A 42,019-nucleotide genomic window follows, 5' to 3' on the forward strand; every position below is an offset into this window, starting at 1 on the left:
CGGGGAAACCTTTTGAAAAAGGTCTCCCCGCACCCCTTCCCAAACCCTTTCATCAGCCGCCACACTGCGGGAGGCGGCCCTTCAATGAGGAATGTCCTGGTACCGGTGGAATCCCTTTATACCTCATATTAAGGCTGATCTCATCTTCTTGAAGATCCGGGGTGTCTGTCAGGCTGTTTCCGGGGGAAACCCACTGAAATGATTCGTGGGGCGGGGCGAATAATTATTCGCCCCTACGGCATCGCGTGGAGGGAAGTCGGGAAATCCGCGCCGGCGCATAGGTTGCGTTAGCGAGTAACACGAGCGTAACCCAGCGTGTGCGTGTTGACAAAGCCAAGGTAATCTCATTCACCTCCACCCCCGCTTAAACCCATTCTCCCTATGGGAGAGGTGGGACGAGGGCGTTCTCCTTTACGACGATGTAATGCGCATCACGCCGCACACCCCATGCCCCAACCTTTTCACCAGTCCACCCCCATTTTCATGTTGCAGAGCACTCAAACGTGTGATATTAAATTTCTTTACCATAAAGATCCAAGGCGGCATAGCCAAGTGGCTAAGGCAGCGGTCTGCAAAACCGTTATTCACCGGTTCGAGTCCGGTTGCCGCCTCCATGCATATCCAGGGGTTACGTCCAACGGCGTGACCCCTTTGTGATTTTCGGGGTCACTACACATCCACCTTGAACCCCAGCTCAACTTCCGAAGCCGGAACGCCCCCACGAATGCCCCAATCGTCCCTCGGGACCTCGTGAAGTACGACGCGGATGTTGTTGGCGGGAACGCCCATTTGGGAGAGCTTGGCCACCACGGTCTGGTACAGGGCCCGTTTGGCGTCGAGGGATCTTCCGGAGAACAGGGAGATTTCGATGAGAACGTAGTTCCCGGTGCAGGCGGGCGGCGTCACGAAATCCTCGCGATCGTATTCCACCAGGCGGATGAGCTTGTCGTATTCCGGAATCTGGAGGCACGCTACCATGGATTCGTGCAGGGCCTGGATCAATCGGTCCTTTTCCTGCCGGGTCCAGCCTTTTCGTGTTTCGATTCGGACAATGGGCATGTGGCAGTCCTTTCCTTAATGAGGTCGATCGACACCTGCTGAGGGCGGGTTTGAAACCCGCCCCTCCGGCCGGAGAACCGTTAATCACAATTCACGCCTCTTTCTCGCTGCGAAAGCTGCGAAAGCTGCGACAGCGTGGAGCAAACGCCCTCATCCCGACATTCTTCCCCCTTCGACCGGTTCGACAGGCTCACGGCCTACGGCAAACTCGGGGTCTGCGACAGAGGGAGAAGAGTGGATACCCTCATCCCGACATTCCCTCAAAGGGAGAAGGAGTTTTTTGTTGGACAACCAAGCGGGCGGGCACTTGGTCCCTCTCCAATTTCCGCTCTTTGACGGCGCAGTACAGCACGGGCACCACCAGCATGGTGATGACTTCGAGCAGCATTCCGCCGAAGGACGGAATGGCCATGGGCACCATGATATCCGCCCCCTTGCCCGTGGAGGACAGCACGGGGAGCAACGCCATAACGGTGGTCGCCGTGGTGATGAGGCAGGGCCGAATACGTCTCAGGCTGGCGGTCACGGTGGCCCGACGGATTTCCTCGCGAGATCCGGTCGACCGTTCCGAGAAGGTCGTATTGAGGTACGTGGCCATGACCACGCCGTCGTCGGAGGCGATGCCGAAAAGCGCCAGGAAGCCCACCCACACGGCCACGCTCAAATTCATGGGATGCACCTGGAACAGGTCGCCCATGTGCGTTCCGAAGACGTGAAAATTCAGAAACCACGGCTGGCCGTACAGCCAGATCATGATGAAACCGCCGGCCCAGGCTACAACGATGCCGGAGAACACGAGCAGGCTCGTGACCGCGGAATTGAAGTGCAGATACAGAATCAGGAAAACGATGAACAGGGCGAGGGGCAGAATCAGTCGAAGTTTCTTTTCGGAGCGCACCTGGTTCTGATAATTGCCCGTAAAACTGAAACTGATCCCTTCGGGAAGTTCCAGTTCCCCGTCCTCGATGGCTTGACGGAGGTATCGGCTTGCCTGTTCGACGGCTTCCACTTCCGCGTACTCGGGCACTTTGTCGAAGAGCACATACCCGGTCAGAAACGTATCCTCGCTTTTGATGACCTGGGGGCCCTGGACGTAATTGATCCGGGCCAGTTGTCTCAAGGGGATCTGGACGCCGTCGGGAGCGGGAACGAGGATGTCTCCCAGGGTCTCGATGCTGTCCCGAAGCTCCCGCAGGTACCGCACCCGGATGTCGTAACGTTCCCGACCTTCCACTGTGGTACTGATAGGCTTGCCGCCAATGGCCGCCTCGATGGTGTCCTGAACCCGTTTGATATCGATGGAATACTGGGCAATGATCTCCCGTTGGATGTCGATCTCGACATAGGGCTTGCCGATGATCCGGTCCGCGATAACGGTATCCGGCTTGATGGAAGACACTTTTCTGAGATTTCTCTCGATGGCGAGCGCGGCTTGCTGAATGCTTTCCAGATCGGACCCGCTGACCCTGATTCCCATGGAAGCGCGAATTCCGCTCTGCAGCATGACGATTCTCGCTGAAATCGGCTGCAGGATGGGAGCCGAGGTCGCACCGGGAATGTACGCCGCCTCGACGATGCGGTCCCAGATGTCCTCGGGCTTTCGAATGCCGGACCAGGCCTCTCGCTCGGGGTTGACGGCCGGGTCGAGGGGAAGTCTCCAGAGCCGGAACGGACGCCCTCCGGAATCCGGGATCAGTCGGTTGGATTCGTCGCGGACATAGCGACCCCGCACCCGGTAGCGCTTTCCGTCCGGGGCGAGCAACGGCGTTCCTTTTTCATCTCGAAACCAGTCCGTGCCTTCCGAATCGTATTTATAAAGGATCGGTTTATCTTTTTGGTCCAACAAATATTCGGACTTATAGTTTATCACGGTTTCGATCATGGAAAGCGGGGCCGGGTCCAGAGCCGAGTCGACGCGGCCCAGCTTGCCCACCACTTCTTCCACTTCCGGGATGGCCTGAATGGCTCGATCCTGTTTCTGTATGATATCCAATGCCTCCTCTATGGATGCGTGGGGCATGGTGGTCGGCATGAACAGGTAGGACCCTTCGTCCAGGAAGGGCATGAACTCTTTGCCCAGGCCCGGGAACTTGCGAGCCACGTACGACACGGGAGCGGACGAAATCCACGAGTTCGGCAACCACCCCAGCATGGGATCAAAGCCTAGCCACACCAAAGCGCCGAGGAAAGTCGCCATCAAAGGGATGGACAGGAAGGCCCGTTTATGATCCAGACACCAGGTCAATATCCGTTCGTAGCGCCGTTGAAACAACAGGAACAGGACCAGAATGCCCCCCATGAGCACGCCTACAAAAACGATATTTCGAATCAAACCCTCGGCCGGACCGAGGGGAAGCCAGTGTTTGGCAAGCAGAAACAGCACGAACCCGGCCGCCGCAAAGGTCGCCCAGGAACGCAAACGCCTTTCCCACCGTTCGGAAACCCTTCTCAGGATCAGGCGATACACGCCGACCAGCGCGATGATCACGCCCGCCTGCCAATTCAGGAGAAAGGCCACCACTGCTCCTACATAAATGAGGGACTCGTACCAGATCCAACCGTAATTCCGAGGCTTGTGCTCTCGCGCGAAAAAAACGCGGGCCAGGGGCGGAATGAGGGTGAGGGCCACGATGACGGAGGCGAACAGGGCAAAGGTTTTGGTGAACGCGAGGGGTTGGAAGAGCTTTCCTTCCGGCCCCTCCATGGCGAACACGGGAAGGAAACCGACGATGGTGGTGGAAACGGCTGTGACCACCGCGCCGCCCACTTCCCTGCAGGCTTGAAACAGCACTTTCACCCGGTCTTCGTCCCGAGTCGCCTGCTGCAGGTGTCGAACGATGTTCTCGCAGACAATCACCCCCATGTCCACGATGGTGCCTATGGCAATGGCGATCCCGGACAAGGCCACGATATTGGCGTCCACCCGAAAGATCTTCATAGCGATGAAACACATGAGAACCGCCAGAGGAAGGACGCTCGAAATGAGGACCGAACTCCAGAGATGAGCCAGAAGAACGAGTACGACCACAATCACCATCAGCACTTCGCCGTTCAGCGCGGTTCGGAGGGTCTCCAGTGTCTCGTTGATCAGCTTTGTCCGGTCGTAGAACGGAACGATCCGAACCTGGCTCACAGTACCGTCGGGCAAGGTCTTTTTCGGCAATCCGATGGATACCTCTTGTATTTTCCTTTTAACCGCCTGGATGACGGCGAGCGGGTTTTCGCCGAAACGGGCCACCACCACGCCACCCACGGCCTCCCTTCCCCCCTTGTCCAGCACGCCCCTTCGGGACGCGGGGCCATAGGTCACGTTGGCAATGCTGTCCAGAAAAACGGGAATGCCTTGATTCGTCTTGACTAAAACGCGCTTGAGATCCTCGAGGCTCTTGATAAAACCCAGCCCTCGAATCACGTATTCCACCCGATTGACTTCGATGGTCCTGGCTCCGACGTCCACGTTCGAGCGTTGCACCGCGGACACGACCTCTTCCAGCTTCACGTTGAAGGCCCGCATCAGGTCCGGATTCACGTCCACCTGGTATTCCCTGACAAACCCGCCTATGGAGGCCACCTCGCTGACACCGTCGACACCGAGCAAGGCATACCGCACATACCAGTCCTGAATGGTTCTCAGCTCGTGCAGGTCCCACCCTCCCGTCGGGTTTCCCTCGGAGTCCTGAGTCTCGAGAGTGTACCAAAATACCTGCCCCAGGGTCGTGGCGTCCGGACCCAGCGAAGGCCGAACCCCTGCCGGCAGGCTGGAAGGGGGCAGACTGCTGAGGTTCTCGAGGACGCGGGTGCGCGCCCAGTAGAAATCCACGCCGTCTTCAAAAATGAGGTAGATGGTGGAAAAACCGAACATGGAATAGCTTCGAATGCTCTTAACGCCGGAGATTCCAAGGAGGGTTACGGAGAGAGGATAGGTGATCTGCTCGTTCACGTCCCTGGGAGAGCGACCTTCCCAGTTGGTGAACACGATCTGCTGATTTTCGCCGATATCCGGGATGGCGTCCACGGGAACGGGATCACGAACCAGGCCTTTGATGTTCCAATCAAAAGGCGCCACTATGACGCCCCATACGACAACGAAGGCCGCCAGCATGAAAACCACGGTTTTTCGCTCAATGCAGAACCGGGTAATGTGGTCTATCCAGGACAAACGACAGCGCGCCTCGAAATTTGGTGATCGATCCCTCAAACTTACGGGTGGATACGCCCCCTGGGGCCCTTTTCAAAGCTTTTCGCGCAGGTCTCACCCACAGTCACCCGTGCCGGAAAGATCCTGGACGAAAGCACATGTTCCGGACGCCGGCTCGGAAAGCACTCACACAGGGCTATTGCCCGGTGTGCGCGCCTCCCGAAGGGTGGCGCCCACCTAAAGGGTTTTGAAAGAGGGCCAACGGGGGGAAACTTTTTTCAAAAGTTTCCCCCCGTGACCGATCTTCGCCGTACGAGGGGTGGTCATGGACGAGGGTCGGATTCCGCGTCGGCTCGATGGGAATTCATCATGCTCGGCTTGGCCAGGATCTGCATGGCGCTGTCGAGTTTGAAGTTGCCGTTGACCACCACGAGTTCTCCCTCTTCGAGCCCCTCGCGGACCAGATAATAGTCCTTCGCCTTGCAGCCCAGAACCACTTCGCGTCCCTCGAAGGTGATGTTTTCTCCGGGCACGGCCACGTACACAATGGCTCTTTCCCCGGTGATCAACGGCGCCGAAGCAGGAATCACCAAGGGAGCCTCATCGTCTCCCGTGAAATCGGTTCTGACCTTGCCGTCCGCCGTCAACTCCGCGTATGCTTTGGCCCGCACGAGCATATTCGGCCTCAATTTTCGTTCCTCGTCCGGATACAGGGCGCCGATTTTGAACGTCCGTTTATTCGGATCGAAGGTCGGATCGATGAATACGATCTTGCCTGTAAACGTGACACCGGGATACGCGTCCGTCTCGAATTCCACCTTTTGCTCCCTGTGCAGCCACGGAAAATCCGATTCGTAAGCGTCCAGTCTCGCCCACACATATCGGGGGTCTCCGATGGTAAAAATGGGAGTCCCCGTGTTCACAAAGGCGCCTTCATATGCGTTCTGCTCGATGACCACCCCGGCTTTTGTCGCGTATACGCCGGCGATCCCCGTAGGCTCTCCCAGTTTCATCAGCTCGTCGATATCCGCTTTAGGCAATCCGAGTATATGTAGCTTGTGCCGGATAGCGGCCAGTTTATCCATGGCTTCCTTGTATTCGGGGGAATCGGCCTTCGCGCCTTCTCCCGTGCTTCTGGATTGAGTCAGGGCTTTCCTGGCGGTGTACGGCGTCTTGGCCTGAAACGCAAGAAAACTGGGAATCGTCTTCATGACGCTCACCAGTTCCTGCTGGGTAAAATACAGATCCGACGAGTAGAGATCGAAAAGGCGGTCGTGCCAGCGCACCGTCTGCCCGGCCCGTTTCACGTAAACGCGATCTATGACGCCGGGCATGAAAGCCGATACGTAGCTCATGTGCGCGGGATCATATTCGATCTGTCCGAACATCCGGACCTCCGCCGAAACAAACTTCCGTTCGACAGGCTGAATACGCACTTCAGCCCGTCTAATAGCCTCCTCTCCCAACACCAGCTTCGCCTTATCCTGCTCCTCCTTGTCCCCCAGCAGCATAGGGATCAACTTCATACCGCACACCGGGCAATTCCCGGGCTCATTCGCGGGTGGCAAACAGCTCATCGAGCATACGTACACCGTCCTCACTCCTGGTGTTTCTTCGGCTGTGGTCTCCGAAAGCGGCCGGTTATCCTGTTTCGCCTGAACCCCGGAAGTCACATTCCTGAACGCGTAACCCAATACGAACGCCAGTATCACGACCCCAACCATCACCAGACCTCGGTTTTTGAGGCTGATGTTCCGGATGGGATATTTCATGTTTGTCTGCCTCCATTGTTCGGGACATGGTCCCAATCTAATGATTCCTTAGGCGGAAGCGCCTTTTGTTTCGTCCCAGTTACCCGCGGGCGGATATTTCAAAAGGCCGCATATATGAAAAAATTCAAGCAGATCGGCGAACGCACGTCAAGGCGTTCTGAATCACCCTCCGTCGAACGAGGGTTCGAATGCTACATGCGTGAAGGCCCTGATCCTGGTCACATCCATTCAATTCCAACATCCCAGAGATCGCAAAAAAGCATCCCCGACCTTCGATTATGACAGGAGTATGAAGTCCGACATAATCATTGGGTAAACGGAGATACCGGTAAATAGAACGAAACCCGCCATGGCGATAATACACAACCGCCTCTGAAGCGCGGGAATACTATCCTGGAGGGAAGGCGTTTGCCGATGCCGGCCAATTACCCGAACGGCCGTACCCGTTATCCCGGATCCCAAGAGGAAAAGATAAAGCGGGTAGCCGATATATCCATACTCTTTCTGAAGAACACAAAACGGGCAGTGATGAGTCGGAAGCTCGTAGTAATAAACAGAAATGAAAGAAATCAGTGAAACGATGCCCACCACGAACAGGAGAGAGCTGAGATAGGAGAAAAGCTTCCAACCGTTCCCGGTAATGAGGAAATGGAGCCCGGTCCTCGTGGTCACAACCACCGTGAGAAAGAAAAAAGCCATGGCCGCCGGCGGATACATACTCGTCAAAGTACCGGTAATTGTGGGTGCGTCTTCGCTGAATAACGACCCGCAGCACGAGGTGATGACATCCGGCTCCAAGTCCAGGAAATAGGAAACCTCGAGAGCGCTGTCGGCCAGCAGAGCGGCAGTCACAAAGAACAGGAATTTATACTTCAATCGGATGAGGGGATAGTCGTAGCCCCGATGGTCCGTGTAGTTCAGTATTAACCAGATGCCGCTCAGAAATACGCTCAGAATTTTGACCACGAGCGCGAGATATCCGAAGCTGTTGGCGTTCAGAGAACCCGCCGCGCACATGGCGCCTATGAACAGAGGATGAATACGATCCGCGGTATAGACAAACAGAAACAACAAAACCACCTGAAATCCCATCACGTAGGCCAGCACGGTCGAGACCAGATAGGTTTTGTGCTCGAGGGCCAGTTGGAGTTCGCTTCCGCTTTTCAGATTCCAGTGCTTCAGGATGCGAGCTCCGATCATGGACGAATACAGCGAAATGAAGGAAGTGAGCAGGGAGCCTACAATCAGCGCAATAATGGCGGGGTTCAGGATCAATGGGTCAACGCTCCCGGCTTATCATTCCATCCCTGATATCGATCACGCGGTGAACGATACTCGAACCAAACACCAGAGGATCGTGACTGGCCATGAGCACGGTTCTTCCCTTACTGCAAAGTCCTGAAATGATGGACATAAACTCTTCTCCAAGAGCGGTATCCAGATGAGCCGTCGGTTCGTCGGCAATGATGACCTCGGGATCGTTGATCAGCGCTCTGGCGATGGCCACTCGCTGCTTTTCCCCCCCCGAAAGATGCTCCGTCGGCTCATTCGCCTTTGAGGCTATTTTCAACTGTTCCAGGAGCCCTTCGGCCTTCTTCTTAATCAACCCGTGTCTTGCGCCGATGGGATAGGCGGGGATCATTACGTTTTCAACGACGGATATGCCTCGGATCAGGTTGAACATCTGGAATATGAAGCCGAATGTCTTTCTCCGGATCTCGGACAGGAATCGCTCCGGCAGACTGGTCACTTCCGTTCCCGATACATGGACCCTGCCCGATGTAGGCCGGGTCATGCAGCCGATGATGCTCAGAAGCGTGGTCTTCCCCGAGCCGCTGGGACCTCGAATGACGGTGATCTCATTCGTGTTCAGGGCCAGCGTGACTCCCCGAAGCGCTCTGAATTCGTTCCGCCGCCCGGCGCTGTATGTCTTGCTGACTTCCTGCAGTTCGATCATATTTATATCTGTTTCATCACACTATCGGGTTCGGTCACCGACACCCGCCACGTGGGAATGACGGTAATCACCGTGTACGGGAGCACCGTCAGGCAGAACAATATGGCAAGCTGATACGCATCGATGGAAGGCGCGAGCGTGAATTCGGGATAGAGAACGGACCAGCCCTTGAATGCATGAGAGAAAAGCGGAGCCGATAGAAGGAACACATGCATATAGGCCACAATGACGCCGATGAAAAAGGCGGTGAGCGAAATGACCACGCCTTCCCAGAACTTCACGGCCAACACATCTCCCGTATCCCAGCCCAGGGCCTTCAGGATGCCGATTTCCTTCTTCTCTTCGTCGCTGAGCCCGGTGGCCTTATCCCATGCAAAAATAAAGAAGGCCATGCCCGCGCCTATGAGGAGAATGACGGCGTACCCGCTTCGCCAGTCAAACAAGGAGGCGTAGGTACGTTCGATCTCATCCCTGAGAATGGGGCGGGTATCGGGAAAAAGAGTGACGATTTTCTCTGCGATTACTTCATACTCGGCCGGATTTCGAATGATTACCGCCAGGTCGGTGAACAAGCCTTCACCCATCCCGAACAGGCGCCGAAACGCGTTTTCCGACATGAGGACCAGATCGCTCGTGACCAACTCGCTGGATGCGTCAAACGATTCCTTTACGTTCATGACCATCGTTTCCCCGTTGAAGGTCCTGAAGTAGAGCCCCGGATCTCGGCGAGTTTCCCAACTCCGGAGCACCCCGTTTCCCACAACGATATCCTGGTCTCCATAGCTGAATTCTTCGGGAACCATGATGGTGTAGTTCGCCCGATTCGCGGGATGATAGTAGTATCCCCACAACCTGCCGTGCACGGAACGGACCCCTCGAATCTCACCTATACCGTCCGCGTAGCCCAGAGGGATCAGATCGTGCCTGCCGGCCACCATCCGCTGAACAATCATCTCCGGAGCGTCTTTCAACAGTGACAACGCTTCCTTTCGGAGTGCGTTGGCCAGGAACACGACCGAGGACAGGAGAAACACGATCAGCGCGTACACCAGCGCCAGGGAGGCGTTCTTCCACTTCCTCCTCAAGAGTGAGGACAGCGTGAATTCCAAAAAGTTTCTCTGCCTCTCAAGCCATCGCATTGCATTGTTCTTTCATAGTTCGGTGGACTTGACCGTCACCGGGGAAGCCGCTCTCCAAGTCCCGCTGCACAGGATGCGATTGAAAATCGCTTCCGATCATCCGTTCACTTCGGTGGGGGTCCTGCAACCGTGCCCAACGATGGGCCTGGGAGGGCTTCCGGTTCCGTACCGCTTCCCGTGTAGGCCCGGATCAAGCGAAACGGCGGTTGTACGATGGAGCCCGAGGGGAAATGCTCGAGCGACATGGGGTGGTCCTGAAACGGGGCATGCGTGTCCGCCTGGGACAGGTGCCGCGTATACCTGGCTTCGGTAAACAGGCACAGATCCGTGATCTGAAGTTCTCCCACCAATCGTCGTTCTCTTGCAATCCTCTCTTGATGGGCGTCCCCGACGATCCTTGGGTAAACCAAGGCGAGAAACGCGAGCACCAGCCCGCACCCAAGAATGAAGATTACATACAGGTCCGACTTCTTCATTGGACTCGACTGAGTTCATTCATCTAATTTTCGGACCATTTCCGGCGTCACTTTGTCGAACGTCAGAACGCGGTTGCCCCCATGGTCTTTCATGAATTCGTCCGCCTCTTCCTTGCTTTTCTGAGGAATCAATTCCCGCCCCATGGGTCCGTACACCGTGCTCCCCATCACATAGTAGGCCTTGAAACCATCGATAAGCCGAAGATCGTAGTATTCGGTTACCCAGATCGAAGCGACGTCGCTCCGGCTCTTTTTGGAATCGTATTTATTGATATTGAAATAATATTTGAACAGGTCCTTGGCTCCGTCAAAGTACACCCGCGTACCGTCTTTGTGGACGATCTGAGCCGTCCAGTCCGGATACTTGGCCACAAACATACCGCAGACGGGACATTTGTCTTTAGCGGACGGCTTGGACGGCGCGAGGTCGGTCGGACTTTGACCTGAAGCTGCCGCTGAAAGACACAGGCACACAAGGAACAGCATGCAACGAACACTGAGTGCTTTCATGGGGTACGCCTCCCTTCCTTGTTGAGCTTCTGGAGGACGGTATCTTTCATATCTTCAAAAGCCGCTTTGATCGCTTCGTCAAACGCGACCACTCGTCCTCCGGTCTGTTCCGCGTACAAACGAGCTTCGATTTCTCTGCCGAATGCGCTCTTGTCTCGTCCGGTTGTGGGATTTTTCTTGTCTTCTGAAATCACCCAATAGGCGGTTTCCGCATCGATGATTTCTTTGGTGTAGTAATCGCCCACGGCAATTCCTTTGATCTGCCGATCAAATCGCATGGACAGATAGATGGCCAGACAATGGAGAGAGCGAGCGCCCATGGACTTGCCGTCCGTGAACTCAATGTAAATCGGGGTCTGAAAGAGGTCCTGGAACGGACACTTCGGGAACTTGAATTTGAAATCCTGCGACCGTACCGGGTCCGGAACGGCGACGGGCCACATTCCGAGCATAAGAAATACGATCACAATCCGTTTAACGGTCGGGGGCACTATTGTCACCTGGCCATCGATGGGGACGGAATTTTGAAATTCGCCTCCGGCGGATCCCCCGTGCTTCCCTTTCGAAAGGTTTCAAGCCGACGCCGGTACGAAGCAGTGTTGTCGGGCCGGATAGACCGGCCGCGCGTAACTCACCACGTGTGGGTTTGACGGGGAACCCGCCGGTGGCGGGTCCCCAACAACCCGTTGAGCGGATGCGCTACTTACCTTGTTTCATCCTCATCATAGCACGCTTCTTGCGGATCATCTGGGTGTCCTGGTACATGTCTTCAAACGCGGCTTTGACGGCCTCGTCAAACGTGGCCGGAGTTCCGCTGAACTCCTGAATGAACCCGTCGGCAGCCGATTTCTCCTCGAACGCCCATTTGGCCCTGGTAGTCATGACGCCCATCTTACTTCCGCCTAACACCCAGTAGGCCTTCTCGGCGTTAATCGGATTTTTGGTCGAGTAATCCCCGACCGTGATGGTAACGGGAGCTTTGTCGATATTCAAAGCCAGATCGATCGCGCCGCAGTGAATCGAACAGACTTCCGTTTTGGAGCCTCCATCGTATTCAATGACCATCCATGTATGACCGAACTTGGATTTCATCATTCCGCAATAGTGACACGACTCCCCTTTCGCCATGGTGTCATCGGCCATCGCCCACCCTCCGAATACGAAACCGAAGGATGCCAAGAAAATCACCATCAAAAACATGAAACAAGAACGCCTCATCCATCTCCCTCCTTTGTGATTTGAGTACGACTTTGGCCTCTGCTCCCTTTGGATATTCACGTCCGGCAAGTCAAAGCCTCCATAGGAAAGTCAGAGCACGATTACAGCGTCTTTGCCTGCGTTAGTTGTTTGCAGGCGAATTCCGCATGAGCTTATTGTACTCGATTTCTTTCCTATAATTGAATGCTTTTTCGCACTTTTCTTCGCATGACGCATCGGAGCCGCAATGTTCCAGACAGACGTTATAATCTTTCTGAAGGAAGCTCTGGATGTCCTCCCATGCCTGTTTCTGCTCTTGGGGGACCGCGAAGGCCTGTGATTCCGCCGCACGCATACCCTTATCCTTTGTCTCGGCAAGAGCTCCGGGCTGACGGCAAACAAACACCAAAGTCAACAGCGTCAATAAACCCCAGAAAAAAACAGAATTCCTTTGCATATACATTCCTTAGTATAGAAGTAATATTGGAACGACTTCAAAAGACCGTCCTACTCCACTTTCAGATGCTCCGCCCGGAAGTCGCCGATGACTACGGTCATGGTATCGCCTCTTCTTACCAGTCCCCCCGCGTTGGAAAACAGAATCACGTACACGCGGTTGATTATCGGTTTCACGGCGGAGCCGCGAAGAGGACCAAGCTTGGTGACCGGGATGCTGTGGATAGCTCCCGTCCGCTCATGAACGGCATGAGCTTTGACCGGCCTTTTGGTGATCTTGGACGCTTTGTCCGGATCCACAATGCGGTAACGGAAATCCAGCATCTGGTCCGACGCGGTGAGCCTCAGGCTTACGAATTCAATGCCCCATTCGTCCGCCCAGGAGGTCGGTGTAGCCTCAGGGACCTTCTCCGGAGTTGGTACTGGAGGGGTCGTTTGGCAGCCGGCCGTCCCAAACATGAAAACCAGAATGGAGATTAGAAGGATGGTTCGCATTCGCCCTTTCCTCCCTGTGGCTTGGATTTCCCGATTTCAAGCTCCAAAGGGTTCCTGGCCGTGGAAACATGCAGCCGGTCCGCTTCGGATACAAAACAGCAGCACTCCCATCTTACATGACGAGGTTCCTGTTCACAAACAGGGAAAAGAGAATGTTGCTACGACAAACGCTTCCTGCGGTTTTTCGGACCCAAGAAACGAGAGCGGCCCCGAGCCTCATCGTCCCGGTCGCCGCTCTCAACAGGAAAATCGTTTCTTTCGTCGAAAGTCCTGATCTAGGATGCCCTAGGGGCAGACGGTAGGTATGAACGTACCGAAATTATTCGCGAATACAATAACGTCCGCATCGTTCACCAATGTGTCGCCGTTCAAGTCCGCGCTGGGCAAAGCGGCATTGTAGGCTGCAAAAAACGCTACCAGGTCTTCGCCGTCCGCATCTCCGTCTCCGTCGAAGTCCGCCAGGTCGTTCACGAGTCCGGTCGGATCCTCGACGCAAATGGTCAGGTAACCCATCATTCCGCCCGATAGGGAACTCCCGTCGTTGGTGAGAAACAATCTTCGATCAAAGACGGGGATATCGCCGGTCACGTCGGAGGTGGTCTGTAGAATCGCGTCCATGGTCTTGCCCGGCGCCAGCGTCAGCAGGTACGTCTGTAACGGATAATTTAATGGGATGCCATCTTCGGCCACCTGTGACATGTACATCCCGTAAATCAGCGGTATGTGGGTCTCGAGACCCGCATTAAGAAACCGCAGGAGCGCCCGGCTTCCCGCCACCAGCGAATCGAGGATCAGGGGCGCGACGTCCGTAAACGCTTCCCCATTGATCAGAAAATACGTGGGATGGTAGTCGATGGTGCTCGTCAGCGTTTTTCCGGGGCCGTAGGTGTCCGCGGCCACATGGCCATGGATCACCGGATCCACTTCGTGGAAAAGCATGATCGTCTCATCATCATATGCCGTGGCCGGCGCACCGTAAGCATTGAGGGGCCCGGCGTCTTTCTTCAATGCGCCGTAGAGGCCCATCTGCCCCTGGACGGCCATATTCGTACCGCTTCCATAGAGGTACGTTCCCATCTTGACTCCACTCCAGGTATAGGTCACCGTGGTCGTCGGGGCCGTTTCCTTATCGAAGGAACGCACCCGTCCCGTCACGTTTCCCGCCGGTCTGGATCCGGTCGACAGAACGGCGTCCGTAAGACCGTCCGTCCACACGGGGACCGCGGGGTCCAAAGGGGACTTCATCTGACCGCGAATCAGCAGAGAGGTTGGAACCGGCAATTCGTTGGTCAGGTTAATGATCAGTGTATCGTCACCGGGAGGTACTACCAGTACCGGACCCGGAACGGTCGCCGTACCGCCGTCCAGGGCGTAGGCCCACATCGTGACCGCCGGACCGCCTTCCGGCATATTCATGATCATCACTTTGGCGGTCAGGTTATAGGTAGCGGCGGAGGATATCCCGGGTATGCAAACCACCAGGGCAATGACCAGAAGAATCCGCCCGAATGAAATGGTTCGAGTGCTGCGCATGTTCGCTGCCTCCTTCATTTAATTGACCGGCATCTCCATGGCCACGTTCGGGGGTTCTACAATCATGAAGGTGACATAACCTCCCGGCCAAATGTCGTTGTTCGTCAGCTCTTTTTCCGTGTGAGAATGCCACATATAAAAGAAACCGCCATTGGCGTTCAAAGCCGGGTGACTGGGGGGCAAGACTCCCTCGGCTCCCATAAACGGGCTCCCGTGATAGAACTGCCCGAACGAGAGATCGTCCCGGGGAGGAATAATGACGGGAAACGGTTTCCCATGGTCCGTGAGGGCCAGACGCGATCCCGCGGCCCAAGGCCGGATCGTCGTACCCTCCTGGCCTCTGAGCAGGCCGAAGGCGTTTCCGCCCAGGTATCTCATTTTTACGACTTCTCTAATCGGGTCCAGGTCCGGTGTGGCAAATGCCGCCCTCCAGATGATGGCCCTGAAATAGCGATATCTCTGCGGGAACAGTTCCTTGCCGCTCCACGTCCAAATGAGATCCGCCGTCTGTCCCGGTTCGATGGTGAATGTCGTAGCCTTCCACCCCAAATCCGGCCCGTTTCCAGGCGCGCTTTCCAGCATCCTTCCGTTGATGGCGATCACGGTAAAGTCGTTCCCGTGATAGTGCATGGGGTGTCCGTCCCTGCCTGCGTTGATAAGTCTAATCAGGAACTTGTCTCCTGCACGCATCTTCGGCTGGCAATTGTACGGCTGATTCGGCAGCCACGGCACCCCGGCGTCCGTCATCACGTCCGGGAAGTTGCGTCCGTTGATGAACCACATCACCTCAAAATAGTCGTTGGTATTGACCGAATCGTATTGGCCGGCCTCGACGTAGTTGTGAATAACCGGGTCCATTTCCGTGAGGAAGTACAGCTCCTCGTGACCGTAGAAACTTCCCTCGTGCCCATACGCGGTGTAGGTGTCCGGGTCGGTGAAATCATATCCAAGGGGCCTCACGATGATGGCGCCCGCGAGACCCATTTCCACCATGAAGTCCGGCCTCGTGCCGCAGTGGTACTGATAGCTGCCGGGATGATCCACCGTAAAGGTGTAGGTAACCACGCTGACTCCGCCCGGTTCGGCTTCCCGGGTCAAAACACCCTGAACACCTCCGGTGGCCGTTACTTTGTGCCCGGGAAAAACCAGGGACACGTTTCCGGCAGGGGCCGGCAGATTGTTTCTGAGGTTAATCGTGACGGTTTGGATACTTGCGGTTTCAGCAACGAAACTAAAGACCGGATTGGGAGAAGTCCCCGTGATACCCTCGATCTGCGCCTGCGCCTGGAACGCCCAGAAGCAAAGCAGCAGCGTTGCCGCACAGAGAGCCATCGATCCTCTCCTGCTTATGAATCTGTACATGGAGCGCCTCCTCCCTCAAATTAACGGGCTGATTACGATTTCCGTGATCAGTCCACCGCGTTCCTCTTGATTGTTGCACATAAAATTCAGATTGGTCGTGTGGAGGAAATAGGTTCCCGGCTCGACCCCGGCGGTATCCACAATCACGTCGTAGGCCTGCCCCCCACCCACGTTCAGCACCTGCACCTCGTAGGACGTATCGATACCCGTTTCTCCTCGCAGAAGTTCGGCGCCCCGGCCCACGATTTTCATGGGAACGCCCAAGGTCGTGGTTATGGCCCAGATATCCGTGGTGGAGACGTTGCTCACTCGAAGGAGGATCTTGTCGCCCGCGGCGGCCTGAATCAGACTGTGGTACCGCTGGGAGATGAACCCCTCTTTGTTCACAATGGCGTTGGGATCGGCCGGCATGGCGTCGGGATCGAAAGTATTAATGTTATACGGGTATCCCCTGCCGTTGATCATGGGATAGTTGTCTTTCATGGCCGCGAAGGGCAAGGGCTGGATCGTTTCACTGGCGTCGTGGAAGTTGGAATCGAACCCCGTTAGCTGGACGGGATAGCCCACGTCGTAGTAGGTGGAGCCGTCTCCGTCGTTGTATGCATAGGTGTACCCCGTGTGATGCACGAACCCGCCCGCGAGAACGGTTCCATTGGGAAGGTCGTCCTGCGCGGGGGTCACCCACAGCGGGCCGATCATGCCCATTTGCATGTGCTCGCTGGCTTCAACGTGGCAGTGATAGAAGTAGTTGCCCGGCTGGGCCGCGAAATAGGCGTACGTAAAACTGGCTCCCATCACAGCCGTTGGCGAGGGTTCGGGCAATCCGTCGAAGATGGGCGCCGCATGAGGAAACCCGTGCCAGTGAATCGAATGTGGATCGAACAGATCCGTGCGAACCGCCATCCCCACGTTGGTCATGGTGAGGTATAGCTCGTGACCTTCCTTGACAACGATGAGCGGCGCCGGACACCACGACTTGAGCGTATAGTTGGCCACCACCTCCGTCTCGAGGGTGGACGGATCCACCAACCCAAAACCCAACATGTACTGGGAATACCCGTCCGCCATCCGCGCGAAACCGTCGGCGCCCGCCAGGTGAATGCACTGAATATTGGGATCGTCCGAAACGCCGTCCATGTCCACATCTCCGGGACATTGGACGAAAGCGCCCTGAGCGCTCCATGGCCCCAACAGACCCAACAACAGCGGCACGATCAACAGCGGGTAAATGATGCGCCTATTCATTAGTTGCTCCTTTCCGTCCTTTGGGGCTCCGCCTCGGCATCCCGCAGCGGAGCCAATGCATGCCGGCTATGATCCTGCTTTCTAATAGAATTCGTCGGCTCCGATATCGATGGTCCCGTTCTGCCTGCCCTGGCCGTCATAATCCTCAGGGACCGCAAAGGGCAGAGAAGCGGCATTCCCGCTGTTGTGCGGGAGTGAACCCGAGGTAATATGATAGTCACCGGTCACATAGAGCGGCTGGAAGGCGATATCGATGAAGTTGCCGCCTTCGTCCAACGCCGCCGCCGTATCAAACACCCTGTCCGGCAAATTGGGAGTCGCGACACTGTCGTTGAAATACGCACTAACGAAGGGATCGTCCCCGTCTCCGGGCGCGCCCGCACCGGGGTCTCCATCCACATTGGAAGCATGATAGCCCGTGGTGTCCGTCATGAAACAGTACCTCGGGTCGAGCATGGAGCCTGCCGGCGCGCCGAGCACGTCGAGGTCATTCCACGGAGGCGTCGTGAGCACCAACTCGCCGTTGGGGGCCATGCTCGCCGGATCCAGTTGCCATCTGAACGACCGGTTTTTCCAGAGGATGTTGTTCAGCAGCAACGGATTCGAAAACGCGGCATACTCGGGCCCACTGGCGCCGCCTCCCACGGCCGTAGCGATGATCGAGGCCAATCCCGCGCTGTGCACCCTGGACAAAATACCCGCCGGTTGAGGCGTGGAGCTGGCCACCCCGTTCAAATCGGGCGGATTGAGCACCGTACCTTCCGTGGCGGTACTGTCATTGTAGGTGATCTGGTTATTAAAGAGCCTGGCGCCCGGGGAGTCCTGAAACGACACGGCCCCGGCCTTGCCCGTTACATTGTTCACGATCATGTTGTTATAGATATTCACCCGGTGCCAGGCGGAGGGCGTGACCGGCGAAGCCTGCACGTCCTGCCCGTTCACGTAGTACAGCCGGATTCCTCCGCCGTCCCCGGCGCCCGCGTAATTCCCCTGGATCAGATTGGCGTACACGTCCACGGAACCCGACCCCGGCGTCAGTTCTCCAGCAGCCGGCGAACTCCCGCCGATGGATATACCACCGCCGGCTTGTTCCCCGATGGTCTGGTGGAACTGGTGATTGAACACCACCTGGTTATTGGCGATCACGCCGCCCTCGCTCAGGCCTTCGTGAAGAATCCCGCCGGCTGATCCGGCGGAGAAATTAGCGCAGACGAAACAATCGGAAATGACGTAGTTGTCGGTTCCCGTATAGATTGCGATTCCTCCCCCGCCCCCTTCGTTGCCCGCCATTCCGGCGTTGAGGGCCCCGTTCTTGAATATCTCGTTATAGCGAACGGAAAGCCCGTCGTTTTGGGAGTCCACCGGGGCCGCGAACGCAAAAGCGGTCACGGGATGCCCGGATCGAACGCCGCCTCCGTAGGTGCCCCAGTTGCCGTACAGACGGTTGTTACTGATCTCGATGCCGGGCGCATAGCTGGCTACAAATATGGCGCCCCCTCGATCTCCCCCGGTAATCCCCAGACCGTCGATCAGGGCCGCGTTGGCGCCGCCGAATTCATTGGGTTGGGACAGGCTGATATCCGGCCCCAGCACCGTAATGCCGGCGCCCTGTTCCGTGGGAAAGAGTCCGGTGTTCGGGAACGGCGAGAAAGGAGTGTCCTGCCCCGGCAGTAGATCGATATCTCCCGAGGCTACCAGCGCGTCGATCTTATCGCGCCAAAGCTGGAGTTTGTTGGCCGGCGTGTTAAAGGCATTGATGATGGCGCCTCGAGCGCCCGATCCCTGGAGAAGGACCGGCTTGTACATGATCACCTTTTCAAAATAAGCCCCCTGATGAATCAGTATGAGATCTCCGGGCGCCGCCGCGTCTATGGCGTCCTGGATGGGGGTGGCGTCCACGGCCGTTGGAGGCAGCACGTGACGAACCGTACCCGTGGCGCCCACGTGCACGGTGACCCCGATCCTGGTGGAAACTCCGTTGTCGCCGCGGGTCACCACGAGCTGACCCGTTGAAACTCCGGCGCCGGGAACCTGGGCGGTAATCTGACTGTTTGTCCAGTCACCCGGATTCACGGTAAGAGGCGCACCGTTCAGCGTGACCGTACCTTCCGTATCGCTGAATCCGAAGTCGCGATCGATCATCTGGGGTGGGGTCCCATCCCCGTCGTACAAGGGGTTCGGCACGCTTTCCGTGCCCCGGCTCGTGAAGATGAGTGCTCCGCCGCCGGCAGGTACGTAGGCCCCGCCAAAACCGTCGGACTGCACGTCCGGACCGCTGACGTAATCGATGACCGGCGTACCGTCGGGCGGCGCACAATCCACCGGAAACTCGTTCCTGGCCGCCCAGGCCGACGTGGGCAACACCGGCGTATCAAGATACGTGGTCGTTCCCGGAGCAAACTGGAAGTCATAACAGGACTGCGTAAACTCCATACGGTAAAAGGGATCCACGACCAGTTCGAACGTGCCCGGATTCATGGGGTCTTCCTGGATTATCGGTCCCGCGTCGTTGATGCACACCGAGTAGATGGCCGGACTCATGCCGCTCTGCCAGGGCAGATTCTGAGAATAGGTGGAAGGAACAAGCCCATTGTATTTGGAGAACTGATCCCCATAGATGCGCGCCACTTCCCGGCCCGTATGGTCCCGCATGGACACCGGGACGAAGGGTATGGACTTCTTTTCTCCGAAGCTCGGATTGATGGGGTCGCCTTCGCCTCCGAGATCGTTGTTGATGTTACCCACGAAATGGGCCGAGATCGGCACCGTGGTCTTCAGGTAAATATCCGCCGCCGCGTTGAGCGTGGACTTGACGGTGACCTGTTTGCGGTTGCACATTTTCACGGTCTGGCCCGCCAGGGCGCACGGCACGCCGGGAAACAGCTCGAGCTCCGCGTCCACCGGCACCGTATAGTCGTCCCCCGCACACGGAGGTGGAATGGCTCCGGGGACCGGCGCGTATTCATCGCAGAAGTCCACGTTTTTGGACTCGGGCATCAGGTGCGAATAACCCGGAGGAGCCCAATCGACGGCGACAATATACGTACCCAGCTCGATCCCGCCGAATGCGTACCCTCCGTCAAAGACACCCGGCCGGACCTGGTTCCAACTCCGTAACCCGTCGAAACAATCGCCCGGATTAAGGCCGGGGGGCAAGTAGGGATCGCCCTCCAGCCCAGGGCAGTTCTCCGGCAGCGAGGCGTTCCAGTTGTCCGTGTGGGCGATCTGAACGGCGTCGCCCAGGTCGAACACGCCGTTCGTGTTCCAGTCTTTATCTTCGAGCCCCATGGCGCCGCCCGTTTCCCATCCGAAGGGGGCGTTGTCCACGTCCGCCAGGGTTACGCCGCCGCTCAGGTCGAGGTCGTCGATCTGTCCGTCGGGCGCGTCGTAAACGCCGTTACCGTTCGAGTCTATATCCTCGAGGCCTTTGGCGCCGCCCGTGGCCCATCCGTAAGGGGGATTATCCACGTCGCCGTCTCGGTACAAGTTAACCTGTACGTCCGGAATGCCCGGTTCCCAAGGCTCGGCCGCGGCCAGTCGCGGATCGTCCTCCGCTCGGGTCGTAGCGTAAAACACAATTCCCGATATGCCGCCGTTGTTTCCGCCGGTATAGGCTTGTTTGCCCCACAGCAATACGTTGGTCTGGCCTGCATAGACCTGGAAAGCCTGGGTCAGCACCACACCCTCTTCCGTGCGGTCCATGCCGCCGCCGTCGAAAATCTGGGTCTGGGGAGTCACACGGCCGTATATGGGATGGGCCTGATTCGCCGTATCCACCGGTCCCCCCTCGTCCACCACCACTCGGAATCCCGTGGCGTTCAGGCGCGCGAAGTCGACTTCCGCCACCTGCCAGTGAAAAAACGGAAAGATTTCATCGAAATTGGCGAAACCCGAAGAGTCCGTGGCGGCCGCCTGATAGATGGTGCCGTCACGAAATCGGAGATTTATGTTTTGTCCCGGGATCGGGGTTTCGCCCGGATCCGGAACGCCGTTGTTGTTGTCGTCGTAGTACACATAGTTCCAGAGGTGGCTGAACCAGTCCGATACGGAAATCGTTCCCAGGTCCACGTCGCCGCCGCCGTCGGGCACCGTGACCGTGAGGAAACTGATGATCAGATCGAGGGCTTCGTCCCACATGACGAGCTGATACGATCCCGGAGGAACGCCCTCGATGGAGAATTCGGCCGTGTCCTGATTATCCGCAGGCTGGGCGTACACGCATTTACCCGAAGAGTCGTTCAGGCCCACCCAGGCGCCCGGGAAGGGCGCCCCGGGCGCGGTGGCCTGAAACAAGGGGGGCCGGTCCAGGTGCATATTGGCGATCCGGCCAGTGATCGTGGAGCCTCCGGGAGGACATACGGTGCCGTAAGCCGCCGTCACCACATTCAGGTCCAGACCGTCCACGTCTCCATCGCCGTCCGTGTCCGCGGGAAACACACCGCCGGTCTTCCCGAAATCCTGGGAGAACACATCGAGGTCCGCACCGTCGATCACACCGCTGCTCTCTCCGGTGGAGCTCACATCCGCGGGGCATGGGCCGAATCGGCTGAGGACGGTATCGTCGTACGTGGGACGAACAAATCCCATGAATATATGGGTGCTCGGTGTGCCGAACTCGACCAGAAGAGGCCCTCCGCCGACCGGTACCCACGCGTCGATGGTGGGGGTTCCCTCGATCGTGGTGGTTTGCTGCCAGTCCGTGCCTCCGGGAGGCACGCATCGTATCCCGTATTTCCCCGGCCCCATGTTCTTGATGAGGGCAAAACCGTTCGCGTCGGTGTATACGCTGCCGTCACCCATCTGGAGCACGGAGCCGTCGGGATTGTAGGTGGTGCCGATGGGGTTGCCGAAGGCGTCCGATATGGTCTGGCCGGCAGTGGCTCCGTATCTCCCACCCGCATCCTCGACGTACACCTTAAAACCCTGCAGGCCGCTCTCGGCCGGAAGGTTGGGGGAGTTGTTCACCGGGTGGTTGTCCTCAAAGACAAAGATGGAAAATTGGGCGGGCACTAACGCTTCGTTGGTGTAGAGGACTACTTCGATTCCCCAGGCGCCCGGTGTGCCGGTGTCCACCGTATCCGACCGGACCGCCGCTCCACCGATGGTGTAGCCCGCGACTTTGGACAGCACGGTGAGGGCATAGCGCTTGGTGTCGTCGATGACGTACGTGGCCGTGCCCGTGTCCGTTTCTCCTTCCGCCACCACCGGGACATAGCTGGTGTGGAAATTCAAGGCAATCGATTCGGTATCGGGAGGCGGGCTTGTGGGATCGAAATGGCGCATGGTGTTTTCTTCCAGCAGCCAGCGGAAGCTGTCGATGGCGACGCCATTCTCATCCTTTACGGTGATTTCCAGAGTTACCGGAGCTGCATACGCGGCGGAGCATAGGATGCATGCGCACGATACTAGTAGAATAGCCATGCGCGCACACCTGCTCACAAAACGGGAGCGGCGTTTCGGGGTCCCTGACTTCATTTCTATTCTCCTTGATCGAACCGAGTATCCGTTGAACGACCACATCCCCGGCCTGGATAGCCATTGTCGGATGGCCTTAACGGGTTTTATAGGTTTCGTGGATCAACCTTATTTTGTTTAGAACAGCATCGTTGTTACCATGGATGTGGCAGAAGCCGCACCGGTATTGCCGCCACCATCCGCCTCCGTCGCGCCCTTTTTCAGGTGTCCGATCTCCGACCCGGACCCCCAATGCATAGAAAGCCGTAATTTGTTGCCGAACAACAGCCTTCGCATGCGTTCAAAACCTTTATGTGTTGGTGTGAATAGGGGATCTTTTCGAAAGCAAAAAGCCTGCTTTCCGGAACTATCGAGGGTTGTCCGCCACGCATTCGATTCAATTCATCCGATCTCTAATGCTAAGGGTCGTGTTTTGAATTGGACTTGAAATGATACTCAAATGATATTTATGAAGTTAAAGTCCTCTCCTGCGTACTTATCAGGAAAAACGGTCACCCATTCTAGGTGATGAACCTATTATCCAAACCATTTGTAATACATTTCCCATCGTTCTCTTTATCATGTCCCTAATCCTCCCTCCGTAGTGAGGGGCACCATGTTCCGGATGGCGAGTCGATTGCCCGCGACAGGCTTTTTATCTTTTGGCATGTGGGCTTTCATTATGCTTATATACACCTTAGAGGCTGTAAATGACTTTGTCAACCATTTCTGCGTCCTATCCGCCCAATTGGTTTCATTGCAAAATTTAACTCTAACGTTAGCAATAGGTTACGAACGAAACGGTCCGCAAGGATCTGATTTTTTTTGACAACCGACGCTTGGAAATATATAGTGACAAGTCAGAACCTGCTCGTGCAGATACTATCGCGTGTAGGACATTCTATAAGAGAATCTAGGAAATATCCTAGGGTTGGATAGGAAATATCTCAAAGCGCGCGCCGGTAATGCTATTGACTGTTCATTTTCTCCGACATCTTATGTATGATCCGTCCGAATGAGAAGATCGAAAACGGAGGCGCCGCGCGCCCCAAACAGCAGCGAAAATACACGTTGGACCGAAAACATAGAATTTCGCTTTAACCTTTTTGAATGTTTCTGACTCACCTGTGGGATCGGTGAATTCCAACCAGGAGGAACAAGGCATGACAATCCCGGGACGCGGAAGGATCCTCATCGGATCCATGGTCGTCGCACTGTCTCTGATCATTCCGTGCGGAGCCCTGGCGGCTATCCAGATCATTACGGAAGCCTCGTATGGCAACACGGAGGTGGTAGTAGAGGTATACATGAACACCACCGCCAGCGAGCAGATGCGAAGTTTCGGCATTAAACTGTTCTATGACCAGAACAAGCTAAGTATCGTAAGCGCCCAGCGGGCGGCGGCCTGGAGCCTCGCCGGGTATCCCTACCAGGAGCCTGAAACGCAGGTGCCCGGCCAGGTTACCGCGGTCGGAGGATTCATGAACCTGAGCAGCCCCGGCGCCGGGCTTTCCGGGCCCCGTATTCTTCTTTGCAGGATCCGCCTGGCGCGCATCGGAGCCGCCCTTCCGCCCTACGGAATCACCGGCGCCTTAGGCAAGGCGAACCCCTACGCCAATTTTGTGAACACGGGCGGAGTAAACCTGGATGGATCCGCATCGTTCCCTGCCCCTGTGGTGGCCGCACGCGGGGACGCCAACGCGGATCAGGTGTTTACCAACGCCGATATGTTCAAGGCAAAGGATTATCTCAATGACGGTCAATACAGAGTATTTGCCGACTGCAACGAAGACGGAGTTCTGACGCAGGCGGACATACTTTGTATTCGCACAAAGATCATGGACGCGGCGAAGTAGGCGAGCAGGATTGGAACGTCCGATTCCTCGCTTCGATGAAGCCGGCGTTTCTGACACGGTACGATGTTCGGGTTTGATCTTTTCGAAGCACATCGGGCGACACATTTACCACCATACGAGAAATTGTATGGGTCGCGGGGGAGACATGGAGAAGAAGACACAAAAGTTCGTTATCATTAAAGTATGCATGGTGCTCGCATGCCTCGCTGTAGGAATCGCTCTTATGGCTTCGTCGGCGGGTGCGGTCACATTTTCGATCGACCTCTCGAACCCATTTTCCATAGAGGCGTTCAGCTTCTATTTCAAGTTGTCTGTGGATCCCGGATTTTCTTTGATCAGTTTTGCATTTGGGGATGCCGTCACCAATCCCGGAGTCACATGGAACTGGGACGTGACGCCGACCCTGGTAGGCAATGAACTGATTATGTCCGGCAGCAACTGGGATGCCCTGAACCTGAACGACTTCAGCGCCCCGCTCAAAGAAGGGACCATCCTCACCATCGATTTTGCCGGAAGCGTCAACGACTTTACGTTTGTGGAGTTCTCGAATAAAGAGGGTGAGAACCTGTATCCCACTCCTGTCCGGTTGGCTTCCATAGACGCGAATCAGGCGATTTTCGATGTGCCGCCGGGATTCCTGCCGGGCGTTATCACTCTCTTGTTGAATCCCTGACGTCCTGTGGACACCACAGTAGTTAGCGGGTGTAGGGTCGGACGTCTCAACCCGGCGAATCGAGTCCCAAAGTGTGGACGGCAGGCATTATATAGGATATAATGGATAAATTAGAAGAGACATCGGTAGTAAAAAGCTAATTTGTATGGGAGGATCTGTTATGTTGAAGAAGAAAGTGGGAATCGCCCTCTGTTTCATGGCAGTGGCTTCGCTCCTGATCCCTGCGATGGCCCTCGCGGATGAGTGGTACGTTTGCACGGTGAGCTATGTCGGGAAAAACGCCGTCGGCGAATTGGTGTTTCGACTTACCGAGGTCGGAGGCCGGTTTACGAGCCAGCTCTGCAAGATAGCCGACGCAACCCAAGCCAATCACTACATGGCCATTCTGGTGACCGCTCAGGTCATGACCAGCAATGTCGGGGTTTGCACCCAGGCTGTGATCCCGGTCGGAGGCGGGGGCACCGCCACGGTTACCTGTATTTACCTTCAGCAATAATCTGGCATTCTGAAATTGGAATGTCGGCGAAGGGCCTTGCCGCGCCGTTTTTACGGGATGCGCGCAACAGGGCACGGGGTCCGCTGATAGATAAGCCTGAGAAGCGATGATAAGGGTAGGTATATGCCCACATAGGGGCACATACCTAGCCTGCTTGTAATCGGGTCGGCGTAAAGAGTAGCCCCTCCGAATGTGTCTGCTCGGTTGCAGCCCGGAAGGCTTCTACACTCGAAAATATCTTGGTTGGTCGTCCGACTATCCTTAGAGCGGCCTCGCCCCTCTGTAAGTCGAGGGAATCATCGAGATCGGGTTTATCTCGGGGGAACAGATCTTACTTACTCTAGGCAGGAGGCAGGGTGATCGCCCTGCCTTTTTTTCCGGAACAACCATGCGACCATATCGAATCGGAGGCGTATTCTACCTGTACTGCATGGTATGGGCCAGCGTCTGTATCTGCGCTCCCCCGTTGGTTGCCGGGACCGTGTCTCGGGAACTTGAGCAGGTCCTGAACTCCGCCGGTCCCGAGGATCTGATCCCGATCATTCTCACGTTTCGGGAACGCGTGGATACGACGCAGTTCCAGGATCGGGATCTAAAGGTCCGGCGAGTCCGGTTGGTCCAAGCTCTCCGACACCGGGCCTCCGGCTCGTTGAACTCCCTGTTGAATCTCTTCAGCTGGACGCACCACACTTCCGCCACCTCTGGCTCATCAACGGGTGCGCCTTGTCCGTGCCCCCTGCCGCCGTTCGCCTGCTGGCCGACGATCCGGCCGTAGAGGCCGTCAAATTTGACGCCCGGATCGCGGGGCCGTCCATTCAAGCGTCGGGGTTCGTTGAAAAGGAGTGGAACCTGCGCACGATATACGCCCATTTCCTCTGGGACTTGGGATATACGGGGCAGAATGTGGTTCTCGGGAGTCTGGATACCGGAGTGGATCTCCAGCATCCCCTGTTGCAGGGTCAATGGCGCGGAGGCGAGAACAGCTGGTTCGACCCCAACGGCGAACATGATGCGCCTTCTGACAGGTCCGGCCACGGCACGCAGATCATGGGACTCATGGTTGCGGGCGAAACCCCCGACGGAACGGCCATTGGAGTGGCCCCGGGAGCGATGTGGATTGCTGCCAAAATCTTCAACGACGCGGGAGTCGCGCCCCTGAGTTCGATTCACGCGGCGTTTCAGTGGGTTCTGGACCCGGACGGCCAATCGGAAACCGACGATGCGCCGGATGTGGTGGTCAATTCCTGGGAGTTTGCCGCTGCGAACAAATGCGTGGACGAGTTTCAGAACGACATCGACACACTCCGGACCGCCGGCATTGCGCTGGTGTTCATTGCCGGCAATTTCGGTCCTAACGCGGCCACCAGCGCTTCCCCTGGGAACAACGGCAACACGTTCTCCGTAGGTTCCGTGGACTTTTTCTCCGAGGTATCCGACTTCAGCAGCCGGGGGCCTTCCGCCTGTGACGGGCGGATCTTTCCGGATGTGACCGCTCCGGGAGAAAGCGTTGACACCACGGACCTGTCCCTGGGCGGCTTCCCGAACATCGTAACGGTGGACGGAACCTCTATGGCGGCCCCTCACGCAGCCGGCGCCATGGCTTTACTGCTCAGCGCCTTTCGCGAAGCGAGCATCCCGCATCTTGAAAACGCGCTACGGGTCACCGCTTTTCATCCGCTTTGCGCGGCTCCTGATAACGATTACGGATACGGGATTCTCAATGTATTAGGCGCCTATCTCCGACTGATTCACACGGTGGGCTGTCCGGACGATCTGAACCGAGACGGAATCGTGGAGGAAGCGGACATCCAACTGCTGGCTCGGGAATTCGGGGAATCGGATTGCGCCGGTGTAGGAGGCTGCGCAGGAGATATGAACTTCGACAACCGGCTGGACGGAATAGACCTGTCCGAATTTGCCCTCCGCTATGGCGAAATCGCGTGCCCGGTTTATCCTCTTCCGTATGACTTGCCGCAAGGTGATAGCGCCCGGGACGGATGCACGCCCCTCCCGGATGATCTGTGATCTTTGAAACGCCCCCCTTCCCCGATCTCGTCTCGAAGGGTCCGCATCAAATCCGGAAACGTGGCTCTGACCTGGGGTGAGAGTTCCAGGGACCAGTCGATGGTCGCCGGTTCCACGCCCAGGACCGTAACTTCGGGGGGCGTGTTCCGTTGCGTCAGTGAAAGGACCCGGGTGATGTCGAAACCGTGCATGGACGGAATGCATTTCGCGGACTCGAAAGCCTCGATCGGCATCCGATAGATGGTCCCGGGCGGGTGTCCTCCTTTCACCGCATCGATCACAACGACCCGTTCGGCTTCCTCCAAAGCGGGTAACGCATCGAGGACCGCCGTGCCAATGTCCATGACCTCCACATGGTCCGGACACCCGTCTTCCAACAGGGAATGGGCTGCGTGCACCCCCACTCCCTCGTCCGCCAAAAGCAGATTTCCAAGTCCCAACACCAGGATCTTCATCTTGATCATTTCCACTCTCACATCCGTTCACAGAATACGGACGGGCGCCTCCCGCAGGATGACGCCGGTCCGTAACATGTTTAAGGAGGGTACGGGGGGCCCGCCGTAGGCAGATTTAATAAGTGTCCCCCCGTCAACGACTAGCTACCTGCCGCCGGTCCGGACGACCACCGGTTTGCCGTCGGGTTTCATAATGTGAACGGCGCAGGACAGACACGGATCGAACGAGTGAATCACTCGTAGCGCCTCTACGGGAGCTTCCGCGTTTCGAATCGGTGTTCCGATTAACGCCTGCTCCATAGGTCCGGCTACGTGATTGCTATCCTTCGGGGATGCGTTCCAACACGTAGGCGTAACCACTTGGTAGTGCTGGATTTTTCCGCCGGAAATCTCCACCCAGTGCCCGAGGGCGCCTCTCGGCGCCTCGGAAAGCCCAACTCCGACGCCGGAGGAGGAAAACGGAAAATCCGAATAAACGCTGCCTCCCTCATTGAGCTGATCGAGCCAGCCCTGCATGGCCTCGGCGATCTTGAGGCATTCCTGGGCGCGCGCCGCGTGCCGGTCCATCACCGAGACGCCGTTTTGATAGTCTCCGTTGACCCACATTCTGGCCAGCGGCCCTACTTCATAGGGCGCGCCCCGGTAACGCGGAGCCTTGAGCCAGGAATACGCTTCGCCTTTAGGGTAAGCCGCCACCGTATTGCCATTGGAAGGCTGAAGATTGTTCGTGCTATCCGCGTACCAGGAATGGGTAACGGATTCCGTGATATCGAGATCGCTCAGGCTGAGCGTCGGGGTTAGCGTCCCGTTTGCCGCGAACCCGGTCCTCAGGAGCTTGGAACCTCCCCCGTCGTTCAGGTCAAATACACCGTATGCGAGCAGATTTTCGCAGCCTCTTCCAATATCGAAGTATTCGGAATAGACGTCGGCTACCGCCAGAACGTCCGGGACGTACACGTTCCGGATGAACTCGACGAGCCAGTCGAGGTGTGTTCGGAACTCGTTTTGGCCCTGCGTACTCGGAGGATTGGTGAAGCCCCCCGGTATGTATGCGTGAGTGGAGGGCATCCTGCCGCCGTATACCGCGCCAAGCTGGTGAGCTCTCCGACGTGCTTCCAGGGCCTGGGCCAGATGAGAGATCACGGTGGCGGTCCGCGGGTCGCTCTTAAAATCGTGATCCCATAGCGGCGACCAGGGGGCTGTTTGCGGTCCGGCTACGTAGTCGAGGGCCGCGAGCAGATAGAAATGCAGGATGTGCGACTGGACGAAATTCGCCCCGAGGGTGAGGTTCCTCAAGATCCGAGCATTGGCCGGAACGGTCATCCCCACGGCGTCTTCCAGAGCCATGACGGAAGTCATTCCGTGGGAAGTCGGGCAAACGCCGCATATACGCTGAGTGATCACCGGCGCGTCCGCGGGGTGTCGCTGTTCGAGGATCTGTTCAAAACCGCGAAACAGGGTGCCGGTACAACGGGCATCAATGACCTGCTGCTGACCTCCCACTGTTTCGACGGTCACTTCCACTTTCATATGTCCTTCGATCCGGGTAACCGGATCCATAATGGATATGGTAGCCACGTGCTACTCCTTTCAGACTGGAATGTTCATGAGTGTTCGACTTGTCAATGTTGGCTCTCCTACAGGGCCAGGAGGCCGGGTCGTGTGCACGCACGCTTGCCGGAGCCGCCTCCGACGCTCTTTTCGCGTGACCCTCCGCCCGGTTCGTCCCTCATGGGACAGGGCGCGGAAACTCCGATTGAAGTCTTGATGGGCCACCTTCCGGCGCCGGTTTCCGTAAGGAAGTTCATCCTCTCCCCTGTGATAAAGAGCGTCACGTTTTAGGAGTTCCTCCCGCAGTCCACGGGCGCGTCCTTGACGGACTTTTCAAAGGTTTCGACTCCACAGTCGGCGCGCACGCGGCAGGGCACCGGCCGCGGATCGTGCAGCGATAACTTCCACTTGCCGTCGGACGCCGCCTTGGCGGATCCAAGAAGATTGCCGGAATAGGCGTCAAACAGTCTCACATTGGAGCCCTGGGATGCATTTCCCTCTAATCTCAGCTCCTTGTTATCCTTGCGCCATTCCGCCTTTTTAAACTCGAATGGAAGGGCGCCCGGACCGACGGATCCGCAGTTCGAGGGCGCATCCTTGACGGCCATTTCAAGGCTTGTGCTTCCACAATCGGCCCTTACGCGGCAGGGGACCGGCCGCGGATCCTTCCGCGTTGACTTCCACTTGCCGTCGGAGGCTGCCACGGCGGATCCAAGAAGATCGCCGGAATAGGCGTCAAACAGTTGCACGTTCGAGCCCGGAGACGCCTTGCCTTCCAGTCTCAACTCCTTGGTGTCATTGCGCCATTCGGCTTTGATAAACTCAAACTGCAGTGCTCCCGGACCGACGGACCCGCAGTCCGAGGGTGCATCCTTGACGGCCATCTCAAGGCTTGTGCTTCCACAATCGGCCCTTACGCGGCAGGGTACCGGGCGTGGATCGGGCAGCCTTAACTTCCACTTGCCGTCGGAGGCTGCCACGGCGGATCCAAGAAGATCGCCGGAATAGGCGTCAAACAGTTGCGCGTTCGAACCCGGAGACGCCTTGCCTTCCAGTCTCAACTCCTTGGTGTCACTGCGCCATTCCGCCTTGCTAAACTCGAACGGGACGGCGCCGGGACCGGGAGTTTCACTTCCGCAGCTCTCCGGCGCGTTGTCCACGTCCCGCTGGAACGTCTGACCCTCGGATTCGGCTCTGATACTACAGGGAATCGTCGAGGGCTGGGAAACGGTGATGTTCCACAAGCCGCTGGAAGCCACTACCGTGGCGCCGATTAAGGCCGATGATTGGCTGTCGAAGATCTGCGCGGAAGCACCGGGTTTGCCTTCTCCACCGATGATGAGTTCCGACCGGTCTCCTCGCCATTCGGCTCGAGTGAGAACGAAGTCTCTCTGCATCTCTTCGCCGCCGGAGGCGATGTCGTAAAAAGGAGAAAACTTGTCCGGGAATCCGTTTTCCGTACAAGCCAGGCACACGGCATTGGCTCCAATGCACCAGTTGGTTCCGTTGTTCCATAAATGTTTCGGGCAGTCGGCCTGGGTTCTGGGTCCATTGCAGCCCAGCTCCTTCAAGCAGCCGCTCTGGGCGAAGTTCCTTGCCTCTCCGTTTCCCTTCCGGGGACAGTTCTTGTGGACGTTGTGGGTATCCCCCTCGAAAAGGAACGCAGGCCTCCCTTGCGAATCGAGAGAGAGAGAGGCGCCGGCCAGAAACCGGGCGATGGTGGAAACAATCCAATTGGGATGCGGCGGGCAGCCTGGAATGTTCACCGTGGGAAGTCCCGAAAGCTGGGACACACTCCGGATGCCCGTGGGATTCGGGTTGCCGCCCGGGATTCCTCCAAAAGAGGAACACGTTCCAACGGCGAGAATGGCCTGGGCGCCTGGGGCAAGACGCTGCACCGCTTCCATGGCCGTAACTTCGTGGGACTGTCCTCCAGCGTTCTTTTCGGTCCATAGGAGACATGCGTGCCCGTTGAATGCGGTCGGGATGCCTCCATCTACAGCCAGAATGTACGGCCGCGCGGTCGCCTCTTCCAGAACACGGACGGCGAGATCGCCGGCTGCGCCCATAAGGTTCGGATGAAAGGCGAGATTAATGGTGTTGATGAGCAGATCGGCGATATCCGTTGGTGCGGAGGTACCGATCATATTAGCCAGCGACACGGTGCATCCCGTGCAGTTGGCTCCGTTCAGCCATACCACGGTTGCGAGCCCGTTCCCTTCAGCGGCGAGCGCTTTGCTCAGCTTACCGACCACCGAGGCTTCGAGACCCAGCGTGGCCGCCGAACCAATGCAGAACTTTAGAAAATCACGTCTTCCTACTTTCACAATATACTCCTCCTAAGGGGTTTTGAGTCGCCTCTCCCTTCTTGTCAGGCGGATTGAATGGACAATAGCGGATTCCCCGATCTGATTGCTGACCAGAAACATAAGATTTTGGACGGTGCTGCGTGGCCCTCATTGTCTTAAACCGGGGTTCTTCGGGAACGGCGGCTTTCCGTCCTGCCGAAGGGGAAAAAACTTCCGGAAGCGGCAATATGTTCTCTTCAGTACTTGTTACGGACCGGAGGATTGAAGATGTTTTCGCGATGCGGATCAACGCGGTATGGATCCTGTTGGGCGTCGCATCGCGGGGTGCTCCATTATCGATAGACCCCCAGCGATATAGAACCTTGCACGGTTGCCTAATTTTTTGTATAAACTAGGCTGCGAGGGAGTAAAGCAATTCCCGTACCAAACGGATTTTCCAGCTTTCAAATCTGTTTTCACTTGCCGGCACAAGAGTTTTGCCGGCAAGCCCGGTTAGGGAAACGGTTTTTTTCGTAATTCAGGTTACAATATGGTGTGCGGCGTGCTCACCGGGATTAAAACCGATGCCGATGCTCAATTTCGTAACCAAAGTTACGAATTCCCCGCGTCGTCAGCCGAAAGAATTAAACCCTATAACGAGCATCGGAACTCGAAGGAGAGGCCGTAACCGTAGTGAAATAAGGTAGATACAAGGAAGTCGTAAAAGAGTAAGTCTTACGTGGGATCAACGGATGGAGGGCTCCGGCATTCGGATCGACCGGTAACAATCCTGTCGACGATGCACGGAGCAGGCCGGCGGTCGTTGATAAACGGCAGATGGAGCCTAGTGGAGGGCGTCTATCCGGACGACGATCCGGGGGTCTTTATTCACTTGGGTGCGACTTCTTATTTTTTCTAAACGACAACAATGAGTTAAGTAAGGAGAGCTCACGATAAGGTTCCTTGGATTGGACGCCATTGCACGCTGAAACAAAAAAACCCCTTACAAAATTGACATCCCAAAATACGATTTGGTAAGCGCCGACCCCTTCTATCGTTTGACATGGCTCGGCTCTTTCACTATTTTGTCGCCAAGACCAAGGTGTCATGTCCATGTCGAGATGTACATTAGATGAACTTCAGCCAAGAGAAAGCCCATCGAAAAACGAACACCCGGCGAGCCGGGATCTTTCGGCGCTTCGACCTCGAGGTCCCCGTCTTTCAAATCATGACAAAGGCGCGGCCTCGCATGACCAAGACCGTGTGATGAAACGCCCTGTCGCTTTCGCACTCCCAATTACACTTCGACTCAGGATCTTCATTCTTACCCAAGGCGAGACGGTTCCTATAAAGCCGGTCTTTTGAGGAAACGGGCGTAGCTACCCTTTACGGAACACTGATAAACGAATGCAACAAGATCAATAAGCTCCCGAACGAGCCTTAATGGCCCCTGCTGATACCCGACGTGGGAGCGCTTCGTTTGGCAACGAAGGCGCCGCGAATCGGAAAAGGGACGAGCAAGGCTGTGGCCGAATGTATTGGCTGACAAACAAGGAAGGAAACAGGTCTTGTTACCGAATCCATAAACAGGACCATCAGGTTCATGTGAGACAGAGGATAGAGAGAGGTTTCTCGGGCATTTCATTCAATCGTCACCCGGAACGAACCGAAGAGCGAGCTTTTCGGGAAGAGATCGATCTAAGATTAAATTTGCGAAAGAGGGGAGACATGCCATGTCGCAGAGAGACGGAGAAACCTGACTGAAAAGGTTGACACATCGGGAGTGGAACTGGTCGTTCGATGAGCAAAGTCCAAGAATACGCCATAAAGTGGCTCCTCGCAGGAGTTGACGACGAGGTATCTGTTTTGACGAACAAAGTATCCATATTGGTTGTTGATGACGATCCGGACATTCTCGGTATTCTGGAGTCCTGCCTATTGCCCCAAGGACATCAGGTTTTTACGGCGTCCGGGGTGGACGAGGCTATGGGACTCCTGGGCGAGCATGAAATGGACCTCCTGATCTCGGACGTGCAGATGCCGGATAAAGGAGGTCTGCAACTGCTCGAGGAAGTTCGGAAGCGACAGCTCGGTCTCCCGGTGATTTTCTTGACGGGGTTCGGATCCATTCCGGAGGCAGTGCATGCGATCAAAGCGGGAGCGGTCGACTATTTGACCAAGCCGTTCAGCACCGAAGACCTGTTAAATATGGTCGAAAAGGTCCTCGATTCCGTAAGAGTTCCCGTAATGGAAGAAGCCTTTTCCTCTTTGAGCGAACGTTTCTATGGAGGGAACAGCCCGGCGATCCGGAAGCTGTATGACCTGATCGAGCGCGTGTCCTCGAGCGACGTAAATGTGTTGATCCTGGGAGAAAGCGGCGTCGGCAAAGAAGTGGTCGCCCGCTTGATTCACGAAAGAGGGGTTCGCGCGGAAAAACCCCTGGTGGTGGTTGACTGCGGTTCGATCCCCCGGGAACTCATGGAGAGCGAGCTGTTTGGACATTTAAAGGGTTCCTTTACCCACGCTGTTTCCAACAAGTGCGGTCTGATCGAAGCCGCTGAGGGAGGGACCCTATTGCTGGACGAAATCGGGAATATCTCTCCCGAGATGCAGGTGCGCCTGCTTCGGTTCCTGGAACAACGAAACATCCGTAAAGTAGGCGATGTGAGGGAGATACCGGTGGACTGCAGGGTCATTTCGGCCACCAACACCGACCTTCCCCGCGAGGTGGAGGAAGGCCGTTTTCGCGAGGATCTATACTACCGGCTCCGGGTTGTGATGCTCAAGATTCCCCCTCTGCGTGAAAGAAGAGAAGATATCCCACTGATTGCCGGCCGATTTGTCCGGGACATATGTAAGGAACGAGGAGTGCCCGAGATCGAACTGCACCCCGCCGTGGTGGAGTGGCTTTGCTGTTACTCCTGGCCCGGTAATGTTCGTGAACTCAAGAACGCTTTGTCGGGCGCCATCGCGCTATGCGATCATCGCCTCCTGCTTCCCGAACATCTGCATCTGACGGGCCTTTCAGACGCGAAACTTCCGGACTCGGTGGCGGAAAATTGCCTTCACCTGGAAGAGAGTGAACGAAACCTGATTATCCGGGCATTGAAAGAGACGGGAGGCGTCCAGAAAGATGCAGCTCCGCTGCTGGGCATCAGTCCGAGGTCGCTCAACTATAAAATCAAGAAGCTCGGCATCAAACTCATGTAGCCGAAGCGGCGGAACCGGCGAGGAAGGCCGCTTTCGGGCGGAAGGGATTCTTACGCAACAGAGACCGGCGTCGCCCGTTTGACGGACACGTCCGCGTCTTTACGTCCTCAAAAGAACAGGGCGTCATTTTACGAAATGTTCGTGGCTGCGTGGACGCGATGACCGTTTCCCTAAATCTAATATAAGGATAAGCGATGAAAACAACCGGCCGTGGGCTCGCTTCTTTGTTTTTCATGTGTACACTCATGTTCGGCAGCACCGTTGTTCTCGGAGCCGTGACGATAGGAAACGGGATCCAGGGAGACGGGAAATGGGAAGTGGTGGTCGACGTCGCGGGAGATTCGACTGGAGGAACCCTCGATCCTTTAGGACCTACCGGCTTGACGAAGGTGGTTTTCTGGTTTTTCACGGCGGTGGAAGTGGGCGAAGAGGCGCCTTTTCAACTGATCGATACCGACGTTACGACGCCGCCCACGTTGAAGTCGGGCACGAACGAAGTCGAATCCGCCGGGCTTTTTCCCGGACCCAACGGAACCGTGAACTGGAAAGCCGTATCGTCCATCGAGCCCGATAGTAAGATTTACAGGGTTACACTGACGTTCGAGAGTATGGAGCCGCTCGGAGCGCTCCGGCTGATCAACTATCTGGACGGAGACTCCAGTGACAGTAGTAACGATCTCCTGGTGGTCCTCAACGGCTCGGAACCGGAAGACATCCGTCTGCTGGTCCTTGGTAAAAACGTGAATCACGGGGTGGCCCAGGCTACGGAATTCAGCTCGACCCTGAACGCCTCGTTTTTGGGCTGGGCGGCAGACAGGAACGCCGGTGAGGGAGAAGATCCTGATCTTCTTGATGATATTGTAGATATATCCATCAGCAGCGACGAGATCTTTTCTCCAACCGGGAATGTCTATACGGAGAACCTGCCCGTGACTTCGGATTCCAGATATCCGGACAAGGCGGTTTACGGACCCAACGATGTGACTACGGCCATGGCGTTCGATCTGGATCCCACCGCGACCTCGGCCACCGTGACGTTTCTGCTGGGCGCTTCACCCGACGGCGATTCCCCGTTCTCCGATGGGCCGACGCAACAGGGACCCACCGCCCGGGCGGGAACGGACCAGACCGTGGTTCCGGGCGCTCAGGTTACGCTGGACGGCTCGGCTTCTTCGGACCCGGACGACGGTATCGCCTCCTACGCTTGGGACCAGACTGAAGGCCCCGATGTCGTGCTGTCCGACGCTACGGCGGTTCAGCCTACATTCCCCGTTGCGGCCGGAGTGCCTGAAGGGACGGTGTACACTTTCAATCTGACCGTTATGGACCATACGGGATTGTCGTCCTCGGACACGGTTTCCGTAGTCGTGCAGGCCTCTCAGGAGAACCGTCCTCCAGTCGCCGACGCCGGCGCGGACAAGACGGCCGTGGTAAACAGCCTCGTCACTCTCGACGGTTCGGGTTCATCGGACCCGGATAACGATATCGCCTCTTACTCGTGGGTGCAGACCGGAGGACCGACGGTGGAGCTGTCCAACGCCGGGAACGTGATGAGCACGTTTACTCCCGTCGAAGGGACTCCGGAAGGCGTGCTTTTGACGTTTACGCTGACGGTAGCCGATTCGCACGGGCTCACGGACACGGACACCACAACGGTCCGGGTGTTTCCACCGGATATCGAGACGAACATGCCTGACGGCATCTATAAGGACGAAGGACCTCAACCCGTCATCAGCGCTTACATCCAGACGTATACCGTAGGTTCGATGCTGGTTATTCTTACACCGGACCTGCAAGACTGGTACGTGTTTATCGACGACGACTGGGAGGATGGACTGTCGAACGTTTCGGACCTGGGTGGAATCGGCCATAGACTGAATATGTCGTTCGTTCCAGGGGGGAAGATTCTGACGGTCCTGTCCTATGCCGGCGGGGGAAGCGAAACCTGGACACTGACGCGAACGTTTGCAGCCCTGGAAAATTCCCCTCCGGCGGACGGTATTTATAAGCAGGAACAGGAAAACGGGATGAACTTGTATCTTCAAACGTACAGCGCCGGGTCTTCTCTATTTATTTTCACTCCGAACCTGGTGGACTGGACCGTTTTTCTGGACGAAGACTATTCGAACGGGCTCGCAGTGTCCGGCGACCTGGCCGGTATGGGCAAGAGCCTGGTGATGACTCCCAACGGAGCCGGCTCATATCAATCCACCATTACGGGCTCTCAGGGAATGAACCTGACGTTTCAGCTGGATTTAGTCTTCAGCGCCCCGGGCGGGACGGCAGGACAGTGACGCATCGAGACCGGAATAGTGAGCGCGCTTCCGGCGCGAATTCATCCACGAACTCCGCCCGTTGCGGTCCGAAGAAGAGATGCGGAGACCGGCCGTACAGGGCCGACGGCCGGCACGGTAATGCTTTCCAACACCTTGGAGCAGTCGAGGAGCACCTAGACCGAGTAATAGCCATGGACGCATACACAGGCGTTTTCACATACCCGGTTCGCATCCGAGGGGGGCCGGAGGGATATCTCCATTTTCGAGGGGAACCGCAGCCGGAAAACCCGGCTTCCCCGGGACTGGATTCAGGCCGGCGGTCACCCCTCTCCTCCGATGAAGTCACTGTGCTCTATTTCTCATCGTCGTCCAGATTCCGCAAGGACCGGAGAATGCCCATAGGACTCGATCCCATGGCCAAGAATTCGATTTCCTCCGATCGCTTCTTGTCCTGCTCGAATTTCTTCCTGAGTCGTGTGGCGTAAGCTTCCTTCAGCACTTCGAGGAGCTTTTCGAACTTATAAGGCTTTTCTAAATAGCCGAACGCCCCCAGCTTCGTACACTCTACCGCTGAATCGATGGAAGCATACCCGGTCAGGATGACGACCTCCAGGAATTTATGCTTTTCTTTCAGGATCTTCAGAAGTTCCATTCCGTCCATACCGGGCATTTTCAGGTCCAGTATGGCCACGTCGAACTTTCCTTTTTTCGCGACCTTGATGGCCTGAATGCCATCGTTGGCGGTGGCCACGTCGAAATCTTTCAGTCCGAGTCGTTCCGAGGTGACCTTGAGGAGTTTTTCATCATCGTCGACCATGAGAAGCTTGATCCGTTTCTCTTCATCCTTCATGGGATACCCTCCTTGTGTCCATGCATCAAAACGGTGCGTAGATGGATGGCGCCACTCCAATGTTCACGCGTTTGACTCCATCCATTTTGGCCATGATCTTCCTTGCTTTCTCTTCTATCAACTTTTCCTGCAAAATCGACCCTTTTACACTGACGAAGACCTCACCCTCCCTGACGACGGCTTCCACTTCAGGAAACACCTCGAGAAGCAAGGCTTCGGTCTTGGCCGCCAAAGCCATGTCCTTTAGCTTGCTTCGCATCATCTCCATGTGTCCGTTCGTGGACACTTGCGCCGTGCCGGCAATGATCGCCACGGCGGCGTCGATGCTGATGCGATGGAGATTGAGGTAAAGGTCATACAGACGAGGATCGTGATCGTCTTTGCCGTACAGCTGTTTCGTCCATCTGGCCCGCTCCTTGTCTTTTCGAATCAATCTTTTTCGAGCTTCCACGGAAGTAAGATTCTCCCGTCGCATTTCTTCGCGCACGCGCTCATCGAAGTCCGCGATCACACGCACTTTGACAACGTCGGGCATGTCCGCAAGAAAAATGTGTCCTGCAACGCCATGGTAAACAACGTTGCCCTGGCTCATGGTCTCGAAAAAAACCGCCCGGAACATGGCCAAGCAGCGTTCCTTCTGCGCGGCCAGTTGTTCAAGAAAAGTGGGCGCATCGTTCAACGCTTTTTCGACTGCGGTGAAGGAAAGATCCATGCAGTCGCAGGCGCGCTGAATGATTTCAGGGCCGATACAGGCATAGCCGAGCCTTTCAGCCACCTTTCGGGCAATTTCTTCGCCATGGCTGTATGAATCTCGAGAGATGGTGATGATGGGCATGGCACAATTCTCCGCGCACCGGGTTTGCAGAAGGGTTCCCTCTTCTAGACCCAAGATGGTTCAATTTTCGTGCCAACGTTCCACCAACCTGTATCTCCTTGATATTGTTAGTTATTACTAAATCGGCCCGCGTTCGGAAAGTCGAGGATCTGTTGCACAATACGACGTTTCGCCTCGTTTTGTGTTCGATAAAGAACGATAAATCAAGATATTACAATAAACATGGTTAATATTGCAACATGTTTATTAATTAAACAGTCTGCCTTATGTTTCAAGGTCCATCTGCTTCAGTTTCCGCCAGAGAGAAGCCCGATTAATCCCCAGTATCCGCGCGGCCTCGCTTTTATTGCCCTTGGTGGCCTCCAAGACCTCTAAAATGTATTGCTCCTCGAGTTCGGCCAGGGTGGCGTAGGTCTTCTTCTCCAAGACGACGGATGGTCTGACTTTCACGAACCGTTGAGGGAGATGCTCCCTTCTCACCTCATCCCCCTCGCACACAATAACCGCGCGTTCAATGGCATTTTCCAGCTCGCGCACATTACCCGGAAACGCATAATTCTTAAAGATGGAAAGGACTTCGTCAGAGATCTTTTTTATGTCTTTTCCGTACTCCTTCCGGTACCTGTCCAAAAAATAGCTGCTCAAGAGAGGGATATCGTCCTTTCGCTCGCGAAGGGGCGGTATCCTCAATATGAAAGCGTTCAGCCGGTAATACAGGTCTTCCCGGAATTCTCCCTGATCGATCTTTTTCTTGAGGCTCTGATTTGTGGCGGCCAACACCCTCACATCCGTTGAAACCTCGTCCGTTCCGCCGACTCGGACGATGGTTTTATTCTCCAGGACACGGAGCAATTTGATCTGCATGGAGAGCGGAGTATCTCCGATCTCGTCCAGAAGGATGGTTCCTCCGGACGCCGCTTCGAAAACCCCCCTCTTGAGATGATGCGCCCCGGTGAAGGCCTCTCGCTCGTGCCCGAACAATTCATTGCAGAGTAACTCCTCCGTGAAGGAACCGCAATTGACAGCCGTGAACTTCCGCTCCTTTCTTGGACTGAGCAGATGTATGGCCCTGGCTACCAGTTCCTTGCCCGTACCGGTTTCCCCGAGGATGAGGACTGTGCAGTCCAGCGAGGCCACCTTGCGGATATTCCTTTTAATCTCTAGAATAGAGGGAGATTCCCCGATCAGTTTCTGTATCCTGGACTCTGAATAGAGGTTGGATACATCGATGTCCGTATATGAAAGTCTCCTCTCCAGCGTCTGCCGGGCGGCCTGCATTTCGATCTCTTCCGGCATGTACCCCTTGTCAAAAGCGCCGGCGTCGACATCCCTGTCTGAACCTGCCCCCTCCTCTTCCCCGAAAGACGGCTTGATGATAATCATCCCGCTTCTTGAACCGAACTGTCTCATGAAGCTCCAGAACTGCTTCATCTCATCCTTTTCGAAATAGTCCGATTCCAGCGCTTCAGCGGCCTCCTTGATCTTTTCGTTTCCATAGCCGGTCAGAAGCACCGTTTTGATTCCAGGACGGATCTCCTTCAGCTTGGTGATTGTGGTCAAACCGTCCATGCCCGGCATGTTCAGATCGACGATCGCCATATCGATGCTCTTCTTCTTCGCGATGTCGATCGCCTCTTCACCGCTGAATACGGACAAGGGTTCGAAACCCTTCAGACGGATTCTTTCCGAGATGGACTCCAAGAACTTCTTTTCATCATCCACCAGAAGGACTATGATGCCTTTGGAAGGGGCTCGCCTCACTCCGATCCTCTTTCTTGTTGTGAATTAAAACAGGTTAACGTAACCGTTAAAAAAATAAACAATCCACGGGCAAAAATCAAGGCGTAGCTCCCACTAAGCCATAAAAAAGCGCTTTCCATGTGGAAGCGCTTCTTGAAACCTACTCCCGGTATGAACCTGAACTAAGGCTTTTTGCCTTTGTCCTGTTTGGTCTTGTCCTCATCGTCCAAGCCGCCGTAAGCAGACATGCCCGCATCCGCCATGCTGTCTTCCAGGTTCTTCTGGAGCTTTTTCATAAAACTCCAAAATCCTCCCATCTGGTCCTTTTCAAAATAGTCCGAATCCAGGGCTCCGGCCGCTTCCTTCACCTTCTCGTCCCCAAACCCGGTCAGGAGAACGGTCCTGATCTCAGGGTGTATCTCCTTCAGCTTGGTGATGGTGACAAGGCCGTCCATGTCCGGCATCTTCAGGTCCACGACCGCCGCATAGATCTTTTGCTTGCGGGCGATTTCAAGGGCCTCTTTGCCGCTGGACGCCGGCAACGGTTCGAATCCTTTGAGGCGTATTCTGTCGGAGATGGTGTCCAGAAATTTCTTCTCGTCGTCCACCAAAAGAATGTGAATTTTCTTCTTTCCGAGGGTCTTCATGAAATCCCAGAAGCCCCCCATTTCATCCTTTTCAAAGTAGGCCGTATCCAGAGCTCCGGCCGCTTCCTTCACCTTCTCGTCCCCAAACCCGGTCAGGAGCACGGTCCTGATCTCAGGGTGTATCTCCTTCAGCTTGGTGATGGTGACCAGGCCGTCCATGTCCGGCATCTTCAGGTCCACGACCGCCGCACGGATCTTGTGCTTGCGGGCGATTTCAAGGGCCTCTTTGCCGCTGGACGCCTGCAACGGCTCAAATCCTTTGAGACGTATTCTCTCGGAGATGGTATCCAGAAATTTCTTCTCATCGTCGACTAAAAGGATATT

The 42,019-nt window shown here is 56.2% G+C and carries 29 protein-coding genes, 1 tRNA gene and 1 pseudogene; 8 read left to right on the top strand and 23 right to left on the bottom strand.

The window, feature by feature from the left end; all coding sequences use genetic code 11:
- Positions 1 to 538: 538 nt before the first annotated feature.
- A tRNA-Cys gene (locus tag HY788_03410) sits at positions 539 to 614 on the top strand.
- A 55-nt stretch (positions 615 to 669) separates the two neighbouring features.
- Here HY788_03410 and HY788_03415 read toward each other — a convergent pair.
- The 16 genes and pseudogenes from HY788_03415 to HY788_03490 all read right to left on the bottom strand — a co-directional run bounded on the left by HY788_03415 (position 670) and on the right by HY788_03490 (position 22,760).
- Positions 670 to 1,059, bottom strand: coding sequence for a tautomerase family protein (locus HY788_03415; protein MBI4773224.1), 390 nt, complete (start codon positions 1,057 to 1,059; stop codon positions 670 to 672).
- Positions 1,060 to 1,303: 244 nt separating this feature from the next.
- Positions 1,304 to 5,161 (bottom strand): efflux RND transporter permease subunit, encoded by a 3,858-nt coding sequence (locus HY788_03420; protein MBI4773225.1) that lies wholly within the window; start codon positions 5,159 to 5,161, stop codon positions 1,304 to 1,306.
- Positions 5,162 to 5,520: 359 nt separating this feature from the next.
- Complete coding sequence (locus tag HY788_03425; GenBank protein MBI4773226.1) at positions 5,521 to 6,969, bottom strand: efflux RND transporter periplasmic adaptor subunit; 1,449 nt, start codon at positions 6,967 to 6,969, stop codon at positions 5,521 to 5,523.
- 276 nt (positions 6,970 to 7,245) lie between these two features.
- Positions 7,246 to 8,244 (bottom strand): hypothetical protein, encoded by a 999-nt coding sequence (locus HY788_03430; protein MBI4773227.1) that lies wholly within the window; start codon positions 8,242 to 8,244, stop codon positions 7,246 to 7,248.
- A 4-nt stretch (positions 8,245 to 8,248) separates the two neighbouring features.
- A complete protein-coding gene (locus HY788_03435) occupies positions 8,249 to 8,926 on the bottom strand; it encodes an ABC transporter ATP-binding protein (protein MBI4773228.1) in 678 nt (225 codons plus the stop codon).
- A gap of 2 nt (positions 8,927 to 8,928) precedes the next feature.
- The gene (locus tag HY788_03440; protein MBI4773229.1) at positions 8,929 to 10,065 is read right to left on the bottom strand and encodes an ABC transporter permease; all 1,137 of its coding nucleotides are present in this window, start codon (positions 10,063 to 10,065) and stop codon (positions 8,929 to 8,931) included.
- Positions 10,066 to 10,265: 200 nt separating this feature from the next.
- Positions 10,266 to 10,541 (bottom strand): annotated as a pseudogene (locus tag HY788_03445) (hypothetical protein).
- A gap of 15 nt (positions 10,542 to 10,556) precedes the next feature.
- On the bottom strand, positions 10,557 to 11,027 hold the full coding sequence (locus tag HY788_03450) for a nitrous oxide reductase accessory protein NosL (GenBank protein ID MBI4773230.1): 471 nt from the start codon (positions 11,025 to 11,027) through the stop codon (positions 10,557 to 10,559).
- A gap of 20 nt (positions 11,028 to 11,047) precedes the next feature.
- Positions 11,048 to 11,542, bottom strand: a complete 495-nt coding sequence (locus HY788_03455; protein MBI4773231.1) for a nitrous oxide reductase accessory protein NosL — start codon at positions 11,540 to 11,542, stop codon at positions 11,048 to 11,050.
- Positions 11,543 to 11,750: 208 nt separating this feature from the next.
- Positions 11,751 to 12,269 (bottom strand): nitrous oxide reductase accessory protein NosL, encoded by a 519-nt coding sequence (locus HY788_03460; protein MBI4773232.1) that lies wholly within the window; start codon positions 12,267 to 12,269, stop codon positions 11,751 to 11,753.
- Between the two features lie 121 nt (positions 12,270 to 12,390).
- Positions 12,391 to 12,705 (bottom strand): hypothetical protein, encoded by a 315-nt coding sequence (locus HY788_03465; protein MBI4773233.1) that lies wholly within the window; start codon positions 12,703 to 12,705, stop codon positions 12,391 to 12,393.
- 50 nt (positions 12,706 to 12,755) lie between these two features.
- Positions 12,756 to 13,199 carry a hypothetical protein gene (locus HY788_03470; GenBank protein ID MBI4773234.1) on the bottom strand — a complete coding sequence of 148 codons (444 nt, stop codon included), beginning with the start codon at positions 13,197 to 13,199 and terminating at the stop codon, positions 12,756 to 12,758.
- Positions 13,200 to 13,484: 285 nt separating this feature from the next.
- On the bottom strand, positions 13,485 to 14,732 hold the full coding sequence (locus tag HY788_03475; protein MBI4773235.1) for a hypothetical protein: 1,248 nt from the start codon (positions 14,730 to 14,732) through the stop codon (positions 13,485 to 13,487).
- 18 nt (positions 14,733 to 14,750) lie between these two features.
- Positions 14,751 to 16,094 (bottom strand): multicopper oxidase domain-containing protein, encoded by a 1,344-nt coding sequence (locus tag HY788_03480; protein ID MBI4773236.1) that lies wholly within the window; start codon positions 16,092 to 16,094, stop codon positions 14,751 to 14,753.
- 15 nt (positions 16,095 to 16,109) lie between these two features.
- Complete coding sequence (locus tag HY788_03485) at positions 16,110 to 17,339, bottom strand: multicopper oxidase domain-containing protein (GenBank protein MBI4773237.1); 1,230 nt, start codon at positions 17,337 to 17,339, stop codon at positions 16,110 to 16,112.
- An 81-nt stretch (positions 17,340 to 17,420) separates the two neighbouring features.
- On the bottom strand, positions 17,421 to 22,760 hold the full coding sequence (locus tag HY788_03490; protein MBI4773238.1) for a hypothetical protein: 5,340 nt from the start codon (positions 22,758 to 22,760) through the stop codon (positions 17,421 to 17,423).
- Positions 22,761 to 23,956: 1,196 nt separating this feature from the next.
- Between HY788_03490 and HY788_03495 the strand changes: the two genes are divergently transcribed.
- The 5 genes from HY788_03495 (at position 23,957) to HY788_03515 (ending at position 27,843) form a co-directional block, all read left to right on the top strand.
- The gene (locus tag HY788_03495) at positions 23,957 to 24,649 is read left to right on the top strand and encodes a hypothetical protein (GenBank protein ID MBI4773239.1); all 693 of its coding nucleotides are present in this window, start codon (positions 23,957 to 23,959) and stop codon (positions 24,647 to 24,649) included.
- Between the two features lie 145 nt (positions 24,650 to 24,794).
- A complete protein-coding gene (locus HY788_03500; GenBank protein ID MBI4773240.1) occupies positions 24,795 to 25,322 on the top strand; it encodes a hypothetical protein in 528 nt (175 codons plus the stop codon).
- A 160-nt stretch (positions 25,323 to 25,482) separates the two neighbouring features.
- Complete coding sequence (locus HY788_03505) at positions 25,483 to 25,818, top strand: hypothetical protein (GenBank protein MBI4773241.1); 336 nt, start codon at positions 25,483 to 25,485, stop codon at positions 25,816 to 25,818.
- A gap of 388 nt (positions 25,819 to 26,206) precedes the next feature.
- A complete protein-coding gene (locus tag HY788_03510) occupies positions 26,207 to 26,593 on the top strand; it encodes a hypothetical protein (protein MBI4773242.1) in 387 nt (128 codons plus the stop codon).
- Positions 26,548 to 27,843, top strand: coding sequence for a S8 family serine peptidase (locus HY788_03515; protein MBI4773243.1), 1,296 nt, complete (start codon positions 26,548 to 26,550; stop codon positions 27,841 to 27,843). The genes HY788_03510 and HY788_03515 overlap by 46 nt, the downstream gene beginning before the upstream one ends.
- On the opposite strand, the gene HY788_03520 is transcribed toward HY788_03515, so the two are convergent.
- From HY788_03520 to HY788_03530, 3 genes are all read right to left on the bottom strand, one after another.
- Positions 27,768 to 28,313, bottom strand: a complete 546-nt coding sequence (locus HY788_03520) for a hydrogenase maturation protease (protein ID MBI4773244.1) — start codon at positions 28,311 to 28,313, stop codon at positions 27,768 to 27,770. The two genes, HY788_03515 and HY788_03520, sit on opposite strands and share 76 nt — an antisense overlap.
- Before the next feature lie 129 nt (positions 28,314 to 28,442).
- Entirely contained in the window at positions 28,443 to 29,858 is a 1,416-nt protein-coding gene (locus HY788_03525) for a nickel-dependent hydrogenase large subunit (GenBank protein MBI4773245.1), read from the bottom strand.
- Positions 29,859 to 30,136: 278 nt separating this feature from the next.
- Positions 30,137 to 32,176 carry a hydrogenase small subunit gene (locus HY788_03530; protein ID MBI4773246.1) on the bottom strand — a complete coding sequence of 680 codons (2,040 nt, stop codon included), beginning with the start codon at positions 32,174 to 32,176 and terminating at the stop codon, positions 30,137 to 30,139.
- A 1,761-nt stretch (positions 32,177 to 33,937) separates the two neighbouring features.
- Between HY788_03530 and HY788_03535 the strand changes: the two genes are divergently transcribed.
- Both HY788_03535 and HY788_03540 read left to right on the top strand, forming a co-directional pair.
- Entirely contained in the window at positions 33,938 to 35,347 is a 1,410-nt protein-coding gene (locus HY788_03535) for a sigma-54-dependent Fis family transcriptional regulator (protein MBI4773247.1), read from the top strand.
- Positions 35,348 to 35,541: 194 nt separating this feature from the next.
- On the top strand, positions 35,542 to 37,641 hold the full coding sequence (locus tag HY788_03540) for a hypothetical protein (protein ID MBI4773248.1): 2,100 nt from the start codon (positions 35,542 to 35,544) through the stop codon (positions 37,639 to 37,641).
- Positions 37,642 to 37,975: 334 nt separating this feature from the next.
- Here HY788_03540 and HY788_03545 read toward each other — a convergent pair whose 3' ends face one another.
- The 4 genes from HY788_03545 to HY788_03560 form a co-directional block, all read right to left on the bottom strand.
- Positions 37,976 to 38,473, bottom strand: a complete 498-nt coding sequence (locus HY788_03545; protein ID MBI4773249.1) for a response regulator — start codon at positions 38,471 to 38,473, stop codon at positions 37,976 to 37,978.
- A 25-nt stretch (positions 38,474 to 38,498) separates the two neighbouring features.
- Positions 38,499 to 39,308: a cytidylate kinase-like family protein gene (locus tag HY788_03550; protein ID MBI4773250.1), complete on the bottom strand. Its 810-nt coding sequence runs from the start codon at positions 39,306 to 39,308 to the stop codon at positions 38,499 to 38,501.
- Positions 39,309 to 39,572: 264 nt separating this feature from the next.
- The gene (locus HY788_03555; GenBank protein ID MBI4773251.1) at positions 39,573 to 41,069 is read right to left on the bottom strand and encodes a sigma-54-dependent Fis family transcriptional regulator; all 1,497 of its coding nucleotides are present in this window, start codon (positions 41,067 to 41,069) and stop codon (positions 39,573 to 39,575) included.
- Positions 41,070 to 41,230: 161 nt separating this feature from the next.
- Positions 41,231 to 42,019, bottom strand: a 789-nt coding sequence (locus HY788_03560; GenBank protein MBI4773252.1) for a response regulator, incomplete at its 5' end; no start/stop codon positions are given.

The sequence above is a fragment of the Deltaproteobacteria bacterium genome (genome assembly GCA_016208165.1).
Lineage (GTDB): Bacteria > Desulfobacterota > Desulfarculia > JACQYL01 > JACQYL01 > JACQYL01.

Excerpts from the sequence above, each read along its gene's own strand:
- HY788_03550 (MBI4773250.1), bottom strand. The coding sequence starts at position 39,308 with ATGCCCATCATCACCATCTCTCGAGATTCATACAGCCATGGCGAAGAA.
- HY788_03485 (MBI4773237.1), bottom strand. The coding sequence starts at position 17,339 with ATGAATAGGCGCATCATTTACCCGCTGTTGATCGTGCCGCTGTTGTTG.
- HY788_03500 (MBI4773240.1), top strand. The coding sequence starts at position 24,795 with ATGGAGAAGAAGACACAAAAGTTCGTTATCATTAAAGTATGCATGGTG.
- HY788_03495 (MBI4773239.1), top strand. The coding sequence starts at position 23,957 with ATGACAATCCCGGGACGCGGAAGGATCCTCATCGGATCCATGGTCGTC.
- HY788_03450 (MBI4773230.1), bottom strand. The coding sequence starts at position 11,027 with ATGCTGTTCCTTGTGTGCCTGTGTCTTTCAGCGGCAGCTTCAGGTCAA.
- HY788_03490 (MBI4773238.1), bottom strand. The coding sequence starts at position 22,760 with ATGGCTATTCTACTAGTATCGTGCGCATGCATCCTATGCTCCGCCGCG.
- HY788_03525 (MBI4773245.1), bottom strand. The coding sequence starts at position 29,858 with ATGGATCCGGTTACCCGGATCGAAGGACATATGAAAGTGGAAGTGACC.
- HY788_03435 (MBI4773228.1), bottom strand. The coding sequence starts at position 8,926 with ATGATCGAACTGCAGGAAGTCAGCAAGACATACAGCGCCGGGCGGCGG.
- HY788_03440 (MBI4773229.1), bottom strand. The coding sequence starts at position 10,065 with ATGCGATGGCTTGAGAGGCAGAGAAACTTTTTGGAATTCACGCTGTCC.
- HY788_03415 (MBI4773224.1), bottom strand. The coding sequence starts at position 1,059 with ATGCCCATTGTCCGAATCGAAACACGAAAAGGCTGGACCCGGCAGGAA.
- HY788_03420 (MBI4773225.1), bottom strand. The coding sequence starts at position 5,161 with ATGCTGGCGGCCTTCGTTGTCGTATGGGGCGTCATAGTGGCGCCTTTT.
- HY788_03425 (MBI4773226.1), bottom strand. The coding sequence starts at position 6,969 with ATGAAATATCCCATCCGGAACATCAGCCTCAAAAACCGAGGTCTGGTG.
- HY788_03505 (MBI4773241.1), top strand. The coding sequence starts at position 25,483 with ATGTTGAAGAAGAAAGTGGGAATCGCCCTCTGTTTCATGGCAGTGGCT.
- HY788_03460 (MBI4773232.1), bottom strand. The coding sequence starts at position 12,269 with ATGAGGCGTTCTTGTTTCATGTTTTTGATGGTGATTTTCTTGGCATCC.
- HY788_03470 (MBI4773234.1), bottom strand. The coding sequence starts at position 13,199 with ATGCGAACCATCCTTCTAATCTCCATTCTGGTTTTCATGTTTGGGACG.
- HY788_03535 (MBI4773247.1), top strand. The coding sequence starts at position 33,938 with ATGAGCAAAGTCCAAGAATACGCCATAAAGTGGCTCCTCGCAGGAGTT.
- HY788_03465 (MBI4773233.1), bottom strand. The coding sequence starts at position 12,705 with ATGCAAAGGAATTCTGTTTTTTTCTGGGGTTTATTGACGCTGTTGACT.
- HY788_03545 (MBI4773249.1), bottom strand. The coding sequence starts at position 38,473 with ATGAAGGATGAAGAGAAACGGATCAAGCTTCTCATGGTCGACGATGAT.
- HY788_03510 (MBI4773242.1), top strand. The coding sequence starts at position 26,207 with ATGCGACCATATCGAATCGGAGGCGTATTCTACCTGTACTGCATGGTA.
- HY788_03475 (MBI4773235.1), bottom strand. The coding sequence starts at position 14,732 with ATGCGCAGCACTCGAACCATTTCATTCGGGCGGATTCTTCTGGTCATT.
- HY788_03480 (MBI4773236.1), bottom strand. The coding sequence starts at position 16,094 with ATGTACAGATTCATAAGCAGGAGAGGATCGATGGCTCTCTGTGCGGCA.
- HY788_03540 (MBI4773248.1), top strand. The coding sequence starts at position 35,542 with ATGAAAACAACCGGCCGTGGGCTCGCTTCTTTGTTTTTCATGTGTACA.